This window comes from Hyphomicrobiales bacterium (assembly GCA_030688605.1).
In the GTDB taxonomy this organism is placed as follows: Bacteria; Pseudomonadota; Alphaproteobacteria; order Rhizobiales; family NORP267; genus JAUYJB01.
The window spans coordinates 1-41,751 of the sequence record JAUYJB010000157.1; the positions used below are offsets into that span (position 1 = coordinate 1).

The following is a 41,751-nucleotide window of genomic DNA, read 5'->3' on the forward strand; positions in this document are numbered from 1 at the left end:
GCCGCCGATGTCCGGCGAGACGATGCGGATCTTGTGCTCCGGGAGGTTGGAGATCAGCGAGGCGACGGTGCGCACCGCGTGCGGCGCCTGGAAGGTGCCCCACACGGTCAGGTGGCCGTTGATCTTGTCCATCGAGGCGACGCAGCCGCAGGTCTCGATCGGACAGGGATGGGTGCGCTGATAGGTGATCAGCTCCTCGGCCACCACGTCGGCCTTCTTGATCGCCGCCTCGGTGCCCTCTTTGTCGCCCACCTCCCAGGTGAAGATGTGGTTGTGGTGCTTGCGCGGCCCGTGGGCGCCCTCGTTCTTGCCCGCGAGGTCTTCGCGCAGCACCGGCGCGTCGGCATCCATCGCCTTGAAGGCGTTGACCAGAGGCGTCAGCTCCTCATAGTCGACCTCGACCAGCTCGACGCCGTCGGCGGCGGCATAGCGGTCGGTGGCGACGACGAAGGCGACCTCCTGGTTCTGGAACAGCACCTTTTCTTCCGCCAGCACCGCCTGCACGTCGCCGGCGAGCGTCGGCATGTAGTGCAGGTTGAGCGGCTTGAGGTCGGCTGCCGTGATCACCGCCAGCACGCCGGGCACGGCCTTCGCCTTTTCCGCGTTGATCGACTTGATGCGCGCATGGCCGTAGGGCGAGCGCACCAGGTCGCCGTGCAGCATGCCGGGCAGCTTGATGTCGTCGACATAGTGGCCCTTGCCCTGGGTGAAGCGGGCATCCTCCACCCGCTTGCGCTTGCAGCCCAGCCCTTCGAGTTTCGCCGTGCGCTCCTCGGCGCTTGCCACCTCTGCGCTCATTCCGCAGCCTCCTTGACGGCGCCAAGCTCGCCCGCTGCCGCGCGGATCGACTTGACGATGTTCTGATAGCCGGTGCAGCGGCACAGATTGCCGGAAATGCCGAAGCGGATTTCCTTCTCGCTCGGGTCCGGGTTCTCCTGCAACAGCCGCCAGGCCCGGGTGATCATGCCCGGCGTGCAGAAGCCGCATTGCAGGCCGTGATGCTCGCGGAATGCCTCCTGCAGCGCGTGCAGCGTCCCGTCGGCATGGGCGATGCCCTCGATGGTGACGATTTGCGCCCCGTTCGCCTGCACGGCGAACATGGTGCAGGACTTCACCGACTTGCCGTCGAGGTCGACGGTGCAGGCGCCGCAATGGCTGGTGTCGCAGCCGATGTGCGGGCCGGTCAGGTTCAGTTCCTCGCGCAGGAAATGGATCAGCAGCATGCGCGGCTCGGCAAGACCCTCTGCCTCCTTGCCGTTGACCGTCATCTTGACGTGCATCTTGCTCATGGCCTGCCCCCTCAAGCCGCGCGCTCTTTGGCGCTGGCGATCGCGCGGCGCACCATGACGCCGGCGATCCTGGTGCGGAAGTCGGCCGGCCCGCGGTCGTCGGCGACCGGCTCGGCGATCCCTTCGGCAAGCCGCGCCGCCTCGTCTATGGCGGCAGCGTCGAGCGCGCTGCCGACCAGGCTTTCGGATGCCGCCTCGGCGTAAAGCGCCGTGTCGCCGACATTGGTGAGCGCGATCGCGGCGCCGTCGCACTTGCCGCGCGACATGGTCAGCACCACGGCGGCGGCCGCCGTCGCATAGTCGCCGGTCTTGCGCTTCTGCTTCATATACGCGTAGCCGTGGCCGGCGGCCGGCGTCGGGATGCGGATCGCGGTGAGCACCTCGCCGTGCTCGCGCGCGGTATCGTAGGGCCCGAAAAAGAATTCGCGCGCCGCGACCTCGCGGCTGCCGCCGCCCTGCAGCACGAAGCGCGCATTAAGCGCCATCATCACCGCCGGCATGTCGTTGCCGGGATCGCCGTTCGCCACATTGCCGCCGAGGGTGCCGACCGCGCGCACCTGCGGGTCGGAGATCTGCAGCGCCGTCTCGCGCAGGATCGGGCACTTCTTGGCCAAGAGGTCCGAGCCGATCACATCTTCCTGGGTGGACAGCGCGCCGATGACGAGCGCGCCGCTCTCCTCCTTGATGCCCTTGAGATCGGCGATGTCGCGCAGATCGACGAGATGCTCAGGCGCCGCCATGCGCAACTTCATCATCGGGATGAGGCTGTGCCCGCCGGCGACGAGATGGGCTTCCTCGCCGAGCTTCGCCAGCAGCGCGACGGCTTCCTTCACGCTGCCGGGCCGATGATATTCGAATGCCGCTGGTATCAACGACCGTCCTCCCCTTTAGGACCCGGCCGCAAGGCGGGCCGATTTTCTCTCCGGCTCGGCTCCAGGGCCGGCCGAACTCCTCTTGAGCGGGGGCCGCGCGCGCCACGCGCCTTGCTCCAGCTTCATGTAAGCCGGCGATCTTAGGGGCCGGCCGGGCTCAAGGGCGACGGCGAACTATCCAGACGCGCCGCGATTTCACGAAATGCGAAATAGCTGCGCGAAATGCGATTCTTTCGAAGAAGACAGCCCGTCTAGATCCCCAGCGCCTTGCGCACGTCGGACACGTGCAGGCGGCTGACCGGGATGCGGTCGCGCGCCTCCCCACCGCCACCGACGATGCAGAACGCCTTGTCCTTGTCGCGCTCGAAGGCCTGGACATGCTTCAAATTGACGATGTAGCTGCGGTGGGTCTGCATGAACGGCGCGCTCTTCAATTCGCTGGCCACGCGCGAGATCGGCCACGGGCAGAACAGCTCGGCGCTCTCGTCGACGAGCCGCGTATAGTGCCCGTCGGCGCGCACCGCGCGCACCTTTTCCGTCTCGATGAAGCAGACCGTATTGTTGCGCTGATAGGGCAGCCTGGAAACCCTGAAGCCGCCGTTTCCGGTTGCCATGCCGGGCGCCGTCCGCGGCGTTGGCGCAATGGCCGCGCCCACGCTCGCCTGCCCGGTTGCCGCCGGCGCCGGCGCCGCGCCGAGGGGCGCGCCGGCCGCCTTCTCGATCGGAATGGCGGAAAGCAGGAACAGGCCGCAGATCAGGAACGAGGCCAGCGCCACGATCAGCGCCAGATAGCCATCCGACAGCGCCGGCGTCTCGATGGCGACGATGTTCTCCACCGGCACGAAGTGGGTATAAACCATGGCCGAATAGTGCATCGCCGAAATGGTGATGCCGAGCACCACCGCGCTGAGCGCAAGCTGCGCCAGGCTGCGCCGGCGATAGGCGAGCCCGAGCGCGAAGGTCGAGGCGCCGACCGCTATCCCCGTCGATATGACGAAGCCCTCAGGCGCGTAGGTGACGATGCAATTGCCCCTGATCGCCGACATGCCGACATAGTGCATCGACACGATGCCGAGCCCGATCAGCACGCCGGAAAGCGCGATCTTGCGCCGGGTGCGCTCGCCGAAATGCAGATTCGCCAGGCCGACGCCGGTGATCAGGATGGCGATCAGCACCGAGCCGAGGGTTAACAGGGCATCATATTCGATCCTTGCCGGGATGCGCACCGCCAGCATGCCGACGAAATGCATCGACCAGATGCCGCCGCCGAGCGCCAGCGCCGCCCGCGCGACGTGCATCTTGCGCACGCCGGCGTCGATCCCCCTGAGCCCGCTCGCCAGCCTCAGCCCCGTGAACGAGGCCATGATGGCGACGAGGATCGAGGCTGCGACCAGCAGCGGATCGTAGGAAACGACAAGCATGACCTGCTCGCGGGCCCTCCCTGCGGTCCGGATTGAAGGGCTCGAGGGGCGCCACCCCTGCCGCTTCCCCCCGAAGGGGGTTGAGCCCCGCGCCGGACTTATAGAGCCATTCTAAACCCGGCCGGCCAATCCCCCAAGTCCCGCCGTGAACCCCTCATCACATTGTGAAACGGGGGTGCTTTCTCTCCCGCGAGGCGAACGGCGCCGCAATTCGATGCGGCCGGGATGACAACAAGAGGCGGGGAGCGCCGCAGGCGCGACCGGGACCTAAGAAAACTGGGCGGCGAGGGGCGAAGCCACGACAGGGACCAAAGGAGCCGCGTCTCGAAGAATGAGGTCAAGGCGTCGCCCCAATCCGTCAGAGCTGCTGCGCCTTTCCCGGCACCAGCGGCACGAAGCGCACCGGCAAGAGCGTCTCGCGCTCGTATTTGTCGCCGGCGCGGACGACCTTGACGATGTGCTGGACGCCGCTTGCCGAGCCGACTGGCATCACCAGGATGCCGCCGTCGCAAAGCTGCGCGAGCAGCGCCGGCGGCACGTCCTTGGCCGCCGCGGTGACGATGATCCGGTCGAACGGCGCCTGCGCCTTCCATCCCTTGATGCCGTCGCCGACCATCGCCGTGACGTTGGTCAGCCTCAGCTCCTCGAAGCGCGCCTCGGCCTCCTTGGCGAGCGTGCGGTAGCGCTCGATGGTATAGACGCGGCGCGCCAGATGGCTCAGCACGGCGGCCTGATATCCGGAGCCGGTGCCCACCTCCAGCACCTTGTGCCGGTCGCCGATCTCCAACAGCTCGCTCATATAGGCGACGACATAGGGCTGGCTGACGGTCTGGCCGCATTCGATGGGGAGCGACTGGTCGGCATAGGCCTGGGCGCGGAAGGCCGGGTTGACGAACAGGTGCCGCGGCGTCTTCTCGATCGCCGCCAGCACCTTGGTCGAACGGATGCCGCGCGCCCGCAACGCCATGATCAATTGGATCCGGCGGATGCGGTCGTCCTCCGACAGCGGGTCGACGCTGTCGTCTTGCGTGGTGCCGCTCATGAAAACCGCCCCCGGCTCAGCCCGGCTTTTGTTCTAGCACCGCGCTGAGCCGATCGCAGCTTTCTTTATCGGTCAGGTCGACCGAGAGCGGCGTCACCGAGACCAGCCCCTCATAGATTGCCCACAGGTCGGTGCCCTCGTCCGGCTGCGAGCGCTTTCGCTCGAAGGCGATCCAGTAATAGGGGTTGCCGCGCCCGTCCTTGCGCTCGGCGATCTTCATCAGGTCGGGGTCGCGCTTGCCCTGGCGGGTGATCGCGGTGCCGCGCACCTCATTCGGCGCGAGGTTGGGGAAGTTGATGTTGAGGTAGACGTTGCCCGGAAAGCCGCGCTCGTAGAGCCGCCGCACCAGGTCGGGCGCCAGCGTCTCCGCCGTCTGCCACGGCGCCTCGGCCGAGCCGAACTGATAGGTCTGGCTCAGCGCCATGGAGGGGATGCCGAGCAGCGCCCCCTCGACCGCGCCGGCCACCGTGCCGGAATAGGTGACGTCGTCGGCGACGTTGGAGCCGCGGTTGACGCCGGAGAGCACGAGATCCGGCCGCGGGCCGGGAATGATCTGCCGCACCGCCATGATGACGCAGTCGGTCGGCGTGCCGCGCACCGCATGGTGGCGCTCGGCGATGGCGCGGATGCGCAAGGGATCGTTGAGGCTCAGCGAGTGGGCGGCCCCGCTCTGATCGGTCTCCGGCGCCACCACCCAGACATCGTCGCTGAGCGCCCGGGCGATATTTTCCAGCGCCGTCAGGCCGGGCGCGTGGATGCCGTCGTCATTGGTGATCAGAATGCGCATTTTGCTACCGTTCACGCGCTGTCGCTTCGATGCGCTCCAGGTCTCCCATATAGGGCCGAAGCGCCTCCGGCACGATGACGCCGCCGTCGGCCTCCTGGTAGTTTTCCAGGATCGCAATCAGGGTGCGGCCGACGGCAAGCCCCGAGCCGTTGAGAGTGTGCACGTGATGCACCGGGCCGCCGTCCGCCGGGCGGTAGCGTGCCTGCATGCGGCGCGCCTGGAAGTCGCCGCAGAGCGAGCAGCTCGAAATCTCGCGGTAGGCGTTCTGGCCCGGCAGCCAGACCTCGATGTCGTAGGTCTTTTGCGCCGCAAAGCCCATGTCGCCGGTCGACAGGACGACGGTCCGGTAGTGCAGCCCGAGCCGCTTCAGGACCTCCTCGGCGCAGCCGCGCATGCGCTCCAACTCGTCAAGCGATTGATCCGGCGCGACGATGGAGACCAACTCGACCTTGGAGAACTGGTGCTGGCGGATCATGCCGCGGGTGTCCTTGCCGGCGGCGCCGGCCTCGGCGCGGAAGCAGGGCGTCCAGGCGGTGAGCCGCATCGGCAGGTCGACCTCCGGGACGATCTGTTCGCGCACCAAATTGGTCAGCGGCACCTCGGCGGTGGGGATGAGCCAAAGCGGAACTCTCTCGTCATTAAATAGGTCGGTCCCTTCGACGATCTCATCCAATTCTTCTTTGCGTTGAGGTTCCAGCTTTCCAAACAGAAAAGCCGCGAATTCGTCGTCCGTAGTCCGATCCCCAATCAACTTTCTCAACTTCAGGGCATCCTGGACGGTATCCTCATAAGTACGGGGCCTACTCGTGGTGGGGAACAAATCGTCGGCAAATTTCGGCAATTGCCCGGTGCCGAACAGGGCGTTGTCGCGCACCAGCGCCGGGGGAAGAATCTCGGTGTAACCGAACTCGGTCGTGTGCAGGTCGAGCATGAAGGCGGCAATCGCCCGTTCCATGCGGGCGAGCGCCCCCTTGAGGATGACGAAGCGGGCGCCGGAAATCTTCGCCGCCGTCTCGAAATCCATCAGCCCCAGCGCCTCGCCGATGTCGAAATGCTGCTTCGGCTCAAAATCGAACTTGGGTGCAGAACCTTCGACGTGGACGACCTCGTTGGCGGACTCGTCCTCGCCCACCGGCACCTCGTCGAGCGGCAGGTTGGGCACGGTGGCGAGGAAATCGTCGAGCGCGGCGGTGAGGCGGCGCTCCTCCTCTTCGCCGGCCTGGATATCGGCCTTCAGCTTGGCGACCTCGTCGATCAGGCTCTTCGCCCTGGCCTCGTCGCCCTTGGCCTTGGCCTGGCCGATTTCCTTCGACGCGGCGTTGCGCTTTTCCTGCATCTCCTGCAGCCGGACGATATGGGCGCGCCGTGCATCGTCCAGCTTCAGCGCCTCGACCGACAGAGGCTCGAGCCCCCTCTTCGCCAATCCGGCGTCGAAGGCCTCTGGATGGTCCCGAATCCATTTCACGTCGAACATGGTCCGCCCGTCCGTCTCGTTCTGGGAATTCGCCCTGCGGCGGCCGCCGGTGATGCTCTACCCGGCCATTGCGGATTCGTCCAGCGCTCAGGCGGGCGTTTCGGCCTTCGCGCCCTCCGCCGCCTGGCGTTTGCGCTCCACAGAGCGGACCGACCAGATCGACAGCTCGTAGAGCAAGAGCGTCGGCAGCGCCATGCTGATCTGGCTGATCGGATCGGGCGGGGTGAGGATCGCGCCGACGATGAACACGAGGATGATGGCGTATTTGCGCTTCGACCTGAGACCCTGGGAGCTGACGATGCCCGCGCGCCCCAGGAGCGTCAGCAGCACCGGAAGCTGGAAGCAGATGCCGAAGCCGAGGATCAGCGTCATGATCAGGCCGAGATATTCGCTCACCCGCGGAACGAGGTGGATCGTCGCCACTCCCTCCCCGCTCTGCTCCATGGAGAGGAAAAACGTCATGGCGAGCGGCATCACCACGAAATAGACCAGCGCGCCGCCGAGCACGAACAGGATCGGGGTTGCGATCAGGAACGGCAGGAAGGCCGACCGCTCGTTGCGGTAAAGGCCCGGCGCCACGAACAGATAGATCTGCGCCGCCATCACCGGAAAAGCGAGGAAGGCGGCGCCGAACAGGCCGAGTTTGAGCTGGGTGAAGAAGAATTCCTGCGGCGCGGTGTAGATCAGCTCGATTTCCGCGATGTTGCCGACCGCCCGCTCATACGGGACCAGCAGGATGTTGAAGATCGTGCTGGCGAAGATGAAACAGATGACGAAGGCGATGACGAGGGCCACCACCGCCCAGATTAGCCGTTTGCGCAGCTCGATCAGATGCTCGATCAGCGGCGCCTTCGAGGCTTCGATATCGTCGTCGCTCATCGCCGGCGTTCCGCGTCAGGATCGCTCGCCGCCGGCGCCGGCCGCGCGCTTGGGCGAAGGCTTGGGCGCACGCCGGGACTTGGCCTTGGCCGGCTTGGCGGCGGCCTTTTCCGGCTCCGGCGGGCCGTCCTTCTTGGCGGCGGCCTTTTTCGGCTCCGGCGGGCCGTCCTTCTTGGCGGCGGTGGTTTTCAGCTTCGGCGCGTCCGGATGGGCTTCAGCTTCGCTCTTGGCCGGCGCGCTTTCGGCCGGCGGCTTGATCGGCCTGGCGAGGTCCTCCATCGTCGCGCCAATCGGCCGCATCTCGTCTTCCAACTCCTTCTTGATGTCGCCGAGCGGGGAGATCTTGCGGACCTGTTCGACTTCCTTGGTGATGCTGTCCAACTCGACCTCGCGCAGCGCCTCGTTGAACTGCGTCTGGAAATCGGCGGCCATGCGCTTCAGCTTGCCGGCGTACTTGCCGAAGGCGCGCAACATCGGGATCAGCTCGCGCGGCCCGATGAAAATGATCGCGACCACGGCGATGACCAAAATCTCACTCCAACCGACGTCGAACATGTTTTCGCGCGCGCATCAGGGATCGGACCGGTCCGCAGCGAACCGGCCTTGCCGCCGAGCCGATCAGCTCGCCTTGTGCTTGCGCGGCGCCTTCGCCTTGGCCGGGCTCTTGGCCTCGGCCTCCGCTTCCGCCACCGGCTCCGCGCTGGCGTGTTCGATCACTTTTGGCGGGCTTTCTGCCTCGCTCGCCTCTTCTTCCTTCTCGTCTTCGGTCATCCCCTTCTTGAAGCTCTTGATGCCCTTGGCGACATCGCCCATCAGGTCGGAGATTTTGCCGCGTCCGAACAGAAGAACGAGCAAGAGAACGATGATTACGATCTGCCAGAAGCCGACACTCATTTGGAAAATCTCTCCGCTGTCCCGCCCGATTCCAAGCCGGAATTTAAGGTTGCCGCACTATCGCAGAAAGCCCCGTGGGCTGCAACTGACCACGCTGGCTGGCGGCTAACCCACCGTGGCGTCGCCGTTTTCGCGGCGGAAAAGGAGGATCTGCTGCGGGTCGACATGAACCCAGATCTCGGTTCCGGCGCCGGCGCAGGCGCCGCCCGGCACGCGCGCCTTCAGCGGCTCGTCGAGCCCTTCGACCGCAATGTCTATGATGTCGACATCGCCGAGGAAGCGTCGGCGCAGAATCCGTCCGGCCGTTCCTCCCGGCACCGTCTCGATGCGGATGCCCTGGGGGCGGATGCAGACATCGATCTCCTCGCCTTCGAGAAAGCCGTTGGCGGGCACGGTGCCGAACGGGGTGGTCACGCATTTGTCGCGCACCTGGCCGATGATCTCGTTGAACTCGGAGAAGAAGCGGGCGGTGAACAGGTCTACGGGCGTGCGGTAGAGCTCGTCGGCCGGGCCGACCTGCACCAGCCGGCCGCGGCGCATCAGCGCGATGCGGTCGGCAAGCTGCATCGCCTCTTCCGGGTCATGGGTGACGATGATGCAGGTCGCCCGCGTCTCGCGCAAAAGCGCCAGCGTCTCGTCGCGCACATTCTCGCGCAAGCGGCGGTCGAGGCCGGAAAACGGCTCGTCCATCAACAGCACGCTCGGCCGCGGCGCCACCGCCCGGGCCAGCGCCACCCGTTGCTGCTCGCCGCCGGACAGCGCGTGCGGATACTCGCCGGCAAGGCTCTCAAGGCCGACCCGGCGCAGCGCCGCGCGCGCCTCGTGCTCGGCCTCGCGCCGGCTCAGGCCGGTGAGCCCGAAGGCGGTATTGTCGAGAATGGAAAGATGCGGGAACAGCGCAAAATCCTGGAACATCAGGCCGACGCCGCGCTGTTCCGGCGGCAGGAACCGGGTCGGCCCCGCGACCTCGCTGCCGTTGATGAGCACGCGTCCGGACCGCTGGCGCTCGACGCCGGCGGCGATGCGCAAAAGCGTGGTCTTGCCGCAGCCGGATTGGCCGAGCAGGCAGATGATCTCGCCGGGCGCCACGTCGAGCGAGAAATCCACCACCGCCGGCGTCGTCCCGTAATAGTGGCAGACTTGTTCCAACGTCAGCCGCGCGGCGATGGTCGCAGCGGCGGTCCCCCGCTGGCCCCAGCCGCCGCGACGCAGGCTCGCCGCGCCACCGTGTCTTTGTTCAGAAACCACGCCGATACGCTTCACACAATTCGGCCCGACGCGTCACCGGGCGGACTCCTCGTCTTCCTCGCCGAGCGCTTCAAGTTCCTCCGCCTCGTCGGCGCCGTCGAGAGGGTCCTCGTCCTCGGCCAGCCCGTCGACGACGAGCGGCGAGGGAACGGCGAAGCTTGCCGGGATGCGGCTTGACAGGAGGCCCGCCGCCTTGAGCTCCTCGAGCCCCGGCAGGTCGTCCACCTGGTCGAGGCCGAAATGCGCAAGGAAGCCTTCGGTCGTGCCGTAAGTGATCGGCCGGCCGGGAGTGCGGCGGCGGCCGCGCATCCGCACCCAGCCCGCCGCCATCAGCACGTCGAGGGTGCCCCTGGACATGCTGACGCCCCTGATCTCCTCGATTTCGCTGCGCGTCACCGGCTGGTGATAGGCGATGATGGCCAGAGTCTCCAGCGCCGCGCGCGACAGCGGCCTTTCCTCGACGGCCTCCTTGTGCATCAGGAAGGAGAGGTCCTCGGCGGTCCGGAAGCTCCATTTGCCGGCGACGCGGACCAGATTGACGCCGCGCCCGGAATAGTGGGCGGCAATCTCCGCCAGCAGCCGGCCGACATCGGCCCCCACCGGAAGGCGCGCGGCAAGCGTCTCCTCGTCGAGCGGTTCGGCGGCGGCGAACAGCAGCGCCTCGACCATGCGCAGAAGGTTGCTCGACGGCGCCGCGGCAAGCGTCGTCACATTGTCCGGCCAATCGCGCTCGCGATCCTGCGCTACGGCGCTGGCTGCCGCCGCTGTATTTCCGGCCTCGTCATGTCGCATGGCCTTCTCCCGGTTCCCCAACTATCCGACCGCCCTCGGCCCGGTGCTGCGCATATAGATCGGTGCGTACGCCTTGTCCTGGCGAATTTCAATCCGGCCTTCGCGCACCAGCTCCAGGCTGGCGCTGAAGGTGCTGGCGACCGCGCTCGCGCGCGAGGCCTGCCCGAGCACGAACTCGGCAAGGCAGGCGTCAAGCCGTGCCCAGTCCGAAATCTGGCCGACCAGCCGTTGCAGCGCCTCGCGCGCCTCGGCAAGGGTGACGACCGGACGCGGCCGGATGCGGTAGTTGGCGAGCGCGACCTTCTCGCGCTGCATCGCATAGGCCTTCAAGAGGTCATACAGCTCCGCCGTATATTCGCTGCGCCGCTCGAGCCTGATGCCCTCCGGCGCGCCGCGGGCGAAAACGTCGCGGCCGAGCCGGTTGCGGGTCATCAGCGATGCGGCCGCCTCGCGCATCGCCTCGAGCCGCTGCAGGCGGAAGGCAAGCTGGGCGGCAAGCTCGGCCCCGCTCGGTTCCTCGTCGTCGGCCTGATCGGGCAGCAGCAGACGCGACTTAAGATAGGCAAGCCAGGCGGCCATGACCAGATAGTCGGCGGCGAGCTCGAGCCGCATCGAGCGCAATTCGACGATGAAGCCGAGATATTGCTCGGCCAGCGCCAGGATCGAGATGCGCGCCAGATCGACCTTCTGCGTCCGCGCCATTGCCAGCAGCAGATCGAGCGGGCCTTCGAAGCCGGCGACATCGACGATGAAGGCGTCCTCGCCCGCGTCCCACGCCGGCGACCGCAACAGCCCGTCGGTGAACGGGTCCGGGCCGCCGTCATCGTCTTGGGTGCCCGCAGCCGGGGTCGTATCGTCGCCTTGCACGCTCATCGCCTAACTTCCTTGCGCCGCGAGCAAACCGCAGAGCCGTTCCCAGGTCGCGTCCTCGTCGATGGGGGCGGCCTCACCGACAAAGGCGAGCGCCGCCGCGGCGCGCCGCGCGCGTTGACCCGCAAGCGGGGGCGCCGCCTCGGCCACCGCCGCCATCTCGTCGAGCCTGCCATTGCAATGCAGCGCCATGTCGCATCCGGCCTTGAACAGGGCGTCGGCGCGCGCGCGCACGGAACCGGTCAGCGCCCCCATGGACAGATCGTCGCTCATCAGCAGGCCTTCAAACCCGATTTCGCCGCGAATCACCTCGCCGATTATAGCCGCAGAGAGCGTCGCCGGCCGCTGCGGGTCGAATGCCTTGTAGACGATATGCGCGGTCATGGCGACCGGCATGTCGGCGAGCCGCCGGAACGGTTCGAAATCCTCCCGCCGCAGCGTCCGAGCGTCCGCCATGACCTCGGGCAGCTCCAGATGGCTGTCGGCCGTGGCGCGGCCGTGGCCGGGGATGTGCTTGACGACCGGGACGACGCCGGCCGCCCTGAGGCCCTCGCAGGTCGCCCGTCCCAGCGCCGCCACCCGGCGAGGATCGGAATGATAGGCGCGCTCGCCGATGACGGCGTGGGTCTCGGGCAGGCGCAGATCGAGCACGGGCAGGCAGTCGACAGTGATGCCGAGAAGCGCCAAATCCCGGCCGATCAGCCGCGCGTTGAGCCGCGCCGCTTCTTCCGCCGCCCGTTCGTCGATCGCGTGCAGGACGCCGAAATGGGCCGCCGGCGGATAGGCCCGCCACCGCGGCGGACACAGCCGCTGCACGCGCCCGCCCTCCTGATCGATCAGGACCGGGGCCTCCCAGCCGACCGCGGCGCGGAATTCGGCGATCAGGGCGCGGATTTGATCCGGGTCCTCGACATTGCGGGCGAACAGGATCAGTCCCCAGGGCGCCGCGTCTTCCAGGAACCGGATTTCGTCCCGCGTCAGGACCGGGCCGGAACAGCCGCAGATAAAGGCGCGTGCGTTCAGCGCGGACGCACCAGGCAATCCGGCAGGCCGGCCGCCTTGAGCTGTTCGCACACGTCCCGGGCCGCGTCGGCGGTCGCCATCGGGCCGACACGGACGCGGTAGTAGACGCCGCGTTCGCCAAGGTCGGCGCGCTGGATCAGCGGCTGATAGCTGCCGAGCAGGCCGGCATATTGGGCCTTCAGCGAATTATAGGCCTCGTTAGCCTGCTCCTCATTGCGGCGCGCGGCGAGCTGAACCACATATTGCGCCGTGCCGGTGCCGGCGCTGGGCGTGGTAGACGCCGCAGGAGCGGCAGCCGCGGGGGCCGGCGGCGTGCCCGGGACGGCGGTGAACCAGGTCTGGGTCTGCACCGGCTGCTCCGGCGAGGCTGCCCGGGCGACCCTCTCGGACGCGGGCAACTCCTCTGCTTGCTGCTGTTCCGCCTGAGGATTGAGCGCCAGGGGCGCATTGCTCGACGGTTGCGTTGGACGCGTCGGCTGAACCGGCGGTACCGGCGTGGCGTTGGTATCATTGCCGCTGGCGGCGAGCCGCACGGGTACCGGCACCGGGGCCGGCCGCGACGGCGGCGTCGGGACGCCTGCAACCGCCTTTTGCGCCGGCGTCGCCGATGGCGCGGCGGCAATATCCTGCGGCTCGATGCTGACGATGGATCCATCCGGACGCACGACCACGGTTTTCACCCGCCGCGGGACCGGAGCGATGCCGTTCGCGGGCGGCGAAGAGGAGGCGAGCGGCGCCAGAGAGCCGGGCTCCGCGGCGCTTCCGTTGGACGCATTCGGCGTGGTTCCCGTCGAAATCTCGTCGCCGGCGCCGTCAGCCGTAAAACGCCCCCCTTCCTTGGCCGCCCCGTTCGGGGGTCCGAGGATTTCTTCCTCGCGCGATACGATATTGGGCTCCGGCTCGGCGGTCTCGCCGGAAACGCGGTTATAGACCAGCCGCTCCTGATTGGGGATATTCGCTCCGCCGGGATCGTCGGGGGCAATCTTCACCGGATCGCTGTCGGCGCGGATGATCGGCAGCGGATCCTCATTGGCGCTGGAGCCGCCTCCCTGCGTGTAAAGATAGCCCGCAGCGGCGCCAACCCCCACCAGCCCCATCAGAATGCCGACGGCGACAAACGTGCCGCGCCGGGGACGCTGCTCCGCAACCTCGGAATATGGCCCGTCGCGATCAGGGGAGTCGGCTCCGAAGGCCGCCTCCGCGTCGTCGCCTTCCGCTTCAAAGCCGGAATGAGAGCTCGCCTCGATGCCGGCAAAGGCCGGATCCTGGTAGGGATCGGCCGGTTCTGCCGGCGGCGCGGCCGCGACCTCCACCGGGTCGAACCCTTCATCCATCCAGTTCATGTCGCGGCGCAACACCTCCTCCGGCGCATCGCGGAAATCGCGCAGCGCCTGGTCGAGGTCGACCGGATCGAGCGGCGGTGCCTCGCGCCGGGACGACGCAGCCATCGTTGGCGGCGCGGCCGGCGGTTGCGGCTGAGCCGATGCCGGCGCCCTGGCCGACGGCGGCGCGGGCGGCGGCGCACGACGCGCCGTGGGCAAGGGATCGTTCAGAAGATCGCCGAATGGATCTTCTTCCTTGACGATGCGGATCAGTTCCGCGAGTGGATCGTCCTCGACACCCGCCGCTGGTGCGCCGCTAATATTCCTCTCGTGAGATGGCGAACGCGTCGCCGGCCCGCGTGGAAAAATGCGCTTGTCGTCGTCAGTCATGGTCATGATGCTAAACCGAAATCGTCCTGGCGACCAACGATAGATTGTGGCCGCCGGGAATGGTGGTGCCGCACCATCACACGATTTGCTCCCCCATTTTAGCGCATTTCCTCGACAGCGTGCACGCCAAGGATGCCTAGCCCCTCCGCGAGCGCCAGGGCAACCGCTCGAACCAGACCCACCCTCGCTCGGGACAAGCCTGGATTGTCTGAGTTAATAAAACGTAATTGTGGCAAGTCTTTGCCCCGATTCCACAGGGCGTGGAAGTCACTCGCAAGCTCGTGCAGATAGAAAGCGACGCGGTGCGGCTCGTGCGTTTGCGCCGCCGCGGCGACGACGCGCGGATACTCGGCGAGGCGCTTGATAAGGCCGATTTCTCCCCTATCGGCAAGCTGCGCGAGGTCGGCTTCGGCCAGAGCAGCGGCGTTTACGTTAAGGTCAGAAAATGCCTCGACCGCGTTGCGCAGCACCGAATGGGCCCGCGCATGGGCGTATTGAACGTAGAACACCGGGTTGTCGCGAGACTGCTCGGTGACGGTGACGAAGTCGAAATCGAGCGGCGCGTCGTTCTTGCGGAACAGCATCATGAAGCGGACGCTGTCGGGGCCGACCTCATCGACCACGTTCCTGAGAGTCACGAACTCGCCGGCGCGCTTGGACATCTTCACCGGCACGCCGCCGCGCAGCAGGCGCACGAGCTGGCACAGCTTCACGTCGAGCGTAACCTTGCCGTCGGTCAGCGCGGCGACGGCGGCCCGCATGCGCTTGACGTAGCCGCCGTGGTCCGCACCCCAGACGTTGATCAGGGTCGTGAAGCCGCGTTGGATCTTGTCACGGTGGTAGGCGATGTCGGAGGCGAAGTAGGTGTAGCTACCGTCGGACTTCATCAGCGGCCGGTCGATGTCGTCGCCAAACGCGGTGGAACGGAACAGCGTCTGCTCGCGGTCCTCCCAATCTTCCGGCGGCTGGCCCTTGGGCGGCGGAAGCCTGCCTTCATAGACGAGCCCCTTCGCTCTTAACAACCTGATGGTCTCGGCCACCTTGTCGGTCGGCCCCTCTGTGAGTGATCGCTCGGAAAAGAACACGTCGTGCCGAATTCTCAGTGCATCGAGATCATCGCGAATCTTTCTCATCTCGTTCTCGATCGCGATCTTGCGCACTTTCGCTAGCCATTCACTCTCGGGCTGGTCTTTGAGCTTGTCGCCGTACTTATCGCCGATGGCCCGCCCGGTAACCGAAACGTACTCGCCGGGATAGAGGCCTTCAGGGATCGGTCCGATCGCCTCGCCCCGCGCCTCGCGGTAGCGCAGATAGGCGGAGCGGGCGAGCGCATCGACCTGGGCGCCGGCGTCGTTGACGTAATATTCGCGGGTCACCGCGTAGCCGACGCGGGCCAGCAGGTTGGCAAGCGCGTCGCCGAACACCGCGCCGCGGCAATGGCCGACATGCAAAGGCCCGGTCGGGTTGGCCGAGACATATTCGACATTGATGCGAGTGCGCCTGCCGATATCCTCGAGCGGGAACGGCGCGCCGGCCTTCAGCATCGCCTTCAGGAATCCATGCCAATAGGCGCTTTTCAGCGTGACGTTGACGAAGCCCGGCCCTGCGACCTCGACGCTTTCCACGTCCGGATCGGACCCCAACGCGCCGGCAAGCTTTTCGGCAAGCTCGCGCGGCTTCATGGCCGCCTGTCGGGCAAGCACCATGGCGGCGTTGGTCGCAAGGTCGCCGTGGCCCGCCTCGCGCGGCGTCTCGACGGCGATGCGCTCGAGGTTGAGCCCTTCGGGCAGCGCGCCCTCGCGCGCCAGCGAAAGGACGGCTTCGCGCACACGGATGACGAAGTCGGCAAAGACGTTCATGCGAATTCACCGCGAAACTGCGCCGGAGACGGGGCGGAATGTGCGCCGCACCTAACGCAATTCCGGGGTGGCGTCAAACAGACGCTGATGCTCCAGATGGGCGAAACGGTCGGTCATGCCGGCGATGAAATCGCAGATGCGCCGGGCTCGGATATCTTCCCTGACCCCGGCGATGCCGTCGCGCCAAGCCTCCGGCAGCGCCCCCGCGTCGGCCATGTATCTCTCAACCAGCGCGGCAACGATCCCCTGGGCGTCCTGCATGATCCGCTCAACGCGTTCGTGGCGGTACACGCGGACGTTGAGAAATGCCTTCAGGCTACGCTCCGCCTCGCCGAGCCCGGCCGAAAAGCCGGCCATGCCGCGGCCGGCGCGGCGCACGTCTTCGACCGTCCCGGGCCTCAGTCGGTCAAGATTGCGGCCCGTCTCGGCGATGACGTCATCGACCATGGCGGTGATCAGCCGGCGCAGCATTTCGTTGACGGCGCGCGGGCGCTCGGTTTCCGGATAGAGCCGTTCGACCTCGGCAAGGCAGGCATCGACCGGCGGCACGTCGGCAAGCTCCTCGAGCGCGAACAGGCCGGCGCGCAGCCCGTCGTCGAGATCGTGGCTGTCATAGGCGATATCGTCGCAAATGGCCGCGATTTGCGCTTCGAGTGAGGGTTGCGACCACAATTCGAGGTCCTGCACGCGCTGATAGGCGCGAATCGCGTGAGGCAGGCCGGTGGCGGCATATTGGCCGAGCGGTACCCCGTCCTCGGCGGTCAGCGGCCCGTTATGCTTTACCAGCCCCTCCAGCGCCTCCCAGGTGAGGTTGAGGCCGTCGAAGTCGGCATAACGGCGTTCGAGCCGGGTGACGACGCGCAGGCTCTGGGCGTTGTGGTCGAAGCCGCCATAAGGCGCCATCGCCGCGTCGAGCGCCCGCTCCCCGGCATGGCCGAAGGGCGGATGGCCGAGATCGTGGGCGAGCGCCAGCGCCTCGGCCAGGTCTTCGTCAAGGCGCAGGGTCCGCGCGAGCGAGCGGGTGATCTGGGCGACCTCCAGAGAATGGGTCAGCCGGGTGCGGTAATGGTCGCCCTCGTCATAGATGAAGACCTGGGTCTTGTGCTTGAGGCGGCGGAAGGCGGTGCAGTGGACGATGCGGTCGCGGTCGCGCTGAAACGGGCTGCGGGTCGGGCTGTCCGGCTCCGGGGTGCGCCTGCCGCGGCTGTGCTGCGGCCAGCAGGCGAAAGCCGCCCTGGCCGAGCAACCCGCCTCGCCTGCCCCCTGCCCGCCGCCGCGCGCCATGATTTTCAAGAAACCTCCATTTGACATGCGCCCCGCACATATTACCTAATCCGGGTGGATCGGGTGACCCAATCCCGGCCGCCTTGGAGACCCGGATGAACCAGCCAGCCGTGACATTGAGCGAACGCGCCGCCAAGCGCATCGCCGCCATTCTCGCAGATGAGCCCGCCGGCACCATGCTGCGGGTCAGCGTCTCGGGTGGCGGCTGCTCGGGCTTTCAATACGGCTTCGACTTTGCACGCGAGCGCGACAAGGACGATCTGCTGGTAACCCGCGACGGGGCCTCGGTGGTGGTCGATTCCGTCTCACTAATCTATATGGCCGGTTCGGAAATCGACTATGTCGACGACCTGATCGGGCAATCATTTCAAGTAAAAAACCCGAATGCCACCGCATCCTGCGGATGCGGCACGAGTTTTTCCATCTAGCCTGCGGCGCCATGACTCACGTCCGCTACCACAAGCGGCAGGTCTCCTTCCTCGGCATCGAGGAGCATCGCGGCTGGACGATCAAGCAATATCTGATTCTGGGCTCGAGCCGGCGGCCCGAGGAGGGTGAATTTATGCTCGCCCGCCACGCCCGCACGATGATCGCGGCCTTGCCGCTGGCCGGCTCCACCGACGCGCCCGACCTGACCAATGGCAGCCATGCCATCCTGATCGTCCATGCCGGCGAGCGCGCCAACTGGTACCTTCCGGTCTGGTGGGTCAATGGCGACACGCTGCGCCAAAGGATGTTCCGCGGCGCGCGCGAGGACGCAACGACGCTGGAAGACATCACCGATCTCGGCCTCATCGGCAGGGTCTGGGAGCTTGCGATCCTCGATTTCGAGCGCCGCACCTGGATCAAGACAATGATGCCGAAGAAGGGCGCCCCCGACCCGCAGCGCTATCTGACCACCGCGCTGACGGGGATGGTGTAGCCGGCAAGAGAGGATGGGGCCGTTGCCATGAAGATCGCGACCTGGACAGTCAAATCGGCCTCGTCACCATCGTCATGGATTGGGGCTCAAGATCTCCTCGCGCAGTGTGATGTCCACCATCAGCGCGGCGGTCAGTCCCTCGAGGGCTTGGCGAAGCTCTTCCTCGTTCAATCTCGCGGGGCCGCGAACCCGAGCCTGGGCATAAAACAGGGCTCCCCCGCCCATGGGGGCTTGCCGAATATCGGTCTCCATTTCCTCGACGCTGACGCCCCGTTCCGCCAAGCAGTGGGAAATATCGCGCACGATTCCCGGATGATCCGGGCCGACGAGATCGAGAGTGAGCACCGTACCGCCGGACGGAGCAGCGACCGTCGCCTCCTCGACGGTAAGACGGAAGCCTTCCGCTTCGAGAGCCATTAGCGCATTCTTGAAGGACGAGACCTTGTCGCCAGGAATTTCGACCCTGGCGATGCCCGCGAACTTCTCGGCCAGGTGCGCCATCCGGCTTTCGAGCCAGTTTCCGCCTTCCTTGGTCACCGCTTCGGATAGTCTCTCGACCAAGCCCGGCCTGTCCTCGGCGATAAAGGTCAAGACAAGTGTCTGCTGCACGTCCCCATCCTCCAATATTCGGCGCGCGGCGCGCCAAATGTCCGCGACCTTATCAAGGGGGTTGCGCCGCCGCCAGTGGGCCTTGGCGCGGTTGGTCTTGCGTAGCGCTTACGCGCGAGGCGGATTCCAATTGCGTGGAAGCGGCGGGGGCTGCGAAATTCCTTTCTTGGGGTATGGCGGGCATGATTCGCGGACGGCAGCCATTGTGAGTGTAGCCATATGCGTGGCCGCGCAAGCCGCCGGACAATTAACGAGATGACATAAAGGGTTTTTCCTATCCCATGAAGATCGCAACCTGGAACATCAACGGCGTCAAGGCCCGCATAGAGGGGCTGACCGCGTGGCTCAAGGATGTCGGCCCGGAGATCGTCTGCCTGCAGGAAATCAAGTGCGAGGATCCGGGCTTTCCGGCCGAAGACCTCGAAAGCCTCGGCTACAATGTCGCGGTGCACGGCCAGAAGGGCTTCAACGGCGTCGCCATCCTGTCGAAGCGCCCCTTCGACGAGGTCGGCAGGGGCCTTCCCGGCGACAAGCACGATACCCAGGCGCGCTATGTCGAGGCCGTCGTCCCGGCAGGCAAGGGCATCGTGCGCGTCGCCTCGATCTATCTGCCCAACGGCAACCCTATCGGCAGCGACAAGTTCGACTATAAGCTGAAATGGATGAAGCGCCTGCACGCCCACGCGCACAAGCTGCTTGAGCTCGAGGAGCCGTTCGTGCTCGCCGGTGACTACAATGTCATTCCGACGCCGGACGACGTTCACGACCCGGAAGCCTGGGCCGACGACGCGCTATTCCAGCCGGAGAGCCGCTCGGCTCTCCGCGCGCTCGTCAATCTCGGCCTGACCGACGCGATTCTGGCTTGCGACGATTCACCCGGCCAATACACCTTCTGGGACTATCAGGCCGGCGCCTGGCAGAAGAATAACGGCATCCGCATCGATCATCTGCTGCTGTCGCCACAGGCCACCGACCGGCTGATCGCGGCGGGCATCGACAAGCGCACGCGCACCTGGGAAAAGCCGTCGGACCATGTGCCGGTGTGGATCGAGCTTTCGGAGAGGGATTAGAGGGCCGGCCTAGAGCGGTTCATGGTTATAGGGAACCATGAACCGCTCTAGCGGCGATCGCCATATTTCTCGACCCACCTGTCGGCCGCGGACGTGACCAGCTGCCGCTGGTTGCCGTCGAGGGTGGCGAAAATCTCGTCGTGTGTCTGGATGACCCACGCCTGGCTTGCCGGGTCGGCGCGGCGCCGCGCCACCTCGAGAAATATCAAGCCCTTGAGCCTGTCCTGCGGCCCATTCTTGTCAGCATAGAGCAGCCGGCCCAATTCGCCTTGCGCGCCGACATGGTTCTTCTTGGCGGCGAGATTGAGCCATCTCGCGGCCGTCGCCGGGCTCGGATTGCGCCCCTTGCCCTCCAGATACATCATGCCGAGCCGATACTGCGCCTCCGCGTCGCCGAAATAGGTGGCGGCGTGGTAGAGCAGGTTGAAAGCCCGGGAGATGTCCTGGACGACGCCGGCCTCGGGGATGCCGGAAAGGTAGTAGTGGGAAAGCTCGACGAAGGAATCGGCGACGATCCGCGCGGTGGAGACGAACGGATTGTCCTCGGCGTGCTGGTCGGCGAGAATCTGGAAATATCTGAACGCCTTCAAAGTGTCGCGCTTGACCCCGTTACCGTCGGCATAGCGGCGGGCAAGCTCCCACTGCGCCTTGGCGTAACCCTTGCCGGCGGCGAACTCCAGCGCGCTCAGCGCCTCGTCCGTATGCCCGTCTCGGTAGGCGCGCAGGGCCATCTGGTAGGCCTGCGCCGGCGGGGTGTCGTCGCCGATTTTCGCCTCCAGATCGAGCGCCAGGGCGGGCGCGCCGGTCCCGGCGACGAGAACCGCGAAAACGGCGCCTGCAATCCACGAATGGCGGTCAGATATCGGCATAGCTTTTCTCTTCGGCCGATGCGCCGGGATGGGTGACCGCGCCATGGCGCGCGGGGCCCACCTGCTCGGCATATTTCCATAGCGCGCCGGAGGGATAGCCGGTTTCCCGCGGCGTCCATTTCTTGGCCCGCGCCTTGAGCTCGGCATCCGATAATCGGACGCCGAGGAGTCCCTTGTCGGCGTCGAGCTCGATGATGTCGCCGTCCCGCAGAAGCCCGATCGGGCCGCCGACGGCCGCCTCCGGGCCGACATGGCCGACGCAGAAGCCCCGCGTCGCGCCGGAGAAGCGCCCGTCGGTGATCAGCGCCACCTTGGAGCCCATCCCCTGGCCGTAGAGCGCCGCCGTCGTCGACAGCATCTCGCGCATGCCCGGCCCACCGCGCGGCCCCTCGTAGCGGATGACCAGCACCTCGCCTTCCTTGTATTTGCGCTTGTTCACCGCCTCGAAGGCCTCTTCCTCGCTGTCGAAGCAGCGCGCGGGGCCGGAAAAGCGCGTCGAGCTCATGCCGGCGACCTTGACGATGGCGCCGTCGGGCGCGAGGTTGCCCTTGAGCCCGACCACGCCGCCGGTCGGCGAGATCGGATCGTCGTGCGGGCGGATCACATCCTGGTGCGGGTTCCATTTCACGGCGGCCATGTTCTCGGCCATGGTGCGGCCGGTCACCGTCAGGCAGCCGCCGTGCAGATATCCGCCTTCGAGCAGCGTCTTCATCAACAACGGCACGCCGCCGGCCTCGTACATGTCCTTGGCGACATATTTGCCGCTCGGCTTGAGGTCGGCGATATAGGGCGTCTTCTTGAAGATCTCGGCGACGTCGAACAGGTCGAATTCTATGCCGCATTCATGCGCAATCGCCGGCAGGTGCAGGGCGCCATTGGTCGAACCGCCGGTCGCCGCCACGACGCTCGCCGCGTTCTCCAGCGCCTCGCGGGTGACGATGTCGCGCGGGCGTATCCTGCGGGCGACAAGCTCCATGACCTTCTCGCCGGCGGCGGCGCAAAAGGCGTCGCGCAGCTCGTAGGGTGCCGGCGCGCCCGAGGAATAGGGCAAGGCAAGCCCGATCGCCTCGCTGACGCAGGCCATGGTGTTGGCGGTGAACTGGGCACCGCAGGCGCCGGCCGAGGGGCAGGCGACCTGCTCGAGCTCGTCGAGATCGTCAAGGCTCATCTTGCCGACCGAATATTCGCCGACCGCCTCGAACAAATCCTGCACCGTGACCGGCCGACCCTTGAAGGTGCCGGGCAGGATCGATCCGCCATAGATGAAGACCGACGGCACGTTGAGCCGGCACATGGCCATCATCATCCCCGGCAGCGACTTGTCGCAGCCGGCGAGACCGACCAGCGCATCGTAGCAATGCCCGCGCATGGTCACCTCGACGGAATCGGCGATCACCTCGCGCGACACCAGCGACGACTTCATGCCCTGGTGGCCCATGGCGATGCCGTCGGTCACGGTGATGGTGCAGAATTCGCGCGGCGTGCCGCTGGCGTGCACAACGCCCTGCTTGACCGCCTGCGCCTGGCGCATCAGGGCGATGTTGCAGGGGGCGGCCTCGTTCCAGCAGGTGGCGACGCCGACCAGCGGCTGGTGGATCTGTTGCGCCGACAGGCCCATGGCGTAGAAGTAGGAACGATGCGGCGCGCGCTCCGGCCCTTCGGTGACATGGCGGCTGGGCAACCGCGCCTTGTCATATGTCTTCGCGTCCATGCACCTGTCTCCGCCGCGCAACACCTCCCGCCGGTACCGGTTCGAGCCGGCTTCGGCGTCCCTTTATCCTTTTCGGCTATCAAGGGTTTATGGCGCAACGGGGGCATTGGCCGAACGGGCCGCGCAGTGACACGAATCTTGGTTAACTGTTGCGCCGTAGCAACAGATTCCCGCCTCGGGGGCGTCGAAACGCTCAGGCCGCGCCCTGGAGCCGCTTCAGGGCCTCGGACAGGCGGGCGCGGGCGTGCTCGGCGTCGGAATGGCGCTCGCGCTGTTCCTCGATGACGTGCTCGGGCGCGCGGGAGATGAAATTCTCGTTTTCGAGCTTCTGGACAATCTTTCCGATCTCGCCGTCGATCTTGGCGATTTCACGCTCGAGCCGCGCCTGTTCCGCCTTGAGATCGATGATGCCTGAGAGCGGCAGGGCGGCGGTGGCGCCGTCGAGCACCAGCTGCACCGCCCCCTGCGGCGCCGCGCCAGCGAAGCTGATGGTCTCAAGCCGCGCCAGGCGCCGGATCGTCTCGCCATGGAGCCCGGCGCGGGTGCGCGCCTCCTCACTCCCACCGACCAGAACCAGCGGGATCAGGGCGCCGGCCGGCACGTTCATCTCCATGCGCACGGACCGGATCTGGCCGATCAGATCGATCAGCCAACCGATCTCGGCGTCGGCCGCGGCGTCGGCAAGACCGTCAAGCGCCGGCCAGTCAGCAAGGATGAGCAGGCTTTCGCGCGCGGGCCCGGCCTCGCCGGTGCGCTGCCACAGCTCCTCGGTCAGGAACGGCATGAAGGGGTGGAGAAGCCTCAGGATCTGGTCGAGGGTCCAAGCGGCGGCGGCGCGGGTCTCGGCCCTGGCCGCCGAATCCTCGCCCGACAGCTCCGATTTCGACAGTTCCACGTACCAGTCGCAGAAGACGTTCCAGACGAACCTGTAGATGGCGGCGGCCGCCTCGTTGTAACGGTGCGTCTCGATGCCCTCGCCGACCGCCTTTGCCGCGCGCTCGGCCTCGCCGACGACCCAGCGGTTGAGGATCTCACGGCACGCTTTCGGGTCGAAATCGGCAACGCGGACGCATTCGTTCATCTCGCAGAAGCGCGCCGCGTTCCACAGCTTGGTGGCGAAGTTGCGATAGCCCTCGACGCGGCCGGCCGAAAGCTTGATGTCGCGGCCCTGGGCGGCCATGGCGGCGAGCGTGAAGCGCAGCGCGTCGGCGCCATATTCGTCGATGAGCCGGAGGGGGTCGATGACGTTGCCCTTCGACTTCGACATCTTCTGGCCCTTCTCGTCGCGGACCAGGGCGTGGATATAGACGGTGCGGAACGGCACCTCGTGCATGAAGCGAAGGCCCATCATCATCATCCGCGCGACCCAGAAGAAGATGATGTCGAAGGCGGTGACCAGCACGTCGGTCGGATAGAAGCGCTTCAGCTCCGGCGTTTCCTCCGGCCAGCCCAGGGTCGAGAAAGGCCACAGCGCCGAGGAGAACCAGGTGTCGAGCACGTCGGGGTCGCGCCATATTCCAATTGCGCGTTCATTCAGCCAAAGCTTTGCTGCTTGTTCGGGGCCATCCACGACTTCGACCTGTAGGCTTGAAAAGCGCTCTTGAATAGCAGCGATGGCTTCTTCCTGAGACTCGACAACCACAAATGGGTGCAAGTCTTTGCGTATCTCACCTAAATGAAGCGCATCTGACGGACTGAGGTCGTTAAGTTCATGGTGTGAAATGTGGTACCAAGCCGGGATCTGATGGCCCCACCAGAGCTGGCGCGAGATGCACCAGGGCTGGATGTTGCGCATCCATTCGAAATAGGTTTTTTCCCAGTTTTTCGGGACAAAGACGGTGCGCCCCTGCTCCACCGCCTCGATCGCCGGTCCGGCAAGCGTCTTGGCGTCGACATACCACTGGTCGGTCAGGTACGGCTCGATGACGACGTTGGAGCGGTCGCCATAGGGCACCGCCATGACATGGTCCTCGACCTTCTCGACGAGCCCACGCTCCTCCATCATGGCGACGAGGCGCTGGCGAGCGGCGAAGCGGTCGAGGCCGTCGAGCGCCGCGATCGTCTTCACCAGATCTTCCGACTGCGGCACGCCCTTGAGGAAGGCAGCATTGTCCTTCAGCGTGATCCTCGCCTCCGGGTCGAGCACGTTGATCGGCGAAAGCCCGTGGCGGCGGCCGACCTCGAAGTCGTTAACGTCGTGCGCCGGCGTGATCTTGACCGCGCCCGAGCCCTGCTCCGGGTCGGCGTGCTCGTCGGCGACGATGGGCATGCGGCGCCCGACGAGCGGCAGGATGACGTGGCTGCCGACGAGACGCCGGTAGCGCTCGTCGTCGGGGTGAACCGCCACCGCCACGTCGCCCAGCATGGTCTCCGGTCGCGTGGTGGCGACGGTGATGAACGTCGCCGGATTGTCGGGATCGAAGCATTTTTCTTCGAGCGGATAGCGCAGGTGCCACAGATGCCCCCTGGTCTCGACCGGCACCACCTCCAGGTCGGAGATCGCGGTGAGCAGCTTCGGGTCCCAGTTGACCAGCCGCTTGTCCTTGTAGATGAGGCCCTTGCGGTAAAGCTCGACAAACACTTTGAGAACCGCTTTCGACAGACCCTCGTCCATGGTGAAGCGCTCGCGCGACCAGTCGCAGGAGGCGCCGAGCCGCCGGAGCTGGTTGGTGATCAGGCCGCCGGATTCCTCCTTCCACGCCCACACCCGCTCGATGAACGCGGCCCGGCCCATGGTCCGCCGGTTCGGCTCGCCCTTTTCCATGAGCTGGCGCTCGACCACCATCTGCGTGGCGATGCCGGCGTGATCCGTGCCCGGCTGCCACAACACGTCCTTGCCGCGCATGCGCTCGAAGCGCACCAGAATGTCCTGGATGGTATTGTTGAGGGCATGGCCCATATGCAGCGAGCCGGTGACGTTCGGCGGCGGGATGACGATGCAGAAGGGCTCGGCGTCCGCGCGCTCGGGCCGGCCGCACGCAAACGCGCCCGCTTCCTCCCACAGAGAGTAAAGCCGCGCTTCGACATCCTGCGGCCGATAGGTCTTTTCAAGCATGTTATGCGGACAAGCCCGTTTCCACCATTGCGGTCGCTGTAAAGCCCAACCGCCGCGGCAAGTCAACGTTCGTTCCGGGCTAGAGCGGCGCTAACGGCTTTATCGCCGGCCGCGCGAGACGCGCTCGATCTCCTCGCGCACCAGCCGCTCGACCAGCGGCGGCAGGTTGGCGTCGAGCCACTCCTTGAGCAGCGGCCGCAGCGTCCCCGAGACCACCTCCTCCAGGTTGCGCGAATGGGTGGATTGAACGAATTTTTCGAGCGAGGCAAATGCCGAGGCGACCGAGGCGTCCGTGGGCGAGGACAAGAGCCTAGTATCCTCTTCTCTTGCCGCAGGCTCGATCATGCCTGCCGGTTCTTCCATGGCCGCCGGTTCTTCCATGGTTGCCGGTTCCTCCCTCTCAAACGTAACGTCATGGTGCGGCTGCGATTCGGGTTCGCTCGCCGTCCGCATTCTGAACGCGGCGTCGAGCGCCGCCTCGCTGCGCTCCAGGAAGCTACTCTCCTCGCGGCCGGGCTGGGCCATGTCCTCGTAGCTGGCTTCAGGCGTGGCGGGCTCCGCGAAAGGCTGCTCGACCGCCTCTTCGACCGGCTCCGGATGGTGCGCCATGCCGGCCCCCATTTCCTCTTCGAAGCTGTCGCCGAGCACAGCGCCGATGCGCTGCCGGGCTTCAGCATCGGCTATGGCCAGCGCATCTTCCACGGCGCTGTCCTCTTCGACCACGATCGAAGCCGCCTCCGCGGCGTCCATGGCCTCGTGTTCGCCAAGGTAGCCGGCCGGTTCGCCGTGTGCCGCCATCTCCGGCTCTTCGACCCCGATCGGCCGGTGGGCAAATTCGTCGGCATATGCCGGCGCCTCGTCGACCGCCGGTCGTGATTTTTGGTTATTGTCGGAGACGATCCTGCGGATTGACGCCAGGATCTCCTCCATCGACGGTTCCCGCGCTCTCTCCGGCTCGCTCATCAGCTAACCCTCCTGATACTACCGTATTCGGGGAGTTCAACGGACTTTGAACGCGACCGGTGCCCGTCAGTGAAATATGGCCTCTCCCTAACGCGAATATCTCAACGTCACGCCAAATGTGCAAGTCTTACCAAGGAACCGTCCACAAAGCAGTTCCGCAACAGCGTTTCCGGACAATGAATTATGGGACCGGTTCATGCTCTCGCCTTAGCGGTCTCGTTTCGCCGGCGCCTCCACTCGCCCCGCCCCTACCCTTCGTTAACCGCACGGCCTTGCCCTCTTGAATTTAATCAATCGATTGATTAAATAACGACCTGTCGTCGGCCCGGAGAGGTCGCCCGGCCGGCGGCGCCCATGGTCCGGGTGGGCCGCCTACTCCCGCGAAAAGCCGCAACGGAGGCCGCAAATGAGCACGAAGCCACGACCAGACCGCGCAGAACCGGCGCTGCGCGCATCGACGCGCGAGACCCGGAGAAGGCTGATTTCGGCGGCCCTCGATCTGTTCGGCCGCCAGGGCTTCGAGGCCACCGGCACGCGCGCCGTGGCCGATGCGGCGGGCGTCAACATCGCGGCGATCAAATACCATTTCGGCGGCAAGGAGGGGCTTTACGCCGCCGTTGCCGGGCACATCGCCGGAGAAATTTCCGGCACCGTCCTGCCGATCATCGCCGAAGCCCGGGCGCGGGCGGATGAGCTTACGCCCGATGCGGCGCGGCAGATCCTGATCGCCATCCTGTTGAGCTTCAACCATCTCATGGTCGCCAACCCGGAAACCGAGAACTGGGCGCGCTTCGTCATGCGCGAGCAGATGGCCCCGACCGCGGCCTTCGACATTCTGTATGAGGGTGTCATGGGCCGCGCGCACGGCTTCATGACCCATCTCATCGCCACCATCACCGGCGATCCGCTGGAATCTCCGGCCGCCAGGCTGACCGCCTTCGCCATGATCGGTCAGGTGCTGATCTTCCGGGTCGCCCGCGCCGCGGTGCTGCGGCGCATGGGCTGGCGGAATATCGGGCGGGCCGAAGAGGTGCAAATCAAGGACGCGCTGCGCAGGACCGTCGCCCGGCTCGGCGCCGAACGGCCGGCGAGCGAGAAGGGAGGGCGATGATGCTTGAATGGCTCTGCGCCTTCGCCTGGCTTGCCGCCGTCAATCCCTATTGCCCGGCGCCGCCGCCGAGTTTGAGCTTTTCCGGCTATGTCGAAGGCGAATATGTGTCGCTTGCCCCGCTAGAGGCCGGCCGCATCGTCGAGATCGCGGTCGAGCGCGGCGACCGGGTCGAGGCCGGCGGCATCGTCGCGCGGCTCGACGACGAGGAGGCGGCGGCCGCCGTCGCGGCGGCGCGGGCTGAACTTTCCCGCGCGCAAGCCGAGCTTGCCGATCTTGAGAGCGGCCGCAGGCCGGAGGAAATCGCCGTGACCCGCGCCCAGCTCGACGAGGCCGAGGCGGGTCTCGCCGAAGCCAAGCGGCGCCTGGACCGCCAGCAGGAGCTGGTCACGCGTAAGATCGTCTCGCAGGCGGCCGTTGACGAGGCCCTGGCCGCCCATGACCGCTCTGCGGCCCAGGTCGAGGCCCTCAAGCGGCAAATCGCCGTCGAGGAGCTGCCGGCGCGCGAGGCGGCGATCGAGGCGGCCCGCAGCGCCGTCGCCGCCCGGCGTGCCCTGCTGGCGCAAGCCGAATGGCGCCTGGCCCAACTCACCGTCAAGGCGCCGATCGCGGGCCTCGTCGACATCGTGCTGCGCCGTCCCGGCGAAATGGCGGGTCCCGATGCGGCGGTCGTCTCGCTGCTGCCAGACGAAAATCGCGTCGTGCGCTTCTTCGTGCCGGAGGCGCTGCGCGCCGATGTCAAACCGTCCGACCGGGTCGCGCTTGCCTGCAGCGGCTGCCCGGCAGGCCTTGAGGCGCGGGTGCGCTACGTATCGTCCGAGGCCGAGTTCACGCCGCCCGTGATCTACTCCGTCGAGAGCCGGCAAAAGCTGGTCTACATGGTCGAGGCCGTTCCGGTCGGACCGGCGGTGACCTTGAGCCCGGGCCAGATCGTCGACGTCACCCTGCGATCGGGGGCCGGGCCATGACGGTGATCGCGGTCGACGGCCTGACCAAGCGCTTCGCCGGCAAGACCGTCGTCGATCACATCTCCATGCATGTGGAAAAGGGCGAGATCGTCGGCTTTCTCGGTCCCAATGGCTCGGGCAAGACGACCACCATCCGCATGATCTGCGGCCTGCTCAAGCCCGACGGCGGCAGCGGTACCTGCCTCGGCTACGACATCCGCACCGAGAGCGACAGGATCAAGGCGGAGGTCGGCTACATGACCCAGGCCTTCAGCTTCTACGAGGATCTGACGGTACGCGAGAATCTGGAATTCGTCGCCCGCCTCTACCGCCTCAGGCCGCAGCGCGCCCATGTCGACGCGGCCATCGACAAGCTCGGCATGAGGGACCGCCAGCACCAGCTCGCCGGCGAATTGTCGGGCGGCTGGAAGCAGCGCCTGGCGCTCGCCGCCTGCGTCATGCACGAACCCAAGCTCCTGCTCCTCGACGAGCCGACCGCCGGCGTCGACCCCAAGGCGCGGCGCGAGTTCTGGGACGAGGTGCACAATCTCGCCGCCGAGGGCGTCACGGTGCTGGTCTCGACCCACTATATGGACGAGGCGGAGCGCTGCCATCGCATCGCCTACATCTCCTACGGCCGCATCATCGCCGAGGGGACGACCGACGAGGTCGTCGCGCGCGCCGGGCTCAGCACCTGGGTCGTCGCCGGCAAGGGGCTCGATGCGCTGGCCGGCGAGCTGCGCCGGCAGAAGGGCATCGACCAGGTCGCCACCTTCGGCACCACGCTGCACGTCATCGGCGCCGACGACGGGGCGCTCAAGGCCGCGATCGCGCCGTTCCGCGACCGCCCCGGCCTCACCTGGTCGAAGGGCGAGACCAGCCTTGAGGACGTGTTCATCCAGTTCATGGGCGTCGCACAAACCGGCCAGCAGTGACGAGGCAGCTGATGTCGCCTTCGCGTACTCTTGCGATCTTGCTGAAGGAAGTGATCCAGCTGCGCCGGGATCGCCTCACCCTGGCGATGATGGTGATCATCCCCATCGTCCAGCTGATGCTGTTCGGCTACGCCATCAACACCGACCCCAAGCGGTTGCCGACGGCGGTGCTGATCGAGGATCACAGCCGCTTCAGCCGCGCCGTCGAGGTGGCGATGGTGAATTCCGGCTATTTCGAGATCGAGCGCGGCGTCGACAATCAGGACCAGGCGGACGGCCTGCTCGACACCGGCAAGGTCGCCTTCGTGGTGACGGTGCCCGTCGGCTTCGAGCGCGCGCTCCTGCGCGGCGAGCGGCCGCAGATCCTGGTTTCCGCCGACGCCACGGATCCCGCCGCCTCCAGCAATGCGCTTGCCGCCTTCGGCGAGTTGGCGGACCGGGCCATCTCCCGCGAGCTCGGTGGCGCGTACACCCAGCTCGCCGCCGCGCCGCCGCCCGTCGACCTCGTCATCCATCGGCGCTACAACCCAGAGGGCGTCACCCGCTACAACATCGTGCCGGGGCTGCTCGGCGTGATCCTGACCATGACCACGATCCTGTCCACCGCCCTGTCGCTGACGCGGGAAGCCGAACGCGGCACGATGGAAAATTTGCTCGCCATGCCGACCCGGGCGAGCGAGATCATGATCGGCAAGATCACGCCCAATATCGGCCTCGGCTTCGTTCAGGTGGCGATCATTCTCGTTACCGCCCGCTATCTTTTCGGGGTGCCGATGCTAGGTTCCCTGTGGCTGCTGATGGGGGTCCTACTGGTCTATATCGCCGCCAATGTCAGTCTCGGCTACCTGTTCTCGACGCTCGCCCGCAACCAGATGCAGGCGATGCAGATGACCTTCTTCTTCTTCCTGCCGTCGATTCTCCTGTCGGGCTTCATGTTTCCGTTCCGCGGCATGCCGGGATGGGCACAGTGGCTGGGCGAGTTTCTGCCCTTGACCCACTTCCTGCGCATCGTCCGCGGCGTGCTGCTCAAGGGCAACGATTTCGCTCATTTCGCGCAAGAATTCTGGATCATCGTCGCCTTCACCCTGGCGGTCGGGGCATTGACGCTCCTGCGCTTCCGGCGGACGCTCGATTAGAGCGGCGTTAAATCGCGGACATGCGCGTTTGACAGCGGGCCGGGCGCTGGCCATCGTATCGGCGGGGACTCGCTTAGGGGGGCAGGGCTTGGCCGGAACAACTCGCACGCTTTCGCCCGCAGGTGATGAGGGATCGCGCCGGTGAGCGACAAATTCGCCTCGCTCGGCTTCGGGCTGGAGCGCGTCGGCATGCTGGCGCTGGCCCATCGGCGCGCCGCCTGGGCGCTGGTCGTGGTGGCGGCGGGACTCGTGGCCCTGGGGCTGACGCGGATTTCCTTCGACGACGAGCTGCGCAAGCTGTTTCGCGGCAACACCGAGGCCTACCGGATCTATACCCAGGTCACCGCGGACTTCGCCGACCCGGAAAACGAGACGCTGGTGCTGGTCGAAGGCGAAGGGCTCGGCCGGCCCGAAAATTTCACGCGGCTGCAGGACTTCCAGTTCGAGCTCCAGCTCATCGACGGCGCAGAAAGCGTCTGGTCGCTGTTCTCCCTGCGCGAGCAGCCGGACGCTCAGGGCAATGCGCCGACCCTCGTCAGGGACCCGAATGACGGGCTGACCCCCGAGCTTGCCGCCAGGATCCGCGCGCATCCGCTGCTCGGCGCCAAGTCGCTGTCCGAGGACGCGACCGCGCTCCTGTTCGCGGTCACGCCGAGCACGCCGAAGGCGGGGCTCGCCGTCCACCGGGCATTGCAGCGGCGCATCGCGGAGGTCGCCGGCGACGTCCTTGCCGGCACCGGCCTGACGGCGACCGTGGGCGGCTTTCCGGCGATCCGCGCCGGCATCGTCGATCTTTTGGTGCGCGACCAGAAGGTGCTCAACGCGGCGGGCGCCGGCATCGGCTTCCTGCTCAGCCTGATCATCTTCGGCTCGCTTTCCGCCGCCGTGCTGACGGCGGCGCCGGCGGTTCTCGCCGGGCTCACCGTGCTCGGCGTCATGGGGCTCCTCGGCATTCAGGTGACGGTGATGTCGAATGTGGTTCCGGCGCTGGTCATGATCCTCGGCTATGCCGACGCCATGCACCTCAATTCGGCGCTGCGGCGCAATCGCGACGGCCATCGCCCGATTGCCGAGGCCGAGCGGCTGGCGCTGGTCGAGATCGGCCCGGCCTGCATCCTGACCGCGCTGACGACGTCGGCGGCGTTTCTGTCGCTCGCCATCTCGGACGTGGCGATGATCCGCACCCTCGGCTGGACCGGCGGCTTCGCGACGATCCTCGGATCGGTGACCGTTCTTGTCGTGCACGCGTTGTTGGCGCCCCTCCTGGCCGGGCGCTGGTCGGAGCCGGACGAGGCGCGGCCGACGGTGCTCGACCGGCTGACCGGTCCAAGCACGGCAATGGCCCGTTATGCCGGCGGTCACGCCAGGCCGATCAGCGCCGCCGCTGTGGCGGCGTTCTTCGTCCTCGGGGCGATGCACCTCTCCGTCCCCCCGGAGCACTCGATCCGCGAGCATCTGGCGCAGGACGACCCGGCCAACGCGTCGCTGGGGCGCATCGACCGGACCTTCGGCGGCGCTTTCCCGGTCGCCGTCGTGGTGCCACTCCATGCCGCCTCGCCGACCGACCCCGAGGCGATCGCGCGCGTTGGCGCGGTGCATCGGGCGGTCGCCGCCATCGAGGGCGCCGGCCAGCCGCTCTCCCTGTGGAGCCTCGCGCAATGGATCGGCGAGACCGATGGGCCGGACCTCAAACGCCGCGTCGACGAGATTCTCGACCAGCTCTCGCCCACCGACCGCAGCCGTTTCGTCGGCCGCTCCGGCGATGCGCTGGTGACGCTCACCATTCACGAGGCGCCGACCCATGAGACCCGCCCCCTCGTCGACCGCATCGAACAGGCGGCGCGGCAGGCCGGCGGCGCCGACGTGGTCGCCACCGGCGTCACGGCGATCACGGCGCGGGAGAGCGACCGCGCGATCGCCAATCTCCAACTCAGCCTGAGCTTCGCGGTCATCGCGGGCCTCGCCCTGATCGCGCTCGCCTTCCGCGACGTGCGCTTCGGCGCCATCGCCTTTCTTCCCAACGCGCTGCCGATATTGGCGACCGGCAGCCTGTTGTTCCTGCTCGGCCGCGGCATGCAGTTCACCAGCGTCATCGCGCTCACCGTCGCCTTCGGCATCGCCGTCGACGACACCATCCATTTCCTCAACGGCTATCGCCAACTGCGCGGCGACGGGAACAGCCTCGCCGGCCGCCTGATGGTGGTTTCGAAGCGCATCGGGCCGGTTCTCATCGGCACCACGCTGGTGATCGTCACCGGCATGACGACGACGTTGACGAGCGGCCTGCCGACGATCAACTTGTTCGGCAAGCTGGTGATGGTTACGCTCGGAAGCGCCCTCATCGGCGTCCTGTTGTTCCTCCCGGCGCTCATGGCGGGGCCCGCAAAATCATGGTTCGATCCCAAGACCCAATCGGAACTTGCCGGCGCCGGCGAAGCGGACCCTTCAAAAAGGCTCTGATCGCTGCCGTCCTCCTCCTCGCGGGGGCCTTGCCGGCGGCCGCCGATGCCTTCCTCGAAGGGCTCGTCGGCGAATGGATCGGGCGTGGAAACGGGGTCCGGCACCCCGGCGCGCCGCTTGAAAAGGTCTATTGCCGCATCACCAATGTGAGCGCCGAGAACGGCGCCGTCCTCAAGCAGGAAGGCCGCTGCGCCTTCGGCAACGAGACCGGCGCGCTCTCGGGCCACATCCGCGCCTTGGGCGACGGGCGCTACGACGGCACGATGAACTCGCCGGTGATGCAGGGAGCGGCATCGATCAGCGGCGCCAGCGACGGGAAGCGTCTGCTCTTGGACGCGGGCTACGAGGACACGATAACCGGCCGCCCGGCGAGGTCCTACATCACCCTCAGCCTGGTCGCGGAAGGCGAATACCGCATGCTCACGACGGCCACGGACGCGGCCACCGGCGAGCCGATGCAATCGAGCGAGATCCTGTTCCGCCGCAAGCAACCATAGTTCGAAATCGCCGGTGCCGTATGGGGCTTCGTCAACGGCTTCGTGTTTGGGATTTTGGTCGCCTGGCTCTATAACCGATTTCTGCTCACCCGCCGGCGGCACCTGCGCCCGGACGCCAGGCGCGGGCGATCGAAGGGCTGAACCGGGGCCTGCATACCAAACGGCAACACTCTTCGGTTATGGTCGGGCGGAGAAAAGCGGCGTCTGCGTGCGAACGGAATTGAACCAATTGGCGGCCAGCCGCGTCTGACAGGGCGTAAGGCGTGCCGTGAACGATACAGGCGCAATGTCCGCGGAAGACGCAACCGATGTCGATCTCATATCGCGCATCGCGCGCAAGGATCGCCTCGCGCTCCGCAGCTTTTTCGCCCGCTATCACATGCGGCTCTACCGCTACCTGGTGCGCCTCACGCAGAACGACGCTTTGGCGGAGGAACTCGTGAACGAAGTGTTTCTCAATGTTTGGCGCAAGGCGGACGGTTTTCAGGGCAAGTCCGCCGTCTCGTCCTGGCTGTTCTCGATCGCCCATAACCGGGCGATCAGCGAGCTCAGGAAGCGCACCGAAGAGAGCCTGGACGAGGCTGCCGCGATGGCAGTGGAGGACGATGCCGATACGCCCGAGACTGTTTCGATGAAGGCGGACAAGGCCAACGCCATCCGCCGCTGCCTCGACCTTCTGTCGACCGACCATCGGGAGGTGATCGACCTGGCCTATTACCAGGACAAATCGGTCAAGGAAGTCGCGGAAATCGTCGGCGTTCCGGAAAACACGGTCAAGACGCGCATGTTCCACGCCCGCCAGAAGCTTTCCGTTCACCTGCGTGAGGCCGGAATCGACAGAGGCTGGCCATGATCAAGGACAAGAATGCAGTCGCCACCGAGCCGGATGAGCGCGAGGCGCTGATCCCGTGGTACGTCACCGGCAAGCTCGACGAAGACGAGCGCGCCGCCGTGGAGGCGTATTTCGAGGAACACCCCGAGGCGCGCAAGCAGCTCGGTCTCGTCGGCGAGGAGATCGACGCGACGCTGGTCGCCAGCGACGCCATCGACGCGCCGAGCGCGCGCATGCTCGACCGGCTGATTGCCGACATCGACGCGATCGAGGGGTCGCAGGCGGCGGGCGGCGGGGCATTTGCACGTGCGCTCAAGGCGCTGACGGCCTGGCTGCCGGAAACCGCCCCCATGGGCCTGCGGCTTGCCGGTGTCGCCGCCGCGCTGGTCATCTGCGCCCAGGCCGCGACCATCGGCTGGTTCGTGGTCAAGCAGCAGGTTCCCGCCGACGGCTACGAGACCGCCTCGGACAGCGCCACAACCCAGAGCGACGGCCCGCGCGCACTGGTCGCCTTCCAGAATGGAGCCCGTGCCGCGGACATCGCCAAGCTGATGGACGAGGTCGGCGCCGTCATCGTCGACGGGCCGAAGCCGGGCGGGGTCTTCGTTATTCGCCTCAAAACGGCTACTATGTCGCAGGACGATGCCGCAGCCGCCATAGCCGCACTGCAAGCCCGCGGCGATATCGTCAAATTCGCAGCGCAAGCGAGGTAAGGCCATGCGTCCCCTTTTCGCCCTTCTGCTGCTCGCTCTCGTTTCAATCGGGTCGACCGTCGCTCCGGCAGCCGAAAGGAGTGGCTCAACCGCGCCGCTGGTGCTGGCGCAGCAGACCTTCGATCCTCCGCCGACCGGCCAGCGCGGGGGCAATCAGAGACCGCCGCGGCGCGGTGGCTCGTCGCACGGCCTCGACCCTCTCGTCGGCTTCGGCATCGGTTTCGGCGTCGGCATCGCCATCGACGCGCTGACCCGGCCGCGGGACGACGGGCGCGAACTGCCGCCGCTCAATCCGCCGCCCGACCCGGGCCAGACGAGACAGCCGCCGCGCAATCCCATCGTCTATGTGTCACTGCCCAATCCGGCGCCGCTGCCGCCGCCGCGCCCGCTCACCGATGCGGCGGCGGCGGGCGGCCAGCCGCCGGGCGAATTCCGCGCCGGCGAGGTGATGGTCAGTCTTGACCTCCAGGCCGGCGCCGACGCGCCGGCTCAGATCGCGCAGGACTTCAATCTGCTGTTGCTGCGCGAAACGCTCATCGGCCTGACCGGCCAGCGCCTCGTGGTCTATACGATTCCCGACCCGCGCAGCGTCGACGAGGTCGAGACGGCGCTCACGGCGGACCCGCGCCCGAGTGCCGTGCAGAAGAACTTCGTCTACCGTCTCGGCGGCGAGATCGTCCGCGGCAGCATGGCGGCCGGCCAATACGCCTTGCGAGCGATGCACGTCGCCGCCGCCCATGAAATGGCGCGCGGGCGCGGCGTCACCATCGCCGTCATCGACAGCGCGGTTGCCAGCGACCATCCGGAATTCGCCGGCGCCATCGCGGCGGCCTACGACGCCGCCGGGTACGGGCTCAAAGTCCCCGAGCCGCACGGCACCTCGGTCGCCGGCATCATCGCCGCCCGCGGCGGACTTGTCGGCGTCGCCCCGGAGGCCCGGCTTCTCGCCGTGCGCGCCTTCTGGCGCGAAGGCGCCGACGGGCCGGTGACCAGTTCCAGCGAGGTCATCGCCCGGGCCATCGACTGGGCCGTCGCCAACGGCGCCCAGGTGCTCAATCTGAGCTTCACCGGCCCGCGCGACGCGCTGGTCGCCAGGCTGTTGGAGGAGGCGCGCAAGCGCGGCGCGATTGCGGTCGCGGCGGCCGGCAATAACGGACCCGGCTCAGCCCCGCTCTATCCGGCGGCGCTTGAAGGCGTCATCGCGGTGACGGCGACGGATTCCCGTGACGCGCTGTTCGCGAAGGCCAACCGCGGCAGCTATGTCGACATCGCCGCCCCCGGCGTCGACATTCTCTCGCCGGCACCGAACGCCGACTATCAGGTGATCTCGGGCACCTCGATGGCAACCGCCCATATCTCCGGCCTGGCGGCGCTTTTGATCGAGACCCAGGCGCAACGTCAGCCCGACGCCGACGTCGCGATCGGCGCCATCGCCGGCAGCGCCCGCGACCTCGGAGCGCCGGGTCGGGATCCGGAATTCGGCGCCGGGCTCGCCGACGCCGAATCGATGTTGACGAACGGCGCGACCGCCGCTGCCGCAAAGGCGCGCTGAGACGATCAATCCGCTGGCCTGGGGTTCGCTGTTCCCCTAAAAGGGGCGGCCATGTCCCGTATCGCCTATGTCAATGGCGCCTTCGTTCCGATCGAAGAGGCCAGGATCTCGATCCTCGACCGCGGCTTCATCTTCGCCGACGGCATCTATGAGGTGACGGCGGTGCTCGACGGTGGGCTCATCGACAATAAGGCCCACCTTGCCCGCCTGCAGCGTTCGCTGTCGGAAATTAAGCTCCCCTCTCCGGTGACCATGGATGAGCTGACCCGGCTCGAGCTCGAACTGGTCCGGCGCAACGGCCTGACCGAGGGTGGCGTCTATCTGCAGATCACCCGCGGCGCGGCGGACCGCGAGTTCGCCTTCCCCAAGGGCGATGTGACGCCGAACCTGGTCATGTTCACCCAGGCGCGGCAACTCGTCGATTCGCCCGATGCCAGGACCGGCATCGCGGTCAAGAGCGTGGCCGACATCCGCTGGAAGCGGCGCGACATCAAGTCGGTCGCCCTGCTCGCCCAGGTGCTGGCCAAGCAGGAGGCGGTCGCGGCCGGCTGCGGCGAGGCCTGGATGGTCGAGGACGGAAACGTGACCGAAGGCGCCTCGTCGAGCGCCTTCATCATCACGCGCGGCGGCGCCATCGTCGCGCGGCCCCTGAGCAACGAGATCCTGCCCGGCGTCACCCGCAAGGCGGTGCTGGCGCTCGCCGAGGAAGAAAATCTCACCATCGAGGAGCGCCGTTTCTCCCTTGCCGAGGCATTCGAAGCCGCGGAGGCCTTCAACAGTTCGGCCTCCGGCTTCGTCATGCCGGTGGTGCGGATCGACGGCAAGACGATCGGCAATGGCGCGCCGGGGCCGCTGACCTTGCGGCTGCGCGAGCTCTATATCGCGCATGCGCGCCAAACCGCGACCTTCTCGGTCTGAAGGGGCATGCTCTCTCCGGTGAAGAGAGGTCGGATCGAGCGCCAGCGAGACCCAAATGAAGGAGCAACACCCATTGATGCGATATTGAATCGCCGCGATTTTAGGCGATCTTGCGCGGCAGGCTTCACGCGAATTTTACCCAGGGCAGGCGATTGTTGTCCAAATCAGGAGAAGCCGCATGACGAGGCTTTACCGACTTTGGAACATCCATCGCTACCACGGCCCGTGGACTGAGGCGAGACACCCGCAATGGCGTTTGCAATCTGCTACACGGAGTTACAAGCGCCGGATATCTCAACTGGTGCTCCGCCCTTATGTGCCCGTGGTTGCGTTTGCGGCATGCGGAGTAGCAGCCTTGTTTCTTGGTTTCGTCTATTTCAAGGCATGGCCGCCAATGACCACGTTGAAGCACATCGCTGCGTTTCCGAACTGCAATGCGGTTCGAGCGCTCGGACTTGCCCCGGCGCGTGAAGGAGAACCTGGATATTGGCCGCAGCACGATCGCGATAATGACGGCATCGCCTGCGAGCCATGGCCTTATCGCTGATCTGTCAACCGTCGGGGTAGCCCCGCGTCTCGATTGCGTTTACTGCCCCCTAACTCTCGGTCACCCCTCCAGCATCGTCTCGCGCACGGTCTCGAATTTGTGCATGACATGCTCGCGCAACAGCCGCGACAGGCGCTTTGCGTCGCGGGCGGCGAGCGCCTCGAGAATCTCGCCATGTTCGGCGACGGCCTCCGCCCAGCGCTTCTTCGACATGTTGGCGAGATAGCGGGCGCGGACGATGCGACCGGAGAGCGAGCGGTGCATGGCCTCGAGCGTCGGATTGTCGGCGGCCTTCAGCATCAGGGCGTGGATCTTCTGGTTGAGCTTGAAATAGGGCGTCAGATCGCGGCGCCGGTAATGCTCGACCATTTCCTCGTGCAGCGCTCTTATCTCGTCGATCTCCTCGTCGGTGATCCGCTCGCAGGCAAGCTCGCCCGAAAGCGCCTCCAGGCACGCCATGACCGGAAAGACCTCCTCCAGGTCGGCGAGCGTCAGGGCCGCGACCGCGGCGCCGCGGTTCGGCGTCAGCTTGATCAGCGCCTCGGCGGCGAGCACCTTCAGCGCTTCCCTGAGCGGCGTGCGCGAGACGCCGAAATGCTCGCACAGCGCCCGCTCCGGCACCTTGGCGCCGGGGCTGAGCGTGCCGTCGTGGATCATGTCGCGAAGCCGGTCGACAAGCTCGGCGTGCAGCGCCCGGCGGACGATCGGCGCTGCGATCCGCCCCTCGCCTTCGCGCACGGTCTGATCGCTCATCGTCATTCTCCCTTGGTGTCGAGTGCTTGTGCCAGGACGCGCGCAACGTGGACGGCCTTTCGGCCGCTGCCTGCGGCGATCTGCTGGCGGCAGGATGTGCCGTCGGCGACGATGTCGGCGTCAGCAGGCGCCGCGCGCACCGCGGGCAGCAGATCCGCCTCGCCCATGGCCATCGAAATGTCGAAATTCTCCGCCTCGTAGCCGAAGGCGCCGGCCATGCCGCAACAGCCAGACGCGATGGTCGAAACCTCGAGGCCCGGCACCAGCCGCAGCGCCGTCTCGACCGCGCCCATGGCGCCGAAGGCCTTCTGGTGGCAATGGCCGTGCAGGAGCGCCTTTTTCCCCCGGCGGCACAGCGGCAGCGACAGGCGACCGGCATCCGCCTCGCCGGCCAGAAACTCCTCGAACAGAAGCGCGCTGTCTGCTATTTCGTCGGCTTCCGCGCCGAGCTTGAGGGCGGTCATCTCGTCGCGCAGGGTGAACAGGCAGCTCGGCTCGAGCCCGACGATCATGGCGCCGCGGCGCACATGCGGCAGGCAGGATTCGATGAGACGCCGCGCCTCCTTGCGCGCCTCTTCGACGAGCCCGGCGGACAGGAAGGTGCGCCCGCAGCATAGCGGCCGGCCGCCGTCCAAAGGCTCGGCGGTGGCGACGCGGTAGCCCGCCGCCGTCAGCACGGCCTGGGCGGCATAAAGATTTTCCGGCTCGTAATAGCGGTTGAAGGTATCGGCCAGCAGCAGAATGTCGGCCTCTTCCGCCGCCGCGGAGCCGTTGCCCACGAAGACATCCCACCGCCAGCCCGGCAGCTTCCGGCGTGCCGAAAGACCAAGGAGCCGCTGCGACGTCCACGCCGCCCCCGGCAGAAATTCGCGGGCGTTCATCAGCCACGGCAGCATTGCGGCAAAGGGCGCATAGCGCGGCAGATAGGCGATGATGCGCTCGCGTAAGCTGAGGCCGTGCGTCCGCGCCCGCGCCGCGGCGACCTCGATCTTCATCCGCGCCATGTCGACGCCGGTCGGGCATTCGCGCCGGCAAGCCTTGCACGAGACGCAGAGACTGAGACTGTCGCGCATGTCGTCCGAGGTCAGGGCGTCGGGACCGAGCTGGCCCGAAAGCGCCAGCCGCAGCGCGTTGGCGCGGCCGCGGGTGACGTGCTTCTCGTCGCCGGTCAAGCGAAACGACGGGCACATGACGCCCGCCGTCACCTGCAGCTTGCGGCAGGCACCGTTGTTGTTGCACATCTCGACCGCGCCCTGAAAGCCGCCGGCGGCCCCCGGCCACGCCGACCAGTCGAGCGCTGGCGCAAAGTCGGCCGCGCCATAGCCCGGTCCGTAGCGCATCAGGCTGCGGTCGTCCATGCGCGGCGCGCGCACGATGCGGCCGGGATTGAGCAGGCCTTCGGGATCGAAGGCGTCCTTCACCTCCTCGAAGGCACGCACCAGGCGTGGCCCGAACATCTTTTCGTGGAACTCGGAGCGGGTGATGCCGTCGCCATGTTCGCCGGAATGCGAGCCCTTGTAGCCGCGCACCATCTCGAAGGCTTCCTCGGCGATGGCACGCATCGCCTTGACGTCGGTATCGAGCTTCAGGTTGAGCACCGGGCGCACATGCAGGCAGCCGACCGAGGCGTGGGCATACCAAGTGCCGCGCGTTCCGTGCCTTTCGAAGATCGCCGTCAGCCGCTCCGTATAGTCGGCAAGATCGGCAAGCGGCACGGCGCAGTCCTCGACGAAGGAGACCGGCTTTCCCGCCGACTTCATCGACATCATGATGTTGAGGCCGGCCTTGCGCACCTCGTTGAGGCCGGCCTGCAGCTCCGGCTCGACCGCCTCGATGACCCCGCCCTCGGGCCAGTTCAGGCCCAGATCGCCCATCAGCTCGCCGAGGCGCGCAAGTCGGCGCAGATTTTCTTGCTTGTCCTCTTCGGCGAACTCGACCATCAGCAGCGCCGCCGGTTTGCCGCGCACCAGGCGCTCGATGGTCGGGCGGAACAGGGCGATGTCGCGGGCAAGGCCGATCATCGTGTCGTCGATGAGCTCGACCGCGGTCGGATCGAACTTGACGATGTGCTGCGCCGCCTCCATGGCGGCCCGGAAGGTCGGGAAATGGCACACTCCCATGACCTTGGATTTGGGCAGCGGCAACAGCTTGAGCTCGATGCGGGTGAACAGCGCCAACGTCCCTTCCGAGCCGACCAGGAGGTGGGCGAGATTGTTGGTTTCGCCGTTGGGCACGAGCGCATCGATATTGTAACCGCCGACCCGCCGGGTGAGCTTGGGGAAGCGCGCCGCGATCTCGCCCTTCTCGCGGTCGCCGAGCGCCAGCATTTCCTCGAACAGCGCGCGGCCGGCCACGTCCTCGTTAACAGCCGAAATATCGCGCGGAACGGGCGCGAAGCGAAGCGCCTCGCCGCTTGCCAGAACCGCGTCGATCGCCCGCACATTGTCGCGCATGGTGCCGTAGCGGATCGAGCGGGCGCCGCAGGAATTGTTGCCGGCCATGCCGCCGATGGTGGCCCTGGACGACGTCGAGACGTCGACCGGAAACCACAGCCCGTGCGGCTTCAACAGGGCGTTGAGATTGTCGAGCACAATGCCCGGCTCGACCGCGCAGGTCCTCGAGCCCGCGTCGAGGTCGATGAGCCGGCTCGCATGCTTGGAAAGATCGATGACGAGGGCATCGTTGACGCTCTGGCCGCATTGCGAGGT

38 protein-coding genes are annotated in these 41,751 nt (G+C 66.7%); 14 read left to right on the plus strand and 24 right to left on the minus strand.

Features of this window, described 5'->3' with window-relative positions; all coding sequences use genetic code 11:
- The 17 genes from Q8P46_16380 to Q8P46_16460 all read right to left on the minus strand — a co-directional run.
- Positions 1-798 (minus strand): molybdopterin-dependent oxidoreductase (locus tag Q8P46_16380; GenBank protein ID MDP2621723.1); only part of this gene is annotated, 798 nt, incomplete at its 3' end.
- Positions 795-1,289, minus strand: coding sequence for a (2Fe-2S)-binding protein (locus Q8P46_16385; GenBank protein MDP2621724.1), 495 nt, complete (start codon positions 1,287-1,289; stop codon positions 795-797). The genes Q8P46_16385 and Q8P46_16380, both read right to left, overlap by 4 nt.
- Positions 1,290-1,300: 11 nt before the next feature.
- Entirely contained in the window at positions 1,301-2,161 is an 861-nt protein-coding gene (locus Q8P46_16390) for a xanthine dehydrogenase family protein subunit M (GenBank protein MDP2621725.1), read from the minus strand.
- A gap of 251 nt (positions 2,162-2,412) precedes the next feature.
- The gene (locus Q8P46_16395) at positions 2,413-3,582 is read right to left on the minus strand and encodes an MHYT domain-containing protein (GenBank protein MDP2621726.1); all 1,170 of its coding nucleotides are present in this window, start codon (positions 3,580-3,582) and stop codon (positions 2,413-2,415) included.
- A 358-nt stretch (positions 3,583-3,940) separates the two neighbouring features.
- The gene (locus tag Q8P46_16400; protein MDP2621727.1) at positions 3,941-4,624 is read right to left on the minus strand and encodes a protein-L-isoaspartate(D-aspartate) O-methyltransferase; all 684 of its coding nucleotides are present in this window, start codon (positions 4,622-4,624) and stop codon (positions 3,941-3,943) included.
- A 16-nt stretch (positions 4,625-4,640) separates the two neighbouring features.
- Positions 4,641-5,411 carry a 5'/3'-nucleotidase SurE gene (surE, locus tag Q8P46_16405; GenBank protein MDP2621728.1) on the minus strand — a complete coding sequence of 257 codons (771 nt, stop codon included), beginning with the start codon at positions 5,409-5,411 and terminating at the stop codon, positions 4,641-4,643.
- Positions 5,412-5,415: 4 nt separating this feature from the next.
- Positions 5,416-6,885 (minus strand): serine--tRNA ligase, encoded by a 1,470-nt coding sequence (gene serS / locus Q8P46_16410; GenBank protein ID MDP2621729.1) that lies wholly within the window; start codon positions 6,883-6,885, stop codon positions 5,416-5,418.
- A gap of 87 nt (positions 6,886-6,972) precedes the next feature.
- Positions 6,973-7,764 carry a twin-arginine translocase subunit TatC gene (tatC, locus tag Q8P46_16415; protein ID MDP2621730.1) on the minus strand — a complete coding sequence of 264 codons (792 nt, stop codon included), beginning with the start codon at positions 7,762-7,764 and terminating at the stop codon, positions 6,973-6,975.
- A gap of 15 nt (positions 7,765-7,779) precedes the next feature.
- On the minus strand, positions 7,780-8,319 hold the full coding sequence (tatB, locus tag Q8P46_16420) for a Sec-independent protein translocase protein TatB (protein ID MDP2621731.1): 540 nt from the start codon (positions 8,317-8,319) through the stop codon (positions 7,780-7,782).
- Positions 8,320-8,382: 63 nt separating this feature from the next.
- Complete coding sequence (locus Q8P46_16425) at positions 8,383-8,658, minus strand: twin-arginine translocase TatA/TatE family subunit (protein ID MDP2621732.1); 276 nt, start codon at positions 8,656-8,658, stop codon at positions 8,383-8,385.
- Positions 8,659-8,763: 105 nt separating this feature from the next.
- Positions 8,764-9,906, minus strand: coding sequence for an ABC transporter ATP-binding protein (locus Q8P46_16430; protein ID MDP2621733.1), 1,143 nt, complete (start codon positions 9,904-9,906; stop codon positions 8,764-8,766).
- A gap of 33 nt (positions 9,907-9,939) precedes the next feature.
- Entirely contained in the window at positions 9,940-10,575 is a 636-nt protein-coding gene (scpB, locus tag Q8P46_16435; GenBank protein MDP2621734.1) for an SMC-Scp complex subunit ScpB, read from the minus strand.
- A gap of 144 nt (positions 10,576-10,719) precedes the next feature.
- On the minus strand, positions 10,720-11,571 hold the full coding sequence (locus Q8P46_16440) for a ScpA family protein (GenBank protein ID MDP2621735.1): 852 nt from the start codon (positions 11,569-11,571) through the stop codon (positions 10,720-10,722).
- A 3-nt stretch (positions 11,572-11,574) separates the two neighbouring features.
- Complete coding sequence (gene nagZ / locus Q8P46_16445) at positions 11,575-12,591, minus strand: beta-N-acetylhexosaminidase (GenBank protein ID MDP2621736.1); 1,017 nt, start codon at positions 12,589-12,591, stop codon at positions 11,575-11,577.
- Positions 12,588-14,309 carry an SPOR domain-containing protein gene (locus tag Q8P46_16450; GenBank protein MDP2621737.1) on the minus strand — a complete coding sequence of 574 codons (1,722 nt, stop codon included), beginning with the start codon at positions 14,307-14,309 and terminating at the stop codon, positions 12,588-12,590. The genes nagZ and Q8P46_16450 overlap by 4 nt, the downstream gene beginning before the upstream one ends.
- A gap of 92 nt (positions 14,310-14,401) precedes the next feature.
- Positions 14,402-16,162, minus strand: coding sequence for an arginine--tRNA ligase (gene argS, locus Q8P46_16455; GenBank protein ID MDP2621738.1), 1,761 nt, complete (start codon positions 16,160-16,162; stop codon positions 14,402-14,404).
- Positions 16,163-16,213: 51 nt separating this feature from the next.
- Complete coding sequence (locus Q8P46_16460) at positions 16,214-17,446, minus strand: deoxyguanosinetriphosphate triphosphohydrolase (protein MDP2621739.1); 1,233 nt, start codon at positions 17,444-17,446, stop codon at positions 16,214-16,216.
- Between the two features lie 95 nt (positions 17,447-17,541).
- Between Q8P46_16460 and erpA the strand changes: the two genes are divergently transcribed.
- On the plus strand, positions 17,542-17,874 hold the full coding sequence (gene erpA, locus Q8P46_16465) for an iron-sulfur cluster insertion protein ErpA (protein MDP2621740.1): 333 nt from the start codon (positions 17,542-17,544) through the stop codon (positions 17,872-17,874).
- An 11-nt stretch (positions 17,875-17,885) separates the two neighbouring features.
- Positions 17,886-18,368: a hypothetical protein gene (locus Q8P46_16470; GenBank protein ID MDP2621741.1), complete on the plus strand. Its 483-nt coding sequence runs from the start codon at positions 17,886-17,888 to the stop codon at positions 18,366-18,368.
- Between the two features lie 72 nt (positions 18,369-18,440).
- On the opposite strand, the gene Q8P46_16475 is transcribed toward Q8P46_16470, so the two are convergent.
- Positions 18,441-18,977, minus strand: a complete 537-nt coding sequence (locus Q8P46_16475; GenBank protein MDP2621742.1) for an ACT domain-containing protein — start codon at positions 18,975-18,977, stop codon at positions 18,441-18,443.
- A gap of 281 nt (positions 18,978-19,258) precedes the next feature.
- Between Q8P46_16475 and xth the strand changes: the two genes are divergently transcribed.
- Positions 19,259-20,047, plus strand: a complete 789-nt coding sequence (xth, locus tag Q8P46_16480) for an exodeoxyribonuclease III (GenBank protein MDP2621743.1) — start codon at positions 19,259-19,261, stop codon at positions 20,045-20,047.
- 47 nt (positions 20,048-20,094) lie between these two features.
- On the opposite strand, the gene Q8P46_16485 is transcribed toward xth, so the two are convergent.
- The 4 genes from Q8P46_16485 to Q8P46_16500 form a co-directional block, all read right to left on the minus strand.
- Complete coding sequence (locus Q8P46_16485; GenBank protein ID MDP2621744.1) at positions 20,095-20,916, minus strand: tetratricopeptide repeat protein; 822 nt, start codon at positions 20,914-20,916, stop codon at positions 20,095-20,097.
- Positions 20,903-22,627, minus strand: coding sequence for a dihydroxy-acid dehydratase (gene ilvD, locus Q8P46_16490; protein ID MDP2621745.1), 1,725 nt, complete (start codon positions 22,625-22,627; stop codon positions 20,903-20,905). The genes Q8P46_16485 and ilvD overlap by 14 nt, the downstream gene beginning before the upstream one ends.
- A 193-nt stretch (positions 22,628-22,820) precedes the next feature.
- Complete coding sequence (locus tag Q8P46_16495) at positions 22,821-25,682, minus strand: valine--tRNA ligase (protein ID MDP2621746.1); 2,862 nt, start codon at positions 25,680-25,682, stop codon at positions 22,821-22,823.
- Between the two features lie 99 nt (positions 25,683-25,781).
- Positions 25,782-26,645 (minus strand): DUF2497 domain-containing protein, encoded by an 864-nt coding sequence (locus tag Q8P46_16500; protein MDP2621747.1) that lies wholly within the window; start codon positions 26,643-26,645, stop codon positions 25,782-25,784.
- 406 nt (positions 26,646-27,051) lie between these two features.
- On the opposite strand from Q8P46_16500, the gene Q8P46_16505 reads away from it, so the two are divergent.
- The 11 genes from Q8P46_16505 to Q8P46_16555 all read left to right on the plus strand — a co-directional run bounded on the left by Q8P46_16505 (position 27,052) and on the right by Q8P46_16555 (position 38,290).
- The gene (locus Q8P46_16505) at positions 27,052-27,756 is read left to right on the plus strand and encodes a CerR family C-terminal domain-containing protein (protein ID MDP2621748.1); all 705 of its coding nucleotides are present in this window, start codon (positions 27,052-27,054) and stop codon (positions 27,754-27,756) included.
- Positions 27,753-28,721, plus strand: a complete 969-nt coding sequence (locus Q8P46_16510; protein MDP2621749.1) for an HlyD family efflux transporter periplasmic adaptor subunit — start codon at positions 27,753-27,755, stop codon at positions 28,719-28,721. The genes Q8P46_16505 and Q8P46_16510 overlap by 4 nt, the downstream gene beginning before the upstream one ends.
- A complete protein-coding gene (locus tag Q8P46_16515) occupies positions 28,718-29,635 on the plus strand; it encodes an ABC transporter ATP-binding protein (GenBank protein MDP2621750.1) in 918 nt (305 codons plus the stop codon). The genes Q8P46_16510 and Q8P46_16515 overlap by 4 nt, the downstream gene beginning before the upstream one ends.
- A gap of 11 nt (positions 29,636-29,646) precedes the next feature.
- On the plus strand, positions 29,647-30,771 hold the full coding sequence (locus tag Q8P46_16520) for an ABC transporter permease (protein ID MDP2621751.1): 1,125 nt from the start codon (positions 29,647-29,649) through the stop codon (positions 30,769-30,771).
- Between the two features lie 141 nt (positions 30,772-30,912).
- Positions 30,913-33,231 (plus strand): MMPL family transporter, encoded by a 2,319-nt coding sequence (locus tag Q8P46_16525; GenBank protein ID MDP2621752.1) that lies wholly within the window; start codon positions 30,913-30,915, stop codon positions 33,229-33,231.
- A gap of 29 nt (positions 33,232-33,260) precedes the next feature.
- On the plus strand, positions 33,261-33,728 hold the full coding sequence (locus Q8P46_16530) for a hypothetical protein (GenBank protein ID MDP2621753.1): 468 nt from the start codon (positions 33,261-33,263) through the stop codon (positions 33,726-33,728).
- Between the two features lie 286 nt (positions 33,729-34,014).
- On the plus strand, positions 34,015-34,581 hold the full coding sequence (locus Q8P46_16535; GenBank protein MDP2621754.1) for a sigma-70 family RNA polymerase sigma factor: 567 nt from the start codon (positions 34,015-34,017) through the stop codon (positions 34,579-34,581).
- A complete protein-coding gene (locus Q8P46_16540; protein MDP2621755.1) occupies positions 34,578-35,273 on the plus strand; it encodes a hypothetical protein in 696 nt (231 codons plus the stop codon). The genes Q8P46_16535 and Q8P46_16540 overlap by 4 nt, the downstream gene beginning before the upstream one ends.
- 4 nt (positions 35,274-35,277) lie before the next feature.
- Complete coding sequence (locus Q8P46_16545; GenBank protein ID MDP2621756.1) at positions 35,278-36,825, plus strand: S8 family serine peptidase; 1,548 nt, start codon at positions 35,278-35,280, stop codon at positions 36,823-36,825.
- Between the two features lie 51 nt (positions 36,826-36,876).
- The gene (locus tag Q8P46_16550; GenBank protein MDP2621757.1) at positions 36,877-37,743 is read left to right on the plus strand and encodes a D-amino-acid transaminase; all 867 of its coding nucleotides are present in this window, start codon (positions 36,877-36,879) and stop codon (positions 37,741-37,743) included.
- Positions 37,744-37,921: 178 nt separating this feature from the next.
- A complete protein-coding gene (locus Q8P46_16555) occupies positions 37,922-38,290 on the plus strand; it encodes an excalibur calcium-binding domain-containing protein (GenBank protein ID MDP2621758.1) in 369 nt (122 codons plus the stop codon).
- 60 nt (positions 38,291-38,350) lie between these two features.
- Here Q8P46_16555 and Q8P46_16560 read toward each other — a convergent pair whose 3' ends face one another.
- Together Q8P46_16560 and Q8P46_16565 are read right to left on the minus strand one after the other, a co-directional pair.
- Positions 38,351-39,043: a GntR family transcriptional regulator gene (locus Q8P46_16560; protein ID MDP2621759.1), complete on the minus strand. Its 693-nt coding sequence runs from the start codon at positions 39,041-39,043 to the stop codon at positions 38,351-38,353.
- A gap of 2 nt (positions 39,044-39,045) precedes the next feature.
- Positions 39,046-41,751, minus strand: a 2,706-nt coding sequence (locus Q8P46_16565; protein MDP2621760.1) for an FAD-linked oxidase C-terminal domain-containing protein, incomplete at its 5' end; no start/stop codon positions are given.

What these genes read in the sequence shown, in the direction of transcription:
- Q8P46_16440 (MDP2621735.1), bottom strand. Translation starts at nt 11,571, where the DNA reads ATGAGCGTGCAAGGCGACGATACGACCCCGGCTGCGGGCACCCAAGAC.
- Q8P46_16520 (MDP2621751.1), top strand. Translation starts at nt 29,647, where the DNA reads ATGTCGCCTTCGCGTACTCTTGCGATCTTGCTGAAGGAAGTGATCCAG.
- Q8P46_16470 (MDP2621741.1), top strand. Translation starts at nt 17,886, where the DNA reads ATGACTCACGTCCGCTACCACAAGCGGCAGGTCTCCTTCCTCGGCATC.
- scpB (MDP2621734.1), bottom strand. Translation starts at nt 10,575, where the DNA reads ATGGTCGAGGCGCTGCTGTTCGCCGCCGCCGAACCGCTCGACGAGGAG.
- Q8P46_16460 (MDP2621739.1), bottom strand. Translation starts at nt 17,446, where the DNA reads ATGGCGCGCGGCGGCGGGCAGGGGGCAGGCGAGGCGGGTTGCTCGGCC.
- ilvD (MDP2621745.1), bottom strand. Translation starts at nt 22,627, where the DNA reads ATGGACGCGAAGACATATGACAAGGCGCGGTTGCCCAGCCGCCATGTC.
- argS (MDP2621738.1), bottom strand. Translation starts at nt 16,162, where the DNA reads ATGAACGTCTTTGCCGACTTCGTCATCCGTGTGCGCGAAGCCGTCCTT.
- tatC (MDP2621730.1), bottom strand. Translation starts at nt 7,764, where the DNA reads ATGAGCGACGACGATATCGAAGCCTCGAAGGCGCCGCTGATCGAGCAT.
- erpA (MDP2621740.1), top strand. Translation starts at nt 17,542, where the DNA reads ATGAACCAGCCAGCCGTGACATTGAGCGAACGCGCCGCCAAGCGCATC.
- Q8P46_16485 (MDP2621744.1), bottom strand. Translation starts at nt 20,916, where the DNA reads ATGCCGATATCTGACCGCCATTCGTGGATTGCAGGCGCCGTTTTCGCG.
- Q8P46_16400 (MDP2621727.1), bottom strand. Translation starts at nt 4,624, where the DNA reads ATGAGCGGCACCACGCAAGACGACAGCGTCGACCCGCTGTCGGAGGAC.
- Q8P46_16500 (MDP2621747.1), bottom strand. Translation starts at nt 26,645, where the DNA reads ATGAGCGAGCCGGAGAGAGCGCGGGAACCGTCGATGGAGGAGATCCTG.
- Q8P46_16510 (MDP2621749.1), top strand. Translation starts at nt 27,753, where the DNA reads ATGATGCTTGAATGGCTCTGCGCCTTCGCCTGGCTTGCCGCCGTCAAT.
- Q8P46_16505 (MDP2621748.1), top strand. Translation starts at nt 27,052, where the DNA reads ATGAGCACGAAGCCACGACCAGACCGCGCAGAACCGGCGCTGCGCGCA.
- Q8P46_16425 (MDP2621732.1), bottom strand. Translation starts at nt 8,658, where the DNA reads ATGAGTGTCGGCTTCTGGCAGATCGTAATCATCGTTCTCTTGCTCGTT.
- Q8P46_16545 (MDP2621756.1), top strand. Translation starts at nt 35,278, where the DNA reads ATGCGTCCCCTTTTCGCCCTTCTGCTGCTCGCTCTCGTTTCAATCGGG.
- Q8P46_16385 (MDP2621724.1), bottom strand. Translation starts at nt 1,289, where the DNA reads ATGAGCAAGATGCACGTCAAGATGACGGTCAACGGCAAGGAGGCAGAG.
- Q8P46_16555 (MDP2621758.1), top strand. Translation starts at nt 37,922, where the DNA reads ATGACGAGGCTTTACCGACTTTGGAACATCCATCGCTACCACGGCCCG.
- tatB (MDP2621731.1), bottom strand. Translation starts at nt 8,319, where the DNA reads ATGTTCGACGTCGGTTGGAGTGAGATTTTGGTCATCGCCGTGGTCGCG.
- Q8P46_16495 (MDP2621746.1), bottom strand. Translation starts at nt 25,682, where the DNA reads ATGCTTGAAAAGACCTATCGGCCGCAGGATGTCGAAGCGCGGCTTTAC.
- Q8P46_16550 (MDP2621757.1), top strand. Translation starts at nt 36,877, where the DNA reads ATGTCCCGTATCGCCTATGTCAATGGCGCCTTCGTTCCGATCGAAGAG.
- Q8P46_16535 (MDP2621754.1), top strand. Translation starts at nt 34,015, where the DNA reads ATGTCCGCGGAAGACGCAACCGATGTCGATCTCATATCGCGCATCGCG.
- Q8P46_16540 (MDP2621755.1), top strand. Translation starts at nt 34,578, where the DNA reads ATGATCAAGGACAAGAATGCAGTCGCCACCGAGCCGGATGAGCGCGAG.
- Q8P46_16395 (MDP2621726.1), bottom strand. Translation starts at nt 3,582, where the DNA reads ATGCTTGTCGTTTCCTACGATCCGCTGCTGGTCGCAGCCTCGATCCTC.
- surE (MDP2621728.1), bottom strand. Translation starts at nt 5,411, where the DNA reads ATGCGCATTCTGATCACCAATGACGACGGCATCCACGCGCCCGGCCTG.
- Q8P46_16515 (MDP2621750.1), top strand. Translation starts at nt 28,718, where the DNA reads ATGACGGTGATCGCGGTCGACGGCCTGACCAAGCGCTTCGCCGGCAAG.
- Q8P46_16450 (MDP2621737.1), bottom strand. Translation starts at nt 14,309, where the DNA reads ATGACCATGACTGACGACGACAAGCGCATTTTTCCACGCGGGCCGGCG.
- Q8P46_16560 (MDP2621759.1), bottom strand. Translation starts at nt 39,043, where the DNA reads ATGAGCGATCAGACCGTGCGCGAAGGCGAGGGGCGGATCGCAGCGCCG.
- xth (MDP2621743.1), top strand. Translation starts at nt 19,259, where the DNA reads ATGAAGATCGCAACCTGGAACATCAACGGCGTCAAGGCCCGCATAGAG.
- serS (MDP2621729.1), bottom strand. Translation starts at nt 6,885, where the DNA reads ATGTTCGACGTGAAATGGATTCGGGACCATCCAGAGGCCTTCGACGCC.